Genomic DNA, 54182 nt, shown 5'->3' with positions numbered 1-54182 from the left:
AAGCGAACGGCGCGCCGCAGCCGTGAACGGCCCGCACGAAGACGACTGGGACGAAGAGGACGCCGGTCCCGTCGTACGCCTCTACGCGGTGACCCGGGGTCGCGGCCGCGCCTCGCGCAGCGACCTCACCCTGGACACCATGGTGGTCGACGCCTCGCCGGGCCTGGCCCCACGGCGGACCGAACCGGAATACGTCGATATCGTCCGGCTGTGCCGGGTCGCGCAATCGGTGGCGGAGGTGTCGGCGCAGCTGCACGTTCCGCTCGCGCTGACCAAGGTCCTCATCGGCGATCTCGTCGACGACGGCCGCCTACGGGTCCGCGCCCCGGCCGAGACCGGCGACACCGCCGATCTCGGCCTCCTGCGAACCATCGCGAACAGTCTGCGCGGCGGCTGATCCGAGACGCTCAGGTCAGCCGGGCGGCCAGCCGTTGCGCGTTCATATGGGCGATCGCCTCGATCGACACCATCGGGTTGACCCCGGAGGACGTCGGGAAGCAGGACGCGTCGGCGACCACGATGTTCTTCACATCCCAGGTGGCGCCGTCGGGGTCGGTCGCCGAGATCTCCGGCGAACCGCCCATCCGCGCCGACCCCATGATGTGCAGGGCGCCGAGCGCACACTGCCCGGGCCCGTAGCCCGCGGCCCGGGCGGCGGCGGAGAACTCCGCGTGCGACCCACGGACACCGGGTTCGTAGGAGATCCCGGCCTGATGCCCGGAGAAGATACGCCGGGCACCGGCGGCTTCGAGAATGCTCGCCGCGCCCTCGATCCCGGTGTGCAGATGCCTCGCGTCGTAATCGGAGATGCGGTAGTCGACGGTGGGGTGTCCGTCGCGGTCGACCTTCACCACCCCCGAATCACGATCGCGGGTGATGATGCCGATCGCGTTCGAGCGCCCGAAGTCCAGCATATTGGTGCGATGGTTCGCGGCCCCGCGCCAGCTCATGAACCCGGTCGACAAACCGGGATGCAGCGGCCCGGTCTCGTAGATGACGCCGTATCCGTTGCCGTCGAGGTCCGCGTGCCGGCGGCAGATACGGGTCTGCAATCCGCCTTCCCAGGGCCGGATCTCCTCGTCGAACACCCCGAACACCGCCGCGGCCGGATGCAGCCGCAGATACCGGCCGATGTTCTTGTTCGCCAGGCCCGAGCGCTTCAGCAGCGCCGGGGTCTGGATCGCACCGGCGGCGACCACCACGGCCCGGGCCCGGACCTCGAATTCCACACCGGTCGTGGTGCGCGCCGACACCGACTCGGCCTTGCCGGAGCGCACCTGGATGCGCCGCACATCGGCGTCCACGATCAATCGCGCACCCCGCGCGGCGGCATCGGCCAGCCACGTCTTGGTGACCGACTGTTTGGCCCCCACCCGGCAGCCGTTGCCGCATCGCCCGCATTCCACCCCGGCGTCGCAGGCGTCGGTCACATTGCGCGGCAACGGATCCACCGCCCAGCCCAGCGCCCCGGCCCCGCGTTCCAGCACCCCGTCGCGTGCCGAGAGGATCGAGCGGCGCTCGTTCACCCCCAGTCGGCGCACCACCGCGTCCAGCGATTCGCTGAATTCCGCCTCACCGAACTGCTTCGCGCCGACCCCGGCCCACTCCTCGCGCACACTGTCCGGTGTGGGCAGTGAGGTGCTCCAGTTGACGACGGTCCCGCCGCCCAGACACGTTCCCGCGACCAGTGTGATCTGTCCTTCGGCCGACGCCGACGGGCCCGGCGCGTACAGCTGCTGCAGGCCGGCGAGTTCTCCCGCGCCGAAATCCTTGTCGTCGTAGTAGCCGCCGCGTTCGACGACGATCACATCGAGTCCCGCTTCGGCGAGTACCGCGGCCGCCGTCCCACCGCCCGCGCCCGAGCCCACGATCACCACGTCACAGGTGAGCGTGCCGGGTTCGGTGATCCGCTGCGGCGCGAGCGCGGGCTGCGGCGCGGCCGGCAGCGGTCCGGGCGGCCCCGGGTAGCCGATCTCCTTCCACAGGGGGTGGAACCCGGTGGGTCCCGGGGTCACGTTGTAGGCGAGCAGTGACGCCTGTTTCAGCGCCTGGAAAACCGCCCGCACCGCGCCGATCCGGGAGTCACCGAGCCGCAGCAGCGCCCGCTCGCGCTGCTCCTGTGACAGCTTCGAGAATCGCCGCGGGCCCCGCCCGGTGAGCAGGCCGGTCACCGGGGAGTCCCAGACGTCCAGCAGCGTCGCCAGCTGCTTGCCCTCGGCCTCCCTGGGATTGCGTCCCAGCAATTCGAATACGGTGTCCACGGCACCGATTTCGGTCGCCGAGGGCAAGGTGAGACCGTCCCCGGGTACGAACGTGTCGCAGATCGTCCCGAGCGCGGCACGCTGCTTGGCAGTCGCCTTCATAACTATCCGCCTTTCAGATTGCCGAAGTTCTATCACGGAGCGTGAATCACCGCTCACAAAAGTGGATAAAATCCGGCGTGAATACGGCAAATATCCCAGAACTCGTATTCACTTCGACCGCGGCTCGGCCACGGCCGATCGCTCCCGCCGGAACGTAGGGCCGACCGGACGACGAGGAGGTCGGCCCGGACGGTCCAGGCCCGGCCGATCAGTGCGGGTCGGCGAGCCGGGCGAGCACGATACCGCCGACGATCATCGACAGTGCCAGCACCCGGCCCACACTCAGCGGATCCTTGTGCACGATCACGCCGAGAGCGATGGCACCGAGTGCGCCGATACCGGTGAACACGGCGTAGGCGGTGCCGACGGGCAGGGTGCGCATCGCATACGAGAGCAGGTACACAGCGACAGCGGCGAGCACGAAGCACAGCAGTGTGGGCAGCGGCCGGGTGAAGTTCTGTGTCGGTTTGATGCTCTGCGACCAGGCGATCTCGACCACCCCCGCGAGCGTGAGCACCAGCCAGCCCATCTCAGTATTCCTTACCGAGCCCACGAGCGGTGTCGACGGCGCGCGCGTACGACGCATCGTGCTCACCGCGCAACCGCGACAGCGCCGGATCCTGCCGCGAGTTGGCCAGCTCGGCATTGATGAAAACCGTATCGGTGACGGCGAAATGGCCCGCGAAGAAGTCGCGGAGATAACTCTCCTGATAGTCGAGCGCGGCCTTGGGCGTACCGGGCGAGTAGGCGCCACCGCGCGCGGTGGCCACCACGAACCGGCGTGGTGCCAGCGACATCCGCGGAAAGGTCACCTGATCGAGCCACGCCTTGAGTGACGCCGGAATGGAGTAGTTGTACATGGGGGTGCCGATCAGCACGGTATCGGCGGCGAGCAGTTCGGTCAGCAGCGGTTCGACGATCCGCCACGCCGCGGCCTGGGCAGGCGTACGCACCAGCGTGGCGAGCCGATCGAGGTCGGTGGCGCCCGCGGCGAGAACGGCGTCGCAGATCTCGGTCCAGCCGGCATCGATGAACGGCACCGGGTCGGCCGCCAGATCCCGGTACACATAGCCCGCGCCGGGGTGTTCGAGACGCCAGGAGTCGGCGAACGCCGCACTCACCTCCCGGCTGATCGAACGGCTGCGCGCGCTTGCGTCCAGGTGCAGAAGAGTGGCCATGATGAAACCTCCAGATAAGTGGACACCGCGTCCACTTGGTGGATCGTAGAACCAACTGGACACAATGTCCACTTATTGCGTTAGGGTGCTGGCATGGATATCCGCGTCGACCTGCTCACGGCACCGGCACCCGCCGGCGGCGGCGAACGAGCGGACGCAGCACGCAATCGGGCGAAAATCCTCGCCGCGGCGGCCGAACTGTTCACCCTCCGCGATCCACGCGCGGTGACCATGGACGACATCGCGAAGGCGGCGGGCGTGGGGAGGGGCACGCTGTATCGGCGCTATCCCGATATCGGCGCCATCGCCACGGCATTGCTGGACGAGCACGAACGAGAACTCCAGGAGCAGTTGCTCGGTGGAGCACCACCCCTGGGGCCCGGTGCGCCCCCGGCGGAGCGGCTGGCGGCTTTCTACGCGGCCATGATCCGACTGCTCGATGCGCACGCCGATCTCGTACTGGGCGCGGAGGCCGGCGGCGCACGGTTCACCACCGGCGCCTACGGGTTCTGGTCGGCCCATATCCGGGCGCTACTGGTGGCGGCGGGGGTGGTACGACCCGATCCGCTCGTCGACGTGCTCCTCGCCCCGGTGGCCGTGGAGGTCTATCGGCATCAGCGCGAACGAGGCATCGATTCCGAGCAGATCACCAGCGCTCTCGCCGATCTCGCCCACGCCGTCGTCGCGTCCGCGGCCCGGTGACCCCGATCCGTGCCCGAAAGCCGATCCTCCGGCCACCTGCTGGGTACGTCGCACCGGGTCCTGGACGCCGCCGGACATCGCCGCTCGGCGGCGTTCGCCGCTGAACCGAACCGAAGTGCCCGTCGGCAGACTTCCGATCCAAGACCGACCGGCCCATGCCGCAGTCGCGCAAACCCTCGACGACGAGGGCCGAACCCCCGGCCACCTGCTGGAGGCAACCAGATCTACTGGGAGACCGCGGCAACCCGGCGGCGCTACCGCACGGCGCCCTCGGTTGGGCCGCAACCAAGCCAGACGCGACAGCGACCACGCGCGCCTCTGGTTGCGGCTCTCGAGCAAGGCCGTGCAGCAGTAGCCGATTCGGTTGGCGCGCGGAGCTACTGCGCGGCTCGGACCGGTTCCGGTACCTGGACCGGATTAGGATGCCGAGGGTTATGGTCGAGATGCCAGAACTCCTCATGCCGGATCAGAACGCGCCCGGCTACCCGGACGAGTTCAAGTTTTCGCCCCTGATCGAGAGCTACTACCGGGGACTGCCGCGGGCACTTCGCGGCTACTGGGATGCCTTCGGTTCGGGTTCGGTGGCCGACATGCCGTTGAAACCGGCAATTCGCGGTGTGGAGGGAACCGCGAGCGCACGGATCCGAAACTATGAGGCGGTGGCGGCGCAGCTCGAGCGACGATTCCAGGATCTGCAGGAAATGGACAGGCGGATGGCCGATCTGGTCCGCCGGTCCCTGGCGGCGACACGTGCCGGGCGCGAACGGGTCGAAGCCGCGATCCAGCGGATCAACGCAGACGCGGGGACGATCCCGGTCGGTAAGAGCAAAGGCGACCACATCCTCGACTACGCGCCCGCCGGGCTCGACCGTGCCGACCGGGCAGTGGTGGATACGACACGAGCGCATCAGGAGCAGGCTCGCATATCGGGCGAACTCGTCCGTCGCCTCGTCGAGATGACACCGTCGCCGGAATCTGCGCCGGCGATACCGATGCTGTTCGCCCCGGATCCGGCGCCCGCACATGCACTTGCGCCGGGAGCCACGGCCCACGACCGGTCGCGGGGCCCGGCGAACGGTTCCGGTGCGGGCGAGGCACCGGTGGCTCGTGAGCATCGCGGCACGGCCGCATCTCACCCCACCGACTCGGTCGCCGCACCCTCGGCCGAGTCCGTTCCGCACGCCACGACGGATATACGCCGATCGCGCGCACAGGAGCCGGGTCCTGCGCCACGGGACTCTCTGCTGGGCACGCTTGCCGGTACGACAGGACGAGCGGACCGTGATCCGTCGACAGTAGTAGGCGAAACGGCGTCTGCCGCGCCGGAAGCGTCCACTGGTGGCCGGTCGGTCGTACCGTCCATGCCGTCCGCAGGCGGTAACTCGACCCCCTGGTCATCTCGGACCGGCGCACCACCGGCATCCGATCAGGCCCGGGCCGCGTTCCGGGGAAAACTCAGCGAAGCCGGCCCGATGGGCCGGCAGCAGGCATCGCCGACGGAGGATGCCTCGATGGTGTACGTATTGCCCGACGGCCGGACCCAGTACGTCTCGCCGGTCGTCGCGGAGATACTCGACACGGCGTTCGGTCGAAGGCCGGCCACCGATACCCGGCCCGCCTCCACCGGCTCGCCGAACGCCGTCTCGGCCGGTATCCAGCGTGAGACCGACTCGGTCCGGACCGGCGACCTCGCGGTATGGGCTCGGGGCAGTGCGGTGGTAGTCGTGTTCGGTACCGCAGACAAGCGCTCGTACGAAGTGATCATCGATGGCCGCCTACAGCCGCTTTCCGATGGAATCGGCGAGGTTCCGGAGCTATTCGGACCGTTCACCGGATTCGGTCGGCTGCATGGGCCTGGCTCCGATGCCGGCGTGGCCGGTCCACCGGTGAGAGATGGGCAGCCTCGGCGAAGTGGCTCCGGCGAGCGCCGGCAGGTCGGTACCGCGGTGCCCGCACGGGCACAGAGGTACCGGGCACCGGGAACCGTCCGGGGCACCGACCGTGTGTCCGCACAGAAACCGGCCGACGGCGAAGGAGCAGTCGTCAACGGCTGATACACCTGCACCGCAGACGACGCGCCAACCGAAATCGCCACCCGGCCGCACTGAATCGGCGTGATGTGCATCGCCTACCGCGTAATTCAGGTATCACCTCGCCCGATGCCGACGGTGGGAAGTACCCCGGTGGTCAGCACATCCTTGATCAGCAGCGGGGGCGCGGAGAAAGCGGCGGCCGCACCCATCGAATTGCCGGTTACCAGCGCTCGATCGGTGCGGGTGAATGTGCTCAGCGCCTCTCCGACAGTCCTTCCGGGCCTTCCGTCCAGAAGCCACACCTCGGTGCCTTTTCTCCCGATCCGGCCGCCAAGACCGCCACCGGCCGCGCCGAGAGCGATGTCGGAGACGAGATTCCAGCCGGTGTGATCGTTCTGCAGGCCGTAGAGAGCACCGCCGACCAGTCCTCCGAGAGTGCCGTAGACCGGATTCTTGAAGAAGGCGCCCGCAGCGGGGAGCGCGAGGCTCGCCGCGAACCCCACTATCGGATTGTCTATGATCGCCACGCCGGTACCTCCACCCGGAACCGTTCCGCCCCAGCGGGTTTGCGAAACACCCGGCATCGACCGGATTCGCACTCGACCATAGATGAATACCGGCGCGAACGAATTCCAGCCGATGGAGATATGCGAAACAATTCCGCGCCGCTGGTCGTGCCTACCCTCGACGACGACTGCTGAGCGCTCCCGGGTCCCCGGCTCCTCAGAACAGCGTCATGGGTTCGGCGTCCGCCGGGTCCGGCAAGAGTTCCAGTTCGGGCACCAGGGCGCGGACCTCATCGTGGAACCGGCGCGCGAGATCCCGGGACGACGCATTGTCCGGCGTGTGCAGGAAGACCGTCGGCGACCGTCCCTCGCGCAGCCATTCCGCGGTCCGCTCGACCCAGGGCCGCCACCCCGCGACCGTGACCGCGTGATCGTCGCGGCCGTGGTACCGGACGATCGGCGCGTCCGTCAGCGCCTTCATCCGGCGCGGCAGCCGGGGTTTTTTGGATCGGGCCTCGAATTCGGCCGGACTCGCGGCGGGCGCGGCGAACAGCACGGTGGTGTCGAATGGCACCCATTCGGCGCCGACCCGCCCCAGGACCCGTTCCAGCTGCCCGGCGGCACTCTCGTCGGTGAAGAACTCCGGATGCCGCACCTCCACCGCGAGCGGCAGCTCCGCGGGCAGCCCACGGAAGAACCTCGCCAGCGCACCCAGGTCCGCGGGCCCGAACGAGGACGGCAGCTGCACCCACAGGGCATGCATCCGGGTCCCGAGCGGTTCCATTGTGTCCAGGAACTGCCGCAGTTCGGCGTCCACCCCGGACAGCCGGCGCTCATGGGTGAGGGTTTTCGGCAGTTTGATCACGAACCGGAAATCGGGATCGGTCTGGTTCGCCCAGTTCGCCACGGTCCGCCGCGCCGGGACCGCGTAGAACGTCGTATTCCCCTCCACCGCGTTGCACCACTGCGCGTACCCGCGCAGTTTGTCACCGCGGACCGGCCACGCCGTATGCGTCCACATGGCACAGCCGACGTGGAGCTTCAACGCTTCAGCCCGTGCATTCCCGCGACGAACTTCTCGATCACCGGCGCGGGCGCCAACCGCCGCAACAGGAAGACGATCGGCGCGCGGCTCCCCCGGGCATACAGCGGTTTCGGCTTGTCCGCCTCGATCGCCCGCAGAATCGTCTCGGCCACCTGCTCCGGCGATATCCCGGCCCGCTCGTTGCGATCCAGATGCCTGATCATCGTGTCGAAATCCCCCGCGTACACCGAATCCCGGGCGATGTATTTCGTACGCCGCTCCCCGATCCCGGTCGCGATGGAGCCGGGCTCCACGGTGGTTATCCACACCCCGAACGGCGCCGTCTCCAGCCGCGCCGCATCCGCGAACCCTTTGATCGCCGCCTTCGCCGCCACATACGACGACCGATACGCCAGGGGGAAGCTGGCCAGCATCGACCCCACCATGACGATCCGCCCGTACCCCCGCTCCCGCATCCCCGGCAGCACGAGTTGCGCCAGCCGGACGGCCCCGAAAACGTTCAACTGGAACAGCCGTTCGATCGCCTCGATCGGCAGCTCCTCGAGCGGGCCCGACTGACTCTCCCCCGCATTGTTGACCAGCACATCCACCGGTCCGAGGTCGGCGCCGAACCCCTCGATCCCCGCCTGATCGGTCAGATCGAGCGCGCGATATTCCACCCCCGCCACCCGTGCCGAGTCCGCGATCGTCTCCGGATTCCGGCTGGTCCCGATCACCCGGTACCCCCGCCGTACCAGTAGTGCGGCAGTCGCCCGGCCGATCCCCGAGGACGCTCCGGTCACCAGCGCGGTCTTGGTCATACGGCACCTATCCTCGACGGTTCGTGGTCACCCGGGCGGGAATACCCGATCCGCCAATCTAACGGACCCGCGCGCAGCGTGGGAGGGTGCCGCCGACGCCCGGAATCGGCCCGGCACCGGATCGGGCGGGCTGTGGTACTCGACCCGCAGATAATCGACGGCAAGCCCACGGAAGGTGCCCACGGGGCTCGGGCAACGGGAGATCGCACGTGACACCGCCGGTACGACAGGCCGTGTCCAATAGGCTGGCGACCGTCCGTGGATGCCAGGAGAGGACCGCATCGTGCAGAGTGAATTGTTCGCCGCCGAGAACACGGCGCAGCCCGCGACCGCCCCCGGCCTGACCGCGCAGAGCGCCAAATCCCTGAAATACGCGGTGAACGGCGAATGCCTCGCCAGGCAGGGCTCCATGGTCGCGTTCCGCGGTGACCTGCGGTTCGAGAAGAAGGGCCAGGGTGTCGGGAAGTTCCTGCAACGGGCGCTGACCGGTGAAGGCGTGCCGCTGATGACGGTCCGCGGCCACGGCGAGGCCTGGTTCGCGCATTTCGACCGCAACTGCTTCACCGTCGACCTCGCCCCGGGCGACGCCCTCACCCTCAACGGCCGCAATGTCCTGGTATTCGACTCGAGCCTGCACTACGACATTCGCATGGTGCAGGGCGTCGGGATGGCCGGCGGCGGACTCTTCAACTGTGTGTTCTCCGGGCAGGGGCGGCTCGGGCTGGTCTGCGCGGGGACGCCGATCATCATCCCGGTGCACCCACAGGCCCCCGTTTTCGTCGACACCGACGCCGTGGTCGGCTGGAGCGCGAACCTGCAGACCTCGCTGAACCGGTCGCAGTCGTTCGGGTCGATGGTGCGCGGCGGATCCGGCGAAGCGTTCCAGTTGCGGCTCGACGGTGAAGGTTTTGTCATCGTCCAGCCCAGCGAGGCCTGACCGGCCGCGCCCGCTCACCGCTGCGACGCGGACCGCAGTCGTAACAAGTGCGGGTGGTTGGCATCGTCCAGCGCCAACGCCGCGGTCCACAGCGAGACATCCAGGCCCGCGGTGATACGCCAACGGTCCGGGGTGGTCGCGGGCAGGTGGATACGCACCGGGCCCAGTTCCCGCAGGTGCCGTCCGGTCACGGCCCACCACTGCCGGCCCCGCGCGTCGGCGATCGCGGCCACTACGAGGTCGTCGGCGCCGGGTAGTTGTCCGGCCGCCGCACGGACCTGTTCGGGAATGTGGCGGTTCTCCGGGCGATCGGTGAGCTGGTCGGCGAAGACGACGAACACCAGCCCGAATCCGAACATGCCCGGCCCGAGCAGCCTGCGCAGATCCGCCGCACGCCGATGGATCGGATTGGCCTCACCCGCACCCCGTTCCCCGGCAAGATCCACGGCGGTGCATTCCGCGTCGACGGCGTGGCCGTCGAAACGGAACCCGTACAGCATCGGCATCAACGCGGTGGGCAGCGACAGCAGATAGCGGGCGGTGATCTCGTCCACGGATTCCGGGTCGGGATAACGGATCAGGGTCATCCGTGGACCGCCGTGGCGAGCCGGGACCACAGATCGTGCCGGACGGCGTCCCACAGCGCTGCCAGGTCGGGGCGACGCTCCCGCATCTCCGCCAGATCCGCGGCGCCCGAGACCGGTATCCCGCTACCGGAAGCGTCATGCACCTCGACGATCCGGACACAATCCCGGTCGAGCCACCACACCACCCGCCGACCGCCGAACTCGGTACAGCGCACGCTCCCCGGCACACCGATCGGCGCCGGGCGCCGCTCGGGACCCGTCGCGGAGACCGCCCGCACCGGTCTCGCGCGGTGCGCGGACCCCTCGTGTTCCTGTCGTCCTGCCCTGGTCAGCGGGCTTCCGTGTTGCTCGGCCATATGGTTATGTTGCTGCCCGCACGCCGCGCCCGTACGGCTCAGCGACACAGCGAAATTCAGCTCATCCGTACATCCAGACAACAGTCCGGTCGACCGAGCGGCGTCGTCCGGAACGGACCGCCACCTGGGCCGTTCCGGACCGATCAGGGGAAGGGGAACAATGCCGACACACGATCAACCCGGTTCGACGCTGCCGCGCCGGCAACTGGGTCGCGCCCTGCGGGAAGCGCGCGAGGGGGTGGGGTTCACCCTCGAACAAGCGGCCCGGGAAATGGAGATGAGCAAAACGGCGCTCATCCGGCTGGAGAAGGGACACAACGAAAAGGTCAAGCTGCGGGATGTGGAGGGGTTCGGGAGGCTGTACGAACTCGACGAGGCCGATATCGAAGATCTGAAAGAGTTGGCACAGCAAAGGGCGACCAAGTCGTGGTGGAACGGGACTCGTCGCGTGTTCAGGGGAGGATTCAGGACCTACTTGGCGCTGGAGTCGGCGGCATCTCACCTGTACTTCTATCAGTCTTCAATCGTCCCCGGGCTCCTACAGTCCGTTGACTATGCGCGGGCTGTCGAGAAACCCTATTTCCCGCTGGATACGCCGGAAGCCGTCGAACGCCGTATCGCACTGCGAATGCGCCGGTCTGCGATTCTCACTCGGCGGAACAGTCCTGTATCGGCAGAGTTCTTGGTGCACGAGAGCGTCCTGCACACGCGAGTCGGCTCGAAATCCATTATGTGTGCGCAGCTTCGGCACATCGCCGACCTGGGCACACTTCCCAATGTCGTGATCCGCGTACTTCCGTTTGCAGCGGGATTCCCGGGAAAATGGAGCCCCGTTCTTCCCTACATCATCCTCGACTTCCCGCAGCACAGCCGCGAGTACCGCGATGAGCCGCCCGTGGTCTACACCGAGACGACCACGGGCTCGATGTTCTTCGAAGGCACCTCCGATGTCGAGACCTATCGCGAGATCCACGACTCGCTCCGACTCGCCACACTGGATGAACGACAAACACGAGATCTACTGCGGCAGGTCGCGAGGAGGTACGAGCAATGATGATAGACCGGCCCGCCGCCAGATGTTTCGAATCGTCATGCAGCCATGCCTTCGGAAGTGCGTCGAGGTCGCCTGGCCGGACCATGGTAGGCGGGCGCGTTCCGGGAACAGAGCGTCCGTATTGGGCTCGCCTCCGTCCCGGCCCCGAATGGCGTAGTCGTTCTCGGTGCGACGCGCGCGTATCGGAAGCCCAGCCATACAACCCTCCTGATCAAGGCACCGAGCCCGCAACCACAGCCGCTACCGAGTAGCGCTGAGACACCGAGCAACCCGGTCGGCGACTGACCAGGCCCGCCGAGAAGGCTGTCATTGCGGGCCACTCAACCACCATGTTTGCGGTATCCGGGGGGAAGCCGACCCGGTATGGTGGGTCCGGGTCCGTGTGGCAGGTTCACACGTTGTTGCAGGAGGGGCATGCGCACCGCGAAGGGACACTCGGCAGGGATCGCGGCTCGTGCGGTGTTCGTGGCGATGACACTGAGCCTGTCAGCAGGGTGCGGTGTTGCCGTCGACGGCGCACCAGCCGCGGAGGGCAGTAGCACCGCAACTGGCGAGCAGCACATCGAATGGAACCCGTGCTCGGACCTGGCCACCGAGGCGCTGACAGCCACGGGCGCAGACCCAACCAGCAAGGATACGGATTTCGATGCACCTGGGGACCGAGCATCCTGGCGGATGTGCGCTTGGGACGCGGTCGATGATCCGTATTTCATAGGCGTCGGCGCCTCCACTTACACGGTCGACCAAATGCGGGAGAACACTTCGGTAACCGGGTTCAGTCCAGTCCAGGTGAACGACCGGTCGGGCCTTCAGTTCTATCCAGGCGACGAGGAAGACCCGATCCGTCGTTGCTACGTCAGCCTGCCGATGGCAAAGGGTTCGCTGACTGTATATGCGGACTGGCGTTACAGCGAGCGCAGTTCGCTGCCGGAGTCTCCGCCCTGCGGATTGGCCATGCGGCACGCACAAACCCTCGAGCCGTATCTGCCGGAATGAGATGAATCCGTCTCCTATCGGGGCGGGTAGGAGGATCTCGAAAGGGGGAGGACACCTTGAGCCAGGAACAGGCCTTGCTTCAGCAGTGGCAAACTCTCAAAACGCAAGCAGAGAGCGGTGAACTGCGAATGGACGCGGACGTCGGAGGCAAGCTGGTGCAACGCTGCGACACATTCCTGGATCAACTCGACAAGATGCTGAGGCAGACGGATAGCCTGAAATTCGTGGACGGTTTCGGCGGCCTGGCTTCTGCAACCAAGCTTCGCGACAAGTTCGCCGATAAAGCCGTCAAAGGCCCTGACTCCGCCGCCAACCGAATCAAGACCGCCATCGACATAGTCACTTTGATGAGGCAAACCTTCGAGCTGTCGACACGCAGAATCGTCGAAACCGACGACTCCACATCCACTGCTCTGGGCAACGCAGGAGCATAGCCATGTCACCCTTCTCCCAATGGCTCAACCCGATCATCGACGGCGCGAATCAGGCATCGAAGAACAAATCGGACGATACCCAGCGCGCCAACGATCAGAACACCACCTGGAACCAGGATCGTGCTGTTGTCGGCGGTGAATGGTCCGGTTTGGTCAGCGAGTTCGGTGGTCAGTTCGCGCCTCCCGCCATCCTGGAAAAGGATGGGTTCCCTGCCATGACGCACCAGCAGATCTGGGAAAAGCTCGAGGGCGTGAACTCGTCCCTGATCAACGATAAAGCAGCAGCTTGGAGGGATCTGGCGAAGCAAGCCCGAGCGGCCAACGATGCTTTTCTGATGGCAGTGAACATCGACCTGGAACAGGGCTGGGACGGCCAGTCCGGCGCCGCCGCCGTCGAAGGAGTCCGAGACTTCTGCGCCTCGTTCACCCCGTTGGCCGCGAGCTTCCAGATGGTGGCCCACGGTCTCGATCTGATGGAAGGCTACCTCGCCCAGGCCAAAGCATCCGTCGGCGAACCCGACTCCGTGACCCTCGGCGACAAGGTCATCAATTCCCTGCCCTTCGGCGACACCTTCAAAAGTCCCCAGTACCGCGCCGATGAAGCCCAGGAAACCGCCCGCTGGGTGATGACCACCTATTACGAGCCGGGCGCCACCGATGTGGACAGCAAAACCCCCGTGCTGCCCGAGCCCAAGAAGACCGTCGACGACGGCAGTAACCCGCCCCGGCAGCCGGTGCAGCCGACCGGTGGGCCGTCGCAGACGGCGGGGCCGACCACGCAGCCGCAGGACACCACCGGCGACGACGGCACGCGGACCGAGGACGGCACCCAGGATCCGTCGACAGAGCCGGAGGACTCGCAGGCCACCGAGCCGCAGAGCACGACCCCGCAGTCGACCACACCGGAGACGCCGACCGCCCCCGCGCTCACCACCGGCGCACCGACCGGCACCACACCGGGTAGCCCGTCGGGGACGCCGTCCGGATCTCCTTCCGGTACGCCGCAATCCACCGCCCCGTTCGTACCCGGGCAGACCGTGCCGGGTGCGCCGAAGTCCACGACCGGGGCGCCGGCCGCGGCCTCGACCGCTGCGTCCACTCGTGCCGGGCGCGGCGGTATGCCGGGCATGATGTCGCCGGGGGCGCGCGGCAGCAGGGGTGAGGAGGACGATGAGCACGAGACTCCGGACTACCTGGTGTACGACCGGGGCAGTGAACTGCTCGGTACCCAGCCGCCGGCGCTGCCGCCGGGTGGAGTGATCGGCGGGTGAACGATCCACAGTGGCGCCTGGACGGGGAGATGTTCTCCCAGGCCGTCCGGGCTTTCGGCCGGGACCGGCTGCCCTACCCGATCCGGGTGCTGCCGCTCGGGCCCACCGACCCGCCACCGACGCTCGACGAATACGAGCGGTTCCGCACGGCCGCGGCGCAGCGGCTGGCCGCGATCGCGGACAAGCGGTTGTTCCATGCCCTGGAGACCCTGCTGGAACCGCAGGTGCGCGTCGAGGTGCACGGTATGTACGACCGCGGATTCGAGCGGGTCGTGCGGATGCACGCGGGGGTGGCCGGGCAGTCCGCCACACTCGCCGTCCAGGCGTCGGGGCCGACCAAGGAGTACGGCGGCGACGTGCTGCTGCACACGCTGCCGGCTCGGCAGCTGGCGGCGCGGCTGGTCGCGTACCTGCCGCGCTGCGCCGCCGGCGGGTACCGCACGGTCCACGGTGCGCGCGCGGATATCGGGAAGGTCGAGTACTCCCGCCATCCCACCCGGATCTCGCGCACCGAGGAGATCAACCGGATCATCCGGCGCCCACGTTCCGGTATCGGCGAGATCGGGGTGTTCGCGGGCCCGGCGATCGACTCCCGGCCCACCGGTAATCCGCACGGTTTCCACTGGATGGACTATCTGCCGCAGGACGGCCGCTATTTGCTGATCAACCACACAAAAGAGGAATTCACCCTCACCCCGGGCCCGCCCGAGGAGATCACCCGGCGTCTCCAGCAGGCTGTCGCCACCGTCCGGCCGACCGCGGCATCGTCCCCCGGTGTGCGCCGCGAACCGGGGGACGATGCCGACGACGACTACTACCGGCAACGCCACGAACGCGGCCGGCCGACCTGACCGGCCCGTCGCGAAACGTCAAAGCTTCACATCGGTCGCGCGCGGCGGCCGGTGGGGACATACTTCACCTCGTCACGACATGATCATGAAAGGTGTCACGACATGGGTACTCCCACCGCGCTGGTGCTGTTCGCCGCGGGTCTGCTGTTCTTGACGGCGCTCGGGCTCGGAGTCTGGAAATGGCAGGCCATGGTCGGTTCGCCCGAGGGTGTGGCACACCCGTATGTGGACATAGCCCATCGGTCCGCCCTGCTGTACTCGTTCGCGACCGCCATGATCGCGGTCTTCGTCCAGTTCTCGGCATGGCCGGCGGCGGTCGACGCGACCGCCGCCGGGCTCCTGGTGCTGATGTTCGTGATCACGATCGCGAACTACATCAGGCACGGCATCCTGCGCGACACCACGAACCAGATGCACAATCCGCCGCCGTCGTTCCGTTTCGTGCTGGCGGCGTTGATCATCGGCGAGATCGGCGGATTCGCGGTGCTACTCGCCGGATTCGCGGTCGGCGAATTCTTCTGAGCGGGTTTCACCACTCCACGAGCAGCTGTTTCGGGCCGCGGACGAGCAGGCCCGACTTCCACGGGATCTCGTCGAGCGGCAACGACAGCCGCAGCGACGGGAAACGTTGCAGCAGTGCCTCCAGCGCGACCTGGAGTTCACCTATGTCCTGCTCACCCAGCGCGAGATCCGCACGTGGCCTTCGGCTAGATCATCGGTGGGGCGCTGCCGGCGCTCGGCGACCACCTCGGCGAGATAGGACTCCAGCGAATCCCGGGCGCTCTCGATCTGTTCCCGGGTGTAGGCCGTGGTGGACAGGATCGCGTCGGAGAAATCGCGGAACCGGTGCTGGTCGCGCGGCGGCACCCCGAGCATCTCGCAGATCACGGTGACCGGTAGCGGCAGCGCGAAACCTTCCACCAGATCGGCGGGCGCACCGGACTGTTCGAGTGCGGTGAGTTTCTCGTCGACTATTTCGCGCGTGCGCGGGCGCAGCTCGGCGACCCGGCGGGCGGTGAACGCCTTCGCCACCAGTTTCCGCAACCGGCTGTGCTCCGGCGGATCCATGCTCAGCAGCGAATCGGGGCGGACCGGCGCCGGGGTGGCCCGCGGCAGGTCCTCCCGGCCCACGGTCGCCGCGCGGCTGAACCGGGGATCGGCGAGGACCAGTTTGACATCCTCGTACCGGGTGACCAGCCAGCCTTCGCCGCCGTAGGGCAGTTCGACCCGGCAGACCGGCTCTTCCCGGCGCAGTCGGGCGAACAGCGGGTCCATATCGAGGCGAACCGGCTCTCCGAAGGGGTACTGGCGTATCTCGGTGTTCGCGGTCATACGGTCTCCCTTTCCCGACGCCCGGCGGCTCCAGCCCTGTAAGCGGTTGCTTACTTAGGCAGGGTAAGGGTTTTGGGGAGGTGGCGTCAACGACGCAACAGCGTTACGCCGGAGGGAATCTCGTATCGTTGCGCTCCAGCAGCGCCTCGGCCGCCCGCAGCACATGACCGGCGACCTGCGCCGGATCCGCACTGTGCAGCGGCTCCCGATGCAGTACGGAACGAACCAGCCCGATCCCGAGCAGCCAGGCCAGCAACAGATCGGCACGCAACTCACCGTCACCGGCGTCGGTGAGCGTCGACAGCGCCCGGATGTACTCCTCCCCCAGCTCCCGGCGGATCACCGACGCGCCTTCTTCATGACCGCTGGAACGCAACGCCGCCTGTAACCAATTACCGGGCGAGACAGTCTCACTCGGCTCCAGCGCGCGCTCCAGCAACCGCGCGAGCAACCCGTCCACCGGCCCGGCGTCGAGCACCGAACGCCCACGATCGGTCATCGTCGCCCGGAAAAGCTCGTCCTTGTTCCCGAAATACCGGAAGAGCAGCGCCTGGTTCACCCCGGCACGGGTAGCGATATCACGTACCGTGGCGCGCTCGTAGCCTCGTTCGGCGAACAATTCCTGCGCCGCCGCCAGGATCGCGGCCCGCGTGGCCGAGGCATCCCGTCGCCGACCGACCAACTCGTCTCCGCTGACCATGCACCCTCCGCTCCGCGCGCCATTTGGAGAAGCAGCGTAGAGCACACCGGATCGGACAAAGCGGGCGACCAGCAACGCCTCCGCACACCGCCCCGGCGCACCGCACCCTGGACGCGAGCCAGACAGCGCTCTACGCTCGGATGACCATGCCGGAACTCCTCGGGATCAATCATCTGACGTTGTCCACGACGGACCTGGACCAGCTCGTGGCGTACTACACCGGAGTGCTCGGAGCACGGCTGTCCTTCGAGCGTCCCGCCTCGGGCACCAATCCCCGTATCGCGGTCCTCGACGTCGGCGGCGCCGACCACCTGGCGATCGTCGAGACCACGACCGGTCCGAGCACCGATCTCGACCCGCTCGGACGGGCCGGATGGGGTCTGCGTCTGGCGACCTACGCCCAGCTGTGCGAGGTCCGGGAGCGGATCATGGGCGCCGGGCTCCCGGCCGGGCCGATCGAAACCCTCCCCACCCAGTGGACGATGACGGCCCAGGATCCGGACGGCCGCCCGGTCGATATCCGAGCCGACCGCCCCTGAGCCGAGGGCCCCACCGTCGCCGGGCCGGGCACGAGGTCACGGGCCGGTTTCAGAGGACGCGCAGCGCGGTCACCTTCCAGGGCGTGCTGCTGCCGCGTTCGATCCGCCCGGCGAGGACCAAACGGCGCGGCCCGCGCTGGTAGGTGGCCACCACTTCCGCCGCCCGCTCCTCCACCTGGAACAACCGGACATTGCCGGGTACCGCCGACCCGAGGGTCCGGCCGGGGGCATGATCGCCTGCCACCAGCGCACCGATCGCGCATACCAGAGCGGGTGTGCACAGGGCGGTGAGCTGCGCGACCGGGCGCCGGCGATCGAGTACTTCGAGCAGGATCCGGACCGAGGTCGTGGCGAAGGCCCGGGCGCCGGCGGGTTCGGAGGTCCGGGGCGCGCAGTGTCCGGCACGCTGGGCGCGCCGGACGCCCGCGGGGGCGCTGTGGTTGCGCCGCAGCGTCTTCCGGTCCGGTCGGCTCGCGCAGGCCCCGGCAGGTGACGGCCGGGCAGCGGCGCGTTCTTCGGTTCTCGTCTCCACTGGGGCGCAAGGCCTCGGGGCCGGACCGGAATCGGCCATTGTCGTGACCCGGCACGGGGCGGGCGAAGGGACCACATCTCCGGGTGAACCCGCCGGTCGGATCGGGGCTTCGGATACGGCCGCCCGCTTCTCACTCATCACGGCGGGCCCCGCGGCACACACCCGATCGACCCCCGGCGGTCCGGCGGCTCGCGTATCCCGGCCGACCGGTGGTTCGTATCCCGGCACCCGATGGAGAACCGGCCGGAATTCACACATATCTACGCCCCCTTTTGCGAAACGGATCGCCCCCACGACGTTTCCTTCCGCGACAGCATCGCACCTCCGGGCGCGGCAGTACAGACGGTCATCGGATCTTTCACCGGCCGCCCGGTCGAGGCGGCGTGTTTCCCGGCCCGTAGCCACTCGGCGCGTCGCGGGCTGCGCGCGAGGTCGGGGCTGTCGGAATCGATTGCTAGTTTGAACGCTACCGTTCGTTCGCTTTTCAGATACGGGAGAGTTAGTGCTCGGCCATTCCCACGCCACCAGCGGCGCGCTCGCGTTCGTCACCGCCGCCACCATCGTTCCGACTCCCGTGATGGAGGTGGTACAGGGGCCGGTGCGGATCAGCGCACTCGAACTCGTTCTGGGAGCGTTGATCACGGCGGGCGCGGCGCTGCTCCCCGATATCGACCACCCGAACGGCACCATCGCGCAATCGCTCGGGCCGGTGAGCAATATTGTCGCGAAAGGAGTCTCGGTGGTGTCCGGCGGGCATCGCAAAGGGACGCACGGAGTGCTGTTCATCCTGCTCGCCGGTTGGGCGACCTGGGCCGGGGTGCATCATCTGGGCCGGTACTTCACGCTGAGCATGATCTTCGTGATGCTCGCTTTCGGGGTACGGGCACTACACCTGACACCGAAGGGCGATTCGCTGCGCGCCTACGGCCTGTGCGTGCTGCTGGCCGGCGGGGGCACCGTGCTGATGGACCGCTGGCTACCGGACGCGCCCTACTGGCTACCGTTCGCGATCGGGCTGGGAACGCTCATCCATATCGTCGGCGACTGTCTCACCGACCGGGGCTGCCCGCTGCTGTGGCCGCTGAAGCCCCGGCTGGCGCTGCCGATCATCTCCCGGACCGGCAACAAGGTGGAGACCTGGGTGCTGACCCCGCTGATGGGCCTGGCCACGGTCGGGTTGCTGTACGTGTACGCGGTGCCCGGCTAGTACGCCGGAGCGCAACACATGGGTAGCAAGCCTGTCCTCACCTGCGGCTATTCACATAGGGTGCGGTTATGACCGAGGCAGCGGCGGACAAGTATCTCCCGCAGACCGGACTGGCGGCGAAACTCAATTGGTTGCGGGCCGGAGTGCTGGGCGCCAACGACGGGATCGTCTCGACCGCCGGGCTCGTGGTGGGGGTCGCGGCCGCGTCGTCGAATACCGACGCGATTCTCACCGCGGGGATCGCGGGCATCAGCGCGGGCGCCATTTCCATGGCGGTCGGCGAGTACGTCTCGGTGAGCACCCAGCGCGATACGGAAAAGGCGCTGCTGGAGCAGGAGAGCCGGGAGCTGGAGCAGGATCCGGCCGACGAACTCAACGAACTCACCGCCATCTACCACGCCAAGGGCCTGTCCGCGGAAACCGCGCGGAAGGTGGCCGAGGAACTCACCGCCTACGATGTCTTCGCCGCGCATGCCGAGGCCGAGCTCGGGCTGAACCCCGACGAGCTGACGAATCCGTGGCATGCCGCACTGTCCTCGGCGATCTCGTTCACCGTCGGCGCGCTGCTACCGCTGCTGGCGATCCTGCTGCCGCCGACACCGGCACGGATACCGGTCACCATGGTCGCGGTCCTGCTGGCGCTGGCGCTCACCGGTTCGATCAGCGCCGGGCTCGGCGGCAGCAGCCGGCCTCGGGCCGTGGCCCGGGTGGTGCTCGGTGGTGCGCTGGCAATGGCGGTCACCTACGGCATCGGCCAGCTCGCGGATGTCACCGGTATCTGACCCGCCGCGAATCCTGTTGCCGGAGCGATATTTCTATTAAGTGAACCAGCGCCGAGTCGGATATTTTGCTGTACTTGGCGGGTGAGTTCTCTATTCGCCGTAATGCCCGCGGCCGGGATCGAGTCGGCCGCGCAGGCATACGCGCGGTATCAGTCCCTGGCCGGTGCCCCCGAGCCGACGCCGCCGCTGCCACCGGTGGGAGTCGTGTGCACACTGATACACCGCTCCGGCACCGGGTTACGGGTGTACCGGCGCCCCGACGCCCGTGGAGCACTGCTGGAGGCCACTGTCGATGATCGTTTCGACTGTCTGCGCGCACTGCTGGCCCTGACCGCCGACCGCGACCTGGCCGTGCTCGATGTCGCCACCCGCCGCTTCTACAATCCGCGCGGAGCGGCCCGGGTCCCGGTGACCGCGGGCGATTTCCGGCTGCCCTATCTCACCGAGAGCATCCTCGACGAAATCCTGGAAACCCCGCCGGATCCGCGCGATCCGGCGCTGAAGGTGATCCGCGCCCCCATGTGCCATATCCGGGCGCGCCGATTACCGGAGGAGATATTCGAGCTCGAGCATCGCGATCTCGACGCGTTCTTCCAGCTCTACACCGACGACGCGATTCTGGTGCGCAAGACGATCTGGGCCTGGGCGACCGGTGACCCGTGGTGGTATCAGGCCATCGCCTGGCAGCCGATAGACGCCCCGGATCCTCGGCGTCGCCGCCGCCCGCCCGAGGACGATATCGATTCCGTCCTGGCCGAACTGCGGCAGATGGCCGAGGAAACCCCGTTCGAACTCGGTGCGCTGGACCTGATCTCGGCCCTGGGCGATGTCGACAACCAGGCCCAGGCGATACTCGACCGCGCGAACCTCGACGTCCCGGACCAGCCCTGAACCCCCGGTCCGGTTATCCGATCCCTACCCGCAGCCGCACCGAATCGTCGGTGGTGCTCTGCAACGCCTGGCCGATCAGACTGCCGATATCGAGTTGCGGTACGGCGCCGTTCAGCGCGTCGGTGAGCGGCACCAGCCCGGGTTGCAGGGCGGCCAGTTCGGGGCCGGCCTCATCGAGGAACTCACGCAGCCGCTGGAGCAGCGATACCAATCCGTCGTCGCGCAGATACATCTCCGGTGAGCCCTCGGCGCCGGTGAACCGGCCCACCGACTCGACGAAATCGTCGAGTACTTCGGCGAATCGGGTGAATTCGGTGGCCGCGGCCGAGGTGGCCGGGCCGGACCAGTCGCTGTCCGCGGCGGCGGTCTCGAAATTGTCGAGCAGTTCGGCGATGCGCGGTTCCCGGGACATGATCGTGGCCGCGAGCAGGTCGGCGGCGCGGGTGAGTTCGGGCAGTACCGCGTCGGTGCCGTGCAGGGCATCGCGCAGGGTCCGCACCAGCGAGCCCATGGTCGCCGGATCGAGCTGGTTCATGGTGCGGGTGACCATCCGCGCCGCCTCCGGGATCGACAGCGGACTGTGCACATCCTCCGATTCCAGCCGTTGCCCGTCGCGCAGGTACGGGCCCGTGCCGGTCTTGGGCGCGAACTGCACATACGGCTCACCGAGCGCCGAGAGGTGTTCGACGGTGACGATGCTGTCGAGGGGCAGGCGATGCGAATCGTCCACCCGGAAACCGACCTCCACGCCGTCGGCGACGCGGTCCACGGCAGTCACCCGGCCGACCTCGATACCGGTGAGCAGGACCGGTGAACCCACCCCGAGACCACCGGAATCGTCGAGGACCAGGGAGGCGTTCAGGTAATCGGTGAACGGGTCCGCGCGCACCACCCCGAAGGTCAGGTAGCTCGCGCCGAGCACGGTGATGGCCGCGATACCGCCCAGCGACGCCAGTGGTCCGATCTTCATCGCACGGCTCCGATCATGCGCAGGGTTTCGATGATCCGGTTCACCTGGTCGTCGGTGGACATATCGCCGGTACGCATCGAGCGCAGATTCACCTGCGAACCGTTCTCCACGAACGGGACTACCCGGTCCCGCAACAGCGCGACCAGCAGGTTCAGGTTCGAGGGCTGCCGCAGGTCCAGCGGTCCCCCGGTCACCAGCGGGATCAGGGCCGTCGCGGCCGCGCCGCCGGACTGCGCGATGGGCGCCAGCCAGGTCAGCGAACCGCCCACCGGGCCCAGCCCGCCGAAGATCTCGGTCACCCCGGCGATGGATTCGGTGGCGGCGCTCATCTGCTGGACCGACTCCGGGCGCAGGATATTGTCCAGCTCGTCCTGGATCCCGTGCATCACCTCGGCATTCGAGGCGACACCGTGCAGCAGCAGATCCACCTGGTCCAGGTGCGCGGCGAGGTCGACCGTATCGGTCGCCAGCACCTGCGCGATCCGCTTCGTTTCCGCCGGATCCCACGGCAGCACCGAGTTCACGCGATTCACGATGTCCTGCAACTGGCCAACCGATCCGCTGTTCACGAAGAACGCGATGGCGGCCATGGTGTCCTCGAGCTGGACCGGCGGCCGGGTGCGGTCGCGGGTGATGGTGTCGCCCGGACGCAACAGGGTGTCGTAGCCGTCGGGCGGAGTGGTGAGCGCGATGTGGATATCGCCGAGCACGGTGTTCTGCCGCAGTTCGGCGATGGTGGTGGCCGGTAGCTCGACCGAATCCTCGACCTCGATATCGACGGCCACATACCCCGGCCCCGCCGCGTCGCCGGATATCACCTCGACCTTGTCCACAGTGCCCACCTGGGCCCCGTTGGCGATCACCTTCGCCCGCGCGGGCAGGTTCAGCACATTGGTGAACTCGATCCGCAACCGGTAACTGTCCCCCGCGACCGTGGCGCCGGGGACCGGGATATCCGAGGGGTCGAACGCACAGCCCGAAACTCCCAGTGCGGCCGCCAGGCCGAACGCGGCCAGCCCGCGCCGCAGGCGGGCGAGGTCCACGGTGATCCGCGCGGTCATCGAGCACCCACCGATCCCAGCACCAGCTGTGTCAGATCCAGATCGACCATGCCGTCGGCGGCACCGGCACAACGGCCGGGCGAGACGGCGTTCACCGCCGCACACACCTGCTCGGCGTTCTCCTGCGGGACGGCCACCCGCGGGGGCGCGTAGGTGAGCCCGGGCGCCCCGGTCGCCGGATCGGTGACCGTCCGGAACGCCGAGACCAGTACCGGCGTGGTGCGCACGATATCGCCGAGCGACCCGACATTCGCACGCAGCAGCTTCACCAGCGGTACCAGTCCGTCCAGCGACGCCATGAGCGGATTGCTCAGAATCACCGTGAGATCGCCCAGCACCGGCAGGATTTCGCCCAGCCCGTCGAACAGCGCGATACCGGGAGTGAGCAGTTCGGTATGCGCCTGGTTCAGGGTGGGGGCCAGCCGGGTGAGCATCAGTTTCAGATCACCCCAGTGTTCGGCGACCTTGTTGGACACCGACGCGTAGGCGTCGAAGATGCCGGCCAGATGAGCGATATCGGCGTCCGGGGATTCCAGCACCCGGCCCAGCTGATCGATCAGGTGATTGATCTGGGGGCCGGTACCGGCCGAGGCCGCGTCGAGCGCGTCCAGTCCGCCGGCCAGGGCATTCGGCCTGGTCTCGGTGCCGCCGATCTGGTCGGACAGTTCCGCGAGCGCGGTGACGGTCTGGGTCAGGCTCTTCGGCGTGAGGGTTTTGGTCACGCACTGCCGGGGATCCCATTCCTCGGTGGTCTGCCCGCTCGACAGCACCGCCAGTTCACGGTCGGCGACCACCGTGTTGGACACGGTGGTGGCGCCGGAGTCGGCGTAGAGCGGATGGTCGGCGTCGACTTCGAAATCGACCCGCACCTTCGCGCCCTCCGGCGCGATCCCGGTCACCGTGCCGACGGCGATTCCGCGCATCGAGACCTGGTTGCCCTGGTAGAGGCCGATACTGTCCGGCATGATCGCGCAGTACGCGCGGGTCTGTTTCAGCGGCTCGAAGGCGATCAGATAGGCCGCGCTCACGGCCAGCACCAGTACCACCGCCCCGGCGATCGACATGAGAGCCGGCGACCCGAGCACTTTTCGCACCATCAGCACGCCTTCCCGGGTAGCGGAACGCACAGGACCGCGCCGGGCGCCGGCACCGTGGTCCCCGACCGATCGATCCGCACCCCGCCGTCCGGCCCGGTCAGCTCGCGCAGTTTCGTGGCCAGGCTCTGCGCCGAGACGATCATGGGCTCCAGCTGATCGCCGTACTCCTGGAGACGGGGCAGCGCGTCGGCCAGCTGCTGCGCCTTGGGCCGCAGGGTGTCGTCCCAGGCCGGAGCCAACGCGCTCACCCGCTGCACCACCGAGCTCAGCAGCGCGAGCGCCTGCCGCAGCTCGGCCCGTTTGTCCAGCAGTACGGTTTCCATGAGGTTGACGTTGTCCATGAGGCGGCCCAGATCGGTTTTCGCGCCGTCGTACATGGTGACGTACTCGTCGGCCGTCGCGATGGCGTTCGACACCTGGGTGCGCTGGCGTTCGATGGCGTCCAGATAGCTGCCGACCGTGTCCAGGACGCTGCGCAGCGATTCCGGCGCGGCGTCGATGGAGGTGTCGAGCGCGGCGAGATTGCGGCGCAGGGTGTCGCCGTCGGTTTCCCGCAGCGGTGTGGTGGCGTCCTGGAAGGTTTCCATCAGGCTGTAGGGCAGCCGGACCCGGTCGGCGGGAATCGGCTCGTCACCCAGTTCCTCGCTGCCCGCCGGGAACAACGCCACATAGTGGCCGCCGACCAGGGTCAGCATCCGGATATCGAGGGAGCTGCGGTCGCCGACGAATACCTCCCGGTCCACGGTGAATCGCATGAGCACGCGGTCCGGGCGCAGCTCCAGGGATTTCACCTCGCCCACCGGCACGCCGGCCAGGCGGATGTCGTCACCGGGTTTCACCGATTGCGCCTCGCCGAGTTCCGCGGTGTAGGTGCGCTTTCCCAGCGGCACCACGTACAGCGCTCCGACGGCCACCGCCAGCACCGCCACCGCGCACACTCCGATCACGCCCAGCCGCAGCTGAGTGCGCAGTTTCGTGGGTTCGTCGGTGATCGGCCGGTCGCGGTCGAACCAGCGACCCGCCGCCGCCGTCCACTTCCCGAGGTTCACCCGTTGCATATCGCCACCCGCTGTCCGCCGATCAGCACCCGCACCGGAGCCGGTACCTCGGCCGTGCCCTTACTGCACTCCGGCCGGAACCCCGCCGGAGTCCGGGGGAAGGAGGTGTCCACCGCGGCCAGCAGTCCGGGCAGGCGCCCAAAAACGTCGACGGCCTGCTGCGGGTCCGGGAACAGATTCCGGATCATGGCGTCGATATCGGGGCCCATTTCCGGGCTCAGTCCCGCCGCGGCGAGCAATCGATCCACCGGTTCGAGTACCGAGGGCGCGCTCATCGCGAAATCGGCCAGACCACCCACATTGCGCTGCAACGCCTGGAAGATATCGGTGAGCCGCGCCAGCAGTGGCACCAGATGGTAGAGCCGGCCACCCACTCGATCGGACAGATCCGACATGTTCCGGACCAGGGTGCCGATCACCTGTTGCCGGTCGCCCACGTATTCGCTGAGCGTGCCGATGGCGTCCAGGGCGGGTCCCATTCCGGCACCGTCGCCCTCGATCACCGCCAGCAGGCTTTCGGTCAGCTGGTTGAGAGCCTCCGGCGACAGGGTCGCGAGCACCGGCTGCAGACCGTTGAACAAGCTGGTCACATCGAACGACGGGATGGTCTGTTCCGGGCCGATGGTCGATCCGTCGCCGAGCCGGGTGCCGGCGTTCGGCTGCTGTTGCAGATCTATATAGCGCTGGCCGGTGAGGTTCTGGTACCGGATGGCCAGGGTGCTGTTGTCGTAGACCGGGGTGTCGGTGGTGACGGTGAGGCGGACCTTCGCCTTGTCGCCCTCCAGCGACACGGCCTCGACCTTGCCCACCTGCACGCCGAACATCCGGACGTCGTCTCCGGTCTTCAGACCGTTGGCGTCGGTGAACAGCGCGTGGTGGGTTTCGGTCTCGCCGTCCACGGGCCGTTCGATGGCGCCGATCACCAAGGCCAGTACCAGGGCCATCACCGCGGCGAACAGGGCCAGCCGCCAGGCGGCGCGGCGTGCGGTCATCGCGCGCCTCCCAGCTGCACGTCCAGGTCGAGGACCGGGCCGTCGGGACCGTCCTCGAACGCGAGCCCCAGACGGGTGAGCAGGGTGCGCAGGTCGGCGGCGGACTGCTGCGGGTCCGGTACGGCCAGCGCCAGCAGGTTCAGGGTCGGTGCGAGCGCGTCGGTGTATCCGGACAGCTGCCCCGCGCTGTGCGCGGTGGCGGCCAGGCTCGGCAGGATATCGCCGGTGAGCGCCTTGACGCCCGCGTCGTAATCGGCGCGGTCGGTACGCAGCACATCGATATCGACGATCTGGTCGAGCACCTCGATGGTGGCTCCGGCGAACTGGCCGCCGCCCTCGAACGCCGGCCCCAGCCGCCCGACCAGCTCGTTCGCCGGCATGGACTGATGGTCGGCGATCACCCGGCCCGCCGTGATCAATGCCTCGGCCAGCGGGGTGAACGCCTTCACGTCGGCGGCCGCCGGCGAGATCACCATGGCCATATCGGGTGTGAACACCGTGTCCCCGGTCTGCGACAGGCTGCGCAGCAGCGCACCCATGGTCGCGTCGTACACGTCGGTGGCCCGGTGTCCGGTCAGATCCACCACCGTGCCGGATTCCAGCGGCGCGCCACCCGCGCCCGGCCGCAGTTCGATCTCGCTGATCCCGAACAGGTTGGCGGGCGCGTAGTCCACCAGCATGCTGTCGTCGATCCCGTGCAGACGATCAGGATCCAGGGACAGCTCGATCTCCTGGGTGCCGCGCCCGGCGGACGCGATACCGGTGACCGAACCGACCTGCACACCGTCGATCCGCACCAGCGTGCCGGGCACCACGCCGTCTCCGATCTGCTCGGTCCGCAGCGCGATCCGAACGCCATCGACGCCGGTCAGCGCGCGATACCCGTACCCGGCCACCGCGAGCACCACAACGAGCGCGACCACGACGGCACCGACCCGCCGCGCGCTGCGCGGATCGGCGGCGACCCCGGGCATTCCGTACTTCGGCATCTGTCCCTATCCCGTGAAGCTGATCGCCGAGTCGAATCCCCACAGCAGGAGGGTGAGCACCATATCGATGGCGATGATGGCGACGAAACTGGCGCGCACGGCCCGGCCCGAGGCAATACCGACGCCTTCGGGACCGCCGGTGGCGAAGAAGCCGTAGTAGCTGTGGACGCAGATCACCACGGTGCCGAAGACGGCGACCTTCACCGTGGCCGCGACGATGTCGAAGCCGGCGATGAACTGGAAGAAGTAGTGGTCGTAGACCCCGGCGGATTGCCCGTGTACCAGGGTGATCAGGCCGCGGCAGGCGAAATACGAGCCGATCAGCGCGATCAGGAAGGTCGGCACGATGGCGATCGCCCCGGCGATGACCCGGGTGGTCACCACGAACGGTACCGACCGCAGACCCAGCGCCTCGATGGCGTCGATCTCCTCCGAGATCCGCATGGAACCGATCTCCGCGGTGATCCGGCAGCCGGCCTGCGCGGCGAATCCCACCGCGGCGGCGATGGGGGCCAGCTCGCGCGTGGTCGCGAACGCCGAGACGATGCCGGTGACCGGGCCCATTCCGAGCATGTCCAGGGTGGCGAACGATTCCACGCCGATCGACGCGCCGATCACCAGCCCCAGCACGATCATCATGGGGACGGTCCCACCGCCGACGATGACCGAACCGCGGCCCCAGGTCATATTGGTGATGACCCGCAGGGTTTCGCCGCGGTAGCGCTTCAGCGCCAGCGGTATCGAGGAGAGCACCTGCCAGCAGAACACCAGCACGAAGCCGAGTGAATCGACCGCGCCGAGGATCCGGCTGCCGCGCCGGAAGTACCGCGCCAGGAAACCGAACCCTTTCGGGACGTAATGGGTCGCGGCCATCACGCCAGCCTGGTGGGGAGGAACATGGCGGTCACCTGGGTCATCGCCAGGTTCACGATGACGATCGAGACCACCGAGAGCACCACCGCGGCGTTCACCGCGTCGGCGACACCGCGCGGCCCGCCCTTGGCCTCCAGACCGCGCTGACAGGCGATGATCACCACCAGGAATCCGAAGATGAGTGCCTTGAGCAGCGAGACCCAGACGTCGGCGGCGGTGGTGAAGGAGCCGAAGGTCGCCCAGTAGGAGCCCGGTGTGACACCCTGCCCGCCGATCGCGACCAGGTATCCGGCGATGACGCCGACGAAGATCACCAGGATATTGAGCAGCGGCGCGACCAGCAGCATCGCCACCATCCGGGGTATCACCAGCCGGTGCACCGGGCTGATGCCCATGGTGTGGAGGGCGTCGATCTCCTCGCGGATCGTACGGGCGCCGAGGTCGGCCGCGATGGCCGCGGCTCCCGCGCCACCGAGCAGGAATCCGGTGGCCATGGGCGCGCCCTGCTTGATGACGCCGAGGCCGCCGGTGGCGCCGAGCAACGAGTCGGCGCCGAGGTTGTGGATGAGATTGCCGACCTGAACCGAGACGATCACCCCGAACGGGATCGCCATGAGGATCGCCGGAAAGGCGGTGACCGTCACCAGCCGCCACGCCTGGATCAGCATTTCCTGCCACTGGAATCGGCCGCGCACCGCGTCCGACGCCGCGCCGGTGACCGATTCCCGCGCCATACCGACCGCGCGGCCGAAGGTGCGCAGCGAGGACACGACGGTGCCCGCGAAATTCTGCTGGACGATTTCTCGCGCGGAGGGTTCTCGCGAGAGTTCGGCGGAATCGGATGGGGCCACGGAATCCATCGCGGCGGTACGGCGCTCGGAGCTCATGGCCGAGATCCCGGTACCGCTCTCGCGAGACGGATTGTTGCGAAATTCATGCGTGTGATCTCTCCGGTCCGGCATCGATGCCAACGGAGAGGAAGCTAATCGTTACCCAGGGTGACGGACAAATCCGCGGCGGTGTGACAGTGAACACGACATGACGTTTACACACATCAATTTCCGGCGACGATACGTTCCGTCACGAGAATATCCACAAATAATTAGAACGCGTTTCACGGAATGAACCGGTGCGGCGCGCACACGAATTCGCGAATATTCTCAGCCGTCCAAATCGACGCGAATCGTCAGCAGATCGGTACCCATGACCCGCACCGCGGCGCTGTTGCCACGCGGTAGCGAAGACAACCTGCGCACCGGGTCGTCGTCGGGCAGCAGATGCGCGGTGCCGGGCAGCCATTCACCGTGCAACCGCACCCGGACCCGGTTGTCGGCACGAATATTGCGCACGTAATCGGAGCGGTCACCGAACTCGGAGACGAACCAGAACTCGTTACCGGTCCGCCGGCCGCCGACCGGCACAACCCGGGGTACCCCACTGACCCGGCCCGTGGTCTCCAGCAGCTGCTGTGCCGACCGCTTCCGGTTCAGCGGATTGGCCACATGCCGTTGGAAGGTGGTGACAATGCGATGTTTCATACGCCGCATATCGGTCATGTGGTGACGGTAACATCGGCGCCCGGGGCGCGCCCGGAATACGACCGGCCGAACGAATCGTCCGTTCATTCGACCGGAGCACGCGCCATGGGCGACAATTCCCCCGTGCGAACTCAGTTCACCAACGAGCTCGTCGCGCTGACCGCGGATCTGACACAGATGTGCCGTATCACCCACGAAGCGGCCGAACGTGTGACCGATGCCGTCGTCGGGGCCGACCTCACCGCGACCTACGAGGTCTTCGCCCTCGACGAACGACTCCAGACGATGTACGGCGCATGCGAAGCGCGCACGGTCGTCCTCTTGGCGCTGCAGGCACCGGTCGCGCGCGATCTACGCCATGTGGTGACCGCGATCCAGATCGCCGGTGAGCTCTCCCGGATCGGCCGGCTGTTCAGCCGGGTGGCCGACCAGGTGTACCAGACCCATCCCGACCCCATCGCCCCGCCGCCGGTCCTCGACGTCCTGGCGCAGATGGCCGGCCTCACCGCCGAATGCACCGCGCGGGCCCAGCGCGCCGTCACCCGCGGCCGGCACACTCCCGCCGACGACACCGCCGCGAGCACCATGCAGACGCTGAACCAGAAACTGCACAACGCGCTGTCCGCGACCGCGGCCGCCTCCACCGAGACCACGATCACGCTGGCCCTCATCGGTCACAAACTGGCCCGGACCCTGGACCACACCGAGCGCATCGAGCGGTTGATCCACTTCCTGGACACCGGTGTCCCGCCGACCGCCCAGATCGTCGCCGTGGACGAGGACGCCGACATCGCCGATTAGGGCCGTGGTCCACCGCCGCGACCCCGCTCGCTCCCAATCATGGGAATTCCCTATGCTTTTCACCTGACGGCGGATGGGCGTACACCCGGAGTCGAAATATCGGCCGACTGCCGGACACCTACAGCTTCATAACGAGAACCCGGCCGGATGACATCCGGCCCCCAGAACGTCACGGCGAGCGCACCGGTGCGGAAAGACCTCGGGTCTCCCCCTCATCAAGCCCCGCGGTGCGTCGCGATCGCCGGTCCGGACAACCGGCCCGCGACTCGCACCGGATTCAGCGCCTCGTTCGTGACATGCCCACCCCCCGAGTCGGCGCCGGCACGGCGACTCGGGGGGTGGTGCCCTTCCGGACGGAAGAGGAATACCCGGCTCCCCCATCGGGTACTCCCGCCCAGGTATGCCGAATCTCACACCGGACAGTAGCTTTCGGTTAGCTGGCCGGCCGGTAGCTTGACGCTCGGCACATCCCGGTACCTCGGCAAGGAATCTCGTTGAAGCGCACAGCAAATGAACACGGAGCGGGCCACACGCCCCTCGCCCATCGATTCGCGGAGGTCCGGCGATGAACTCGCTGCTTTCTGCTCTGCCCGCCCCCGCCCGCAGGTTCGCCGCCCTCGTCGTACCCATACTGATCGCAATTGCCCTGGTCGCGGGCTTCTTACTGCAAGGCTGTAGCCCCACCCCGACCGATCCCGCCGCCGGCGCCGCGAAATCGGTGGCCGGTACCGCCGCCGAAATACGCGCCGCGCTCGACAAGCTGCCGGTGAAGGCCGAGGTCGGCATGGCCGGATACAGCCGGGAGAAGTTCCCGCACTGGGACAACAACGAACCCGAGCACGGGTTCGGCCCGGAATTCACCCAGTACAGCAAATGCACCACCCGCGAAGTGATGATGCTGCGCGACGCCACCGGCGAAGTGAGCCTGGACCCGAAGACCTGCGATCTGAAGATCGGAAAGGGCGGCGGCTGGCAGGACGCCTACGGCGTCATGGACAGCAAGACCGGGAAACTCAAGCCGTATAAGTTCATCGTCGAGGCCAAGAGCGTCGACGCCGAGCACATCGTCCCGCTGGCCGAGGCCTGGCGTTCGGGCGCCAAGGACCTCGACACCGACACCCGGCGCCGGATCGCCAACGACGCACTGAACCTCATCGCCTCCGATCCGTCGGCGAACCGCTCCAAGGGCGATCAGGACGCGGCGCACTACCTGCCGCCGGGAAGTTTCCGGTGTGGCTATATCTCTCATTATGTCCAGGTCAAGCTAAAGTACGGCCTGAGCGTTGACCCAGAAGAACAGACCGCACTGCGCACCGCGGTGGACGACTGCGTCGAACGGGGTGAGTTCAAATAGCCGAAGTCATCGAGTTACCCGCCGCGGCATCGGTGATGACCCGGGAAGTCGGCACCATTTCCGGCGATCTCGACATCACCCTCGATCCAGAGGGGTTCGGTCTCGTCCGCTACCGGGAGACCGAGGACTGGTACACGATCGGCAATCTGGACGACGACGAGCCGCGCACCTGGAAATCGGTCGCGGAACTCGAGGAAGCGATAGTGCAGGGAATCGGAGCCCGCGACGCCGCGGGGAACACGGTGCCCTTCGAATGCTGACCGACGGCCCGGCGGCGAGACCTCCTCGCCGCCGGGCCGTCCGGCTACCGCACCGGCGCCGCGGCGCGGCGCACCGGCTCCTCCCAGGTGATCCGATAGCGCTGTTCGGTGGCGACCGTCTTCTCCGGTTTCATCACCGTCCGAGCCAGCACCGGCATCAGCCACTGCATCATCCTGCGGGCCACCGGCCCTGGCGTCTTGCTGTGATTGATCTTCGCCGCGCGGGCGGCCACACCTTCCACCCGGCTACGGCGCAGGGCCTCGTAGGCCGCGAACGCCTCGGCCGGTTCGGGGATGTCCCGTAGGCACCGAGCCAGTTCGATCGCGCTCTCGATCGCCAGCGACGCACCCTGACCGGAACTGTTCGACGGCGCGTGTACCGCGTCGCCCACCAGCACCATCCGTTCCCGGTACCAGTGCGGCACCGGCGGCATGATGTGCAGCGCGCCCACTGTTTCCAGCCGGTCGGCGGTGGTGGCCCGCGCCAGCTGCCCGCCCGGAGTGTCTTCTCCGTAAGTTTCGCGCAGCACCTCGAGCCAGTGCTCGGCGGGCACCCGGCGGGCGTCGGTGAGCGAGAGATATTCCTTGCTGGGCAGGTTCGCTCCCCAGCCGATCCGGCCGGGGCCGGCGCTCCAGTACAGGTAGTAGGCCCGGGAACCGTAGGCGAAGACCATGGTGCCGGGTTCGATATCGATCGCGCAGTCCACGACCGCGCCGAAACCGAGCATCCCGGTGTACTCGGGGCCCGGCGCCGCCGGATCGATCAGTCCGCGCACGGTGGAGCGGATCCCGTCCGCGCCGATGAGCACATCGGCGGTGGCGGTGCTGCCGTCGGTGAACCGGGCGAGCACGCCGTCTGCGGTCTGCTCGGCCGATTCCAGCCGTTTGCCGAATTCGACCGGCACCCCGGCGGCCACCGCCCGCTCGTGCAGGGTGCGGTGCAATTCGCCGCGATCGACCAATTGCAGCGGCGGCTGGTCCCCCAGCGCGGGCAGGGACAGCAGCTTCCCGCCGACCGACAGCGCCATCCGCGGGATGGGTATCGCGATATCGCGCACCGCGTCGCCGGCGCCGATCACATCCAGGGCGGCGACACCGTTGGGCGCCAGGGCCAGGCCGCTGCCGATGGTATGTGCGGGGCTCGGGTACGCCTCGTAGACACGGGCTTCGATACCCGCTTTGCGCAGTGCGGTGGCCACCACCGGCCCCGCGATTCCGCCGCCGATCACCAGGGCGGTCTCTGTTCCGGACATGGGAGTACTCCTCAGGAGTTCGAAGCGACGCCGCCGCTACCGGCGGCGGGGGTCCGGAACCCTCGTGGTCCGGACCGTTTCCTTGTCGAACCACCCGGCGTCCACCCACCCGGTTATCCTGTGTTCTGCCAAACTCGTGGCCGGGTGTGCGTCCGCGCGGGCACGGTCCGAGACGGTGATCCGAGCTCGATGGTGGTGTTGCCGCACCTCCATCGGGCCCGGTTGGTTCACTGATCCGTCGTGTTGTCGGCCCCCTCCACGTAGGCGCGCGCACGCGCGCTGTCCACGCCCGGCCCGTTCCGGTGCCAGGCCCGCCATTCCGCGAGATCGGGAAAAGTCCCCGCGACCAGCTCGGCGCGCAATGCCCTGGTCCACTCCGCCTCGGCCTCCAGCACGGTGAGCCCGTACTCGGATTCGATCAGGAAGAGCCGGGGCAGGGTGCCGGCGAGTTCGGCGAACTCCGCGCGCACCTGCGCGATCTGTTCGTCCAGAACGGCCAGCCGGCGCCCCAGCAGCTCGGCCACCTCCTCCGGCGGCAGGACCGCCAGAATCGACAGGCCCGCGACGAACCGGCCGCGCTCGGGTTCCGGTTCCGCGATCAGCTCCCGCGTCCAGTCGACCAGCTCGCGGCGTCCGGCGGCGGTGATCCGATAGATCACCCGTTCCGGCCGTGCCCCCGCGCGCTCACTGCCCACCACCTCGAGGAAACCGGCCTTCGCCAGGTTCTGCACCACCGTGTACAGCGATCCCCACTTGATATCGATATCGCGGTCTTTGCCGTACTCACGCAGCCGCGCCGCGATCTGATACCGGTGCATGGCTTCGTCCTGCATCACCGCGAGCACCGCGAGGGCCAGTAGGTTGCCGACCTTGCGCTTCTTCGCCATACACCCTCCTTACTCGCCTACGAATATACGTGGACGAGTATATGGACGGCAAGAGTCGTTCGACCCGAACACCGAATGCCGACGCAACCCGCATGCGTCGAGTCTCACGAGACACCTCAAAGGGTTGAGGCCCGTCTCGCCGTTTCGGCCTCGAAAGCGCCCGCGACGTGCGGTGAGCCGCCCATAGAGTGCGACCATTGAGCACCTTCGGCCAAGGCTCGAGGCCGAAACGGCGAGACACAAGGGGGCCTCAACCCCGCGGCGCCGAAGGCGCCGCCAAAACACAGCACCTTCACGCGCAGGCCCACATCGCTCTGCCCTCCCGAGTAAGCCCACACCGAACATCGCGATATCGAAGGCAGCGCGCGCACCGGACACTTCCGGCCCTATGAAACCCCCGCCACGAGGCTCTGCGGTGCCGCCAACCGCCACGAATCCATGACTATGTCCCGCATTTCGTCCAGGTCATCCAAGGCCGCGAGCCGCACCCGGACCCACGCGTTGTTCACCTCGTGCCCGGCGATCCAGAACTTGTCCGGTTCGGCCTGCACCAGTTCGTCCCGGTCGACGATCGGGCAGCGCACCGCCATCGAGGTCTCGTCCTCGGGCAGAGTGAGGAACAGCCGACGCTCCACCTTGAAGATCGGCATACCCCAGGCGAACTCTTCGATCGTGGCCGGGAGGGCCAGGGCAAAGGAGCGGACATCGTCCCCGGTGGCGGTCATAACCGTGATTCTGCCCGGCGCCGGTGACAAGTTCACCCGCCGCGGGACCGTTCGGACACCCCGGGCCCGGCTTCCTCGGCAGCCGGGGATCGTCGGACTCAGGCGCCGGCCCGGACGACGGCTCCGGAGAGTTCGACTCCGGCCCGATTCAATTCGTCCAGGGCTTTCTCGACGGTCGCCGGTGCCACTCCGGCGGTGAGACCCAGCAGGATCCGCGTCGCGAAACCGGCTCCGACGGCATCGAGCGCGGTGGCCCGGACACAGTGGTCGGTGGCGATACCCGCGATATCGACCGCGCCGATATCGCGGGCACGCAGCCATTCGGTGAGCGTCTCCCCGGCGGTCGAAGCCCCTTGGAACCCCGAGTAGGCGGCCGAGTACTCGCCCTTGGAGAAGACCTCCTGCACGGCGGCGGTGTCGAATTGCGGATGGAAATCGGCTCCCGGGGTGCCGACCCGGCAGTGCGGCGGCCAGCTGTCCACATAGTCGGGTGTCTCGGAGAAATGGGAGCCGGGATCGATGTGGTAATCGCGAGTGGCCACCACCGCGTCGTACCGGTTCTCGGCCAGATACTCGCTGATCAACTCCGCGACGCGGGCACCACCCGATACGGCCAGTGAACCGCCCTCGCAGAAATCGTTCTGCACATCCACCACGATCAGCGCGCGTTTCATAGTTCCAGTCTCCTCGCGTACGCCCGGTCAGACCAGGAATGTAGTCGCAATCGCCGGGTCACCGCCGGACAGTTTGAGTCCCTCCCACGGCAGACTCACCAGGCCACGGGCCACGAGATCCCGGGATCCGGCGAGGTCGGGCCGGTCCAGCACGGCACCACCGCGCACCAGCGGGACCGACAGATCACGCACCTCGAGGTCGGCGGACGCGGGCCGGTCGGCGGTCGCGGGGTACACGATCTCCTCCACGATGGTCCCGGTATCGCGGGCCAGGCGCACGGCGCGTTTGGCGCCGCCGCGGGATTCCTTGTGACTGGACCGTTTGGCCACCGGCAGGCCGTCGACTTCGACCAGTTTGTAGACCATTCCGGCGGTCGGCGCGCCGGAACCGGTGACCAGCCGGGTACCGACCCCGTAGGCGTCCACCGGCTCGGCCCGCAGCGCCGCGATGGCGTATTCGTCCAGGTCCCCGGATACGACGATCCGGGTCTTCACCGCGCCCAGTTCGTCGAGTTGCCGCCGAACCTGCCGGGCCAGGACCCCGAGGTCACCGGAGTCGATACGCACCGCGCCCAGTTCCGGCCCGGCGACCTCGACCGCGAGCGCGACGCCGCGGGTGATGTCGAAAGTGTCGACCAGCAGGGTGGTGCCGGTACCGTGCGCGGCCACCTGACTGCGGAACGCCTCGATCTCGTGTTCGCCGTCGGCGCCGCTGTGCACCAGGGTGAATGCGTGCGCACTGGTGCCCGCGCCGGGCACCCCGTAGCGGCGCACCGCCTCCAGATTGGAGGTCGCGTGAAATCCCGCCAGGTAGGCCGCCCGCGCGCTGGCGGGCGCGGCCTGCTCGTGGGTGCGTCGTGAACCCATTTCGATCATCCGGCGTCCGTCGGCGGCACTCACCATCCGGGCGGCCGCGGCGGCGATCGCGCTGTCGTGGTTGAACACCGACAGTGCCAGTGTCTCGAGGAGCAGGCATTCGGCGAAGGTTCCGGTCACCGAGAGGATCGGCGAGCCCGGGAAATACAGCTCGCCTTCCGGATAGCCGTCGATATCGCCGGCGAACCGGTAATCGCGCAACCAGGCGACCGTCTCCGCGTCCAGGAACCGGCCGGCGATCTCCAGCTCCGCCTCGCCGAACCGGAAGTGGTCCAGCGCATCGAGGAAACGGCCGGTACCGGCCACGACACCGTATCTGCGGCCGTGCGGCAAACGCCGGGCGAACACTTCGAAGGTGCACCGCCGCGCCGCGGAACCGTCGGCGAGAGCGGCGGCCAGCATGGTGAGCTCGTATTGGTCGGTCAGCAGAGCGGTGCTGCCGGCCGCGTCGCGCAGGTCCACGGGTGTCACTGTAAACAGCCCGTGCGCGGCGCGGGGAAGCCCGCCGGGGGCGGCGCCGGGCGCCGAACCCGCGCGGCGGCGTGTCGCGGGTAGCACGCGTCGCCTGGGCAGGCGGGGACGAGCGGCATCGTTGCTGCTCCGGGTGTTGTGAATTACTCCGTGAGTCGTACTCTTGACTTCATGGCCTTGTGCAACACCGCACCCCGCGTATCGACGACAGAGGTCCTCCTCGGCGCCCCCGGCGTCACGTTGTCCGCGGCCCAGGCGACCCCGGAGGCCGTGGAGTACACCGAGATACTGGAGGCGGAGGACCGGCCGTGGGTCACCGTGGTCTGGGACGATCCGGTCAACCTCATGCACTATGTCGCCTACATCTTCCAGAAGCTGTTCGGCTACAGCAAAGCCAAGGCGACCGAGCTGATGCTCAAGGTGCACAACGAGGGCAAAGCGGTCGTATCGTCGGGATCCCGGGACAAAATGGAACAGGATGTCCGCCGCCTGCACGCGGCGGGCCTGTGGGCGACCATGCAACGAGACGACTGATCGGACGGTTACCGTAGCGACGTGCGTAAATGGAGCCGGAAGAACTCATTGAGCGGTCTCAAACTGCGGTCGGAGATGGACGCGCGCGAAGCCAGCGTGCTGCGCTCGCTGGTCGGAGCCGTTTCTGGTCTGCTCGGTGAACGCGCCTCCTCCGCCCCGGAGGACGAGCTCGCCGCTCTCACGGGCCTGCGCAGCGGGAACACCGCGCCGCCCGACGATCCGCGACTGGCCCGGCTGTTGCCCGAATTCCATCGGGCCGAACCGGGCTCCCCCGACGCCGAACGAGCCGATCTGAACAGCGCCCTGCGCGGCCTGCACGAGCCGGAGATCATCGACGAGAAACTGGCCGCCGCCGGGGTGTTGCTGCACACCCTCCCCGAGGACGGCGGCAAGATCGTGATCACCCCGGAAGAGGCCGACTCCTGGCTCACCGCGCTCACCGACGTCCGGCTGGCCCTCGGTGTGGTGCTGGAGATCGACGCCGACACGCCCGAGCAGTTCCCGCCCGACGATCCACGCGCCCCGCACCTGGACGTCTACCACTGGCTGACCTGGATGCAGGATTCCCTGCTGCAGGCGATGGCCTCGTGACCGCCGCGCCCGGAGCACGAGACGCGCTCACCGATGTGGCCGGCCTGCTCGTCGGCCACCACCAGGTACTCGACCCGGACGCGACCCACGGATCCGGCGCGGCCACCGGCTGCACCGTGGTCCGCGCACCGGGTGGCGCGGTCGCCGCGGTGGATGTCCGCGGTGGCGGCCCCGGCACCCGGGAAACCGATCTGCTCGACCCCGCGAACACGGTCCGGCAGGTCCACGCGATCCTGCTCACCGGCGGCAGCGCCTACGGTCTGGCCGCCGCCGACGGGGTGATGCGCTGGCTGGAGGAACACGGCGAAGGGCTGCCCATGTCGCCCGAGGACCCCACCCGCGTGGTGCCGATCGTGCCCGGCGCCGTGATCTTCGACCTTCCGGTCGGCGATTGGAACACCCGCCCGACCGCCGAATTCGGTTACTACGCGGCCGACGCCGCCGGGCCCGATTTCCTGCGCGGTTGCGTCGGCGCCGGGACCGGGGCCCAGGCGGGTGCGCTCAAGGGCGGTATCGGCACCGCCAGTATCCGGTTCGACGAGGGCGTCACCGCCGGGCTGACCGTGGGCGCGCTGGTAGTCGCGAATCCCGTCGGGTCGGTTTTCGATCCGCGCACCGGGATTCCGTGGGGCGCGGGCACGGACGGACCCGAGTTCTTCGGCCTGCGCCCCGGTACCGCCGAGGAACTCGCGGCCGCGAACGCGCTGGCGGTGAAGGGCACCGTCCTCAACACCACGATCGGGGTGGTCGCCACCGATGCCCCGCTCGGCCCGGCCGGATGCCGCCGGCTGGCCACCGTCGCCCACGACGGGCTGGCCCGGGCGGTCCGTCCGGCCCATTCCCCGCTCGACGGGGACACCTTCTTCGCGCTGGCCACCGGCACCGCGACACCGCCGGACGGGCCTCGGCTGCCCGCCGCGTTCCCGGCCGATCTGGCGGTGGTCGACGCATTGTGCACAGCGGCGGCGGTATGCGTCGAACGCGCGGTGGTCGACGCGATCCGCACCGCCCACTCCGTGGCCGGCATTCCGGCGTACAGCGACCTGTTCGGTGCTTGATCGCCCGCCGCCGGCGAGGCCGTGACGCAGCTCTGGGCGCCCCCGGCCGGGCGGCGGACCGTGCCCCTTCACGCGCGCGGCGGTAGGGGCCGTGCGGGGTGCCGGGAATACGCGAATATCCTCGGCAGTTGTCGGCTGTGTCCGGCCGGAGATGGCCTGACAAGAGGTGGAAGGGTTCGATTGTGCTCGTGATCAGGGCCGACCTGGTGGATGCGATGGTCGCGCACGCGCGCGCCGACCATCCCGACGAGGCCTGCGGCATCATCGCCGGGCCCGAGGGGTCCGACCGGCCCGAGCGTTACGTCGCCATGATGAACGCGGAGCGGTCGCCCACCTTCTACCGTTTCGATTCCGGCGAACAGCTGAAGGTCTGGCGAGCCATGGACGACGCCGACGAGGAGCCGGTGGTGATCTACCACTCACACACCGCGACCGAGGCCTACCCGAGCCGTACCGATATCTCCTACGCCTCCGAGCCGAACGCTCACTACGTGCTGATCTCCACCCGTGATGCCGCGCGGCACGAACTGCGCAGCTACCGGATCGTCGACGGCGAGGTCACCGAGGAGCCGGTCCAGATCGTCGACGCCTACGAAACCGCCTGACGCCAAGTTTTCCGACCCACCCACCGAGTACAAGCGAGGAGCAGCACCATGCCGGTCACCGTGTCCATCCCGACCATCATGCGTACCCACACCGGAGGCGAGAAGCGCGTCGCGGCCGAGGGGTCCACACTCGCCGCGGTGATCGACGACCTCGAGGCCAATCACCCCGGGCTGGCCGAGCGGCTGCTCAACGAGGGCAAACTGAACCGGTACGTCAATATCTATGTCGACGACGAGGACGTCCGGTTCTCCGGCGGCCTGGAGACCGCGGTGGGCGAGGGCTCGACCGTGACGATCCTGCCCGCCGTCGCGGGTGGGGCCCGCTGATTCCGTGGCACGCTACGAGTCACTGATCGCGACCCTCGGGAACACCCCGCTGGTCGGTCTGCGCACTCTGTCCCCGCAGTGGGAGGGCGAGCAGCCGGTACGGCTGTGGGCCAAACTCGAGGACCGCAACCCCACCGGGTCCATCAAGGACCGGCCCGCGCTGCGCATGATCGAACAGGCCGAGGCCGACCGCCGGCTGACCCCGGGCTGCACCATCCTGGAACCCACCAGCGGCAACACCGGTATCTCGCTGGCCATGGCGGCGAAACTCAAGGGATACCGGCTGGTCTGTGTGATGCCGGAGAACACCTCTGTGGAGCGCCGGCAACTGCTCACCATGTTCGGCGCCGAGATCATCGACTCACCGGCGGCGGGCGGCTCGAACCAGGCGGTGGCCCGGGCCAAGGAGATCGCCGCCGCGAACCCGGACTGGGTGATGCTGTACCAGTACGGCAACCCCGCCAACGCGCTCGCCCACTACGAGACCACCGGTCCGGAGATCCTCGCCGATCTGCCCGAGATCACCCATTTCGTCGCCGGTCTGGGCACCACCGGCACTCTGATGGGAACCGGCCGGTTCCTGCGCGAGAAGGTCCCGAACATCGAAATCGTCGCGGCCGAACCCCGCTACGGCGAACTGGTCTACGGCCTGCGCAACATCGATGAGGGTTTCATCCCCGAACTGTACGACGAGTCGGTACTCACCAGCCGGTTCTCCGTGGGGCCCTACGACGCCGTGCGCCGCACCCGTGAACTGGTCCTCGAAGAGGGAATCTTCGCCGGTATCTCCACCGGCGCCATCCTGCACGCCGCGCTGGGTGTCGCCCGCAAGGCCGTCGCCGCGGGCCGCCGTGCCGATATCGCCTTCGTGGTGGCCGACGGCGGCTGGAAGTACCTGTCCACCGGCGCCTACGACGGCACCCTCGAAGAAGCCGAGGAACGCCTCGACGGCCAGCTCTGGGCCTGAGTCCGCGGCGCGCGGAGTCGACCCGCCCCGCGACCGAGTTTGCAGGTCAGCGGATTTTCCACCCGCCCTCCCGCAGCGGCCGATACCCTGGGTGCATCCGCTCGCCCGAGTCTCCGCTCCGTACGGCATACCTCCACGGCCGGGGCCCCGGTTCTGGAGCGACGGAGTGAAGACCCGGGGTCACGAGGGCCCCGGCCCGCGGCGCCGATGGCGCCGCAATGAGCACAGGAGATCGTGATGACCGGTGGTGGGCCGCTGGGCGCTTCGTTCGACCCCGACCGTATCGCCGCGCTCCGGCCCGGGCCGGCCGGTGGCGGGTCTCCCGGCGGCCCCGGTGCGGGCCGGTTCGCCGCCACCCGTCGCACCTGGTCCCGGGCCGGTGTGCTGACCCTCGCGTTCGTGATCGTGCTGTATCTGATCGAGGCCGTCGACGTCCTGGTCGACTTCGATATCGATCGCGCGGTCGGTATCGAACCCCGCGCGGTGGACGGCCTGGACGGCATCGTCTTCGCACCGCTGCTACACCACGGCTGGGACCATCTGATCGGCAACACGCTGCCTGTGCTGATCCTCGGCTTCCTGACCCTGGCCACCGGGATCCGCCGCGGGCTCGCCGCCACCGCGATCGTCTGGTTCGTGGCGGGGGTGGGCACCTGGCTGACCGGTGGTCAGTACACCGTGCACGTGGGCGCGTCCTCGCTGGTGTTCGGCTGGCTCACCTACCTCATCTGCCGCGGCTGGTTCGCCCGGCAGTTCGGCCAGATCGTGCTGGGTCTGGTGATCCTGGTCCTCTACGGTTCGCTGCTGTGGGGCGTACTACCGGGTCAAGACGGAATCTCCTGGCAGGGACACCTTTTCGGCGCCATGGGTGGACTGTTCGCCGGGTGGGTACTCTCCAGTGATGAACGTCGACACCGCCGTCAACTCCACACCGGGCCACTCGCCTCGCCCCGGTGACCGTGGGTGCGGCCAGTATTTTCGGGGGATGCGGTCTTGAATCGGGAAACCTCGTGGCAGCATGGTGATATGCGCCTCACCGTCCTCGGGTGCTCGGGCAGTGTGTCCGGCCCGGATTCCCCCGCGTCGGGTTATCTGCTCACCGGTCCGGACATGTCGCCGGTGGTCATCGATTTCGGGCCGGGCATCCTCGGTGCGCTGCAGCGATTCGCCGATCCCGGCGAGGTGTCGATCTTTCTCACCCATCTGCACGCCGATCACTGTCTCGACCTCCCCGGGCTGCTGGTGTGGCGGCGCTATCACCCGACGCCCCCCACCGGGCAGGCGATCGTCCGCGGCCCCTCGGATGCCCCGCTGCGGATCGGTAACGCCTCGGCCGAGATCGGCGGGGAATGCGACGACTGGTCCGATGTGATCGATTTCCACCCGTGGAACGAGGACGAGACGGTGGAGTTCGGTCCCGGGCACACCATCACCGCACGTCGCATGTTCCACCCGCCGGAGTCCTACGGTCTGCGGATCGTCACCGCCACCGGCCGTACCTTCGTCTACACCGGCGATACCGCGGTCTGCCCGGCGGTCCAGGATCTCGCCCGGGGCGCCGATGTCCTCCTGGCCGAGGCGTCCTGGACCCACGACCCCGCCAATCGCCCGGCGGGTATCCACCTTTCGGGCACCGAAGCCGGCCGGATCGCCGCCGAGGCCGGGGTCGGGGAACTCCTGCTCACCCATATTCCGCCGTGGACCTCCCGCGAAGATGTCATCGCCGAGGCCAAGGCCGAGTTCACCGGGCCCGTGCACGCGGTGACCCCCGGCGAGTCCTTCGACCTGTAGACCCAGGCATGTCCCGGCACGGGTACCCCACTACGCTGAGCCCGTGTCGAGACGAGCCGATGGCAGGGCGGACGACGAACTCCGCGAGGTACGGATAACTCGGGGCTTCACCACGCATCCGGCGGGTTCGGTGCTGGTGGAGTTCGGACAGACCCGGGTGATGTGCACGGCCAGCGTTACCGAGGGGGTGCCGCCGTGGCGCCGCGACTCCGGTCTCGGCTGGCTCACCGCCGAATACGCGATGCTGCCGGCCGCCACCCATACCCGCAGCGGCCGGGAATCGGTCAAGGGGAAGGTCGGCGGGCGCACCCAGGAGATCAGCCGGCTGGTCGGCCGCTCCCTGCGGGCCTGTATCGATCTGGCCGCCATCGGCGAGAACACCATCGCCGTCGACTGTGATGTGCTGCAGGCCGACGGCGGCACCCGGACCGCCGCGATCACCGGCGCCTATGTGGCGCTCGCGGACGCGATCACCTATCTGGGGGCGGCCGGGGCGCTGGCGGATCCGCAGCCGATCTCCTGCGCCATCGCCGCGGTGAGTGTCGGTGTGGTGGACGGCCGGGTCCGGCTCGATCTCCCCTACGAGGAGGATTCGCGGGCCGAGGTCGATATGAACGTGGTCGCCACCGATACCGGCACCCTGGTGGAGATCCAGGGCACCGGTGAGGGCGCGACCTTCCCGCGGTCCACCCTCGACAAACTGCTCGATTCGGCACTGGCCGGGTGCGAACAGTTGTTCGCTGTCCAGAAGGAAGCGCTGGCCCTGCCCTATCCCGGCGTACTGCCGGAGGCCACCGAGAACTCGAAGAAGAAGTGATGACGCGTCGGGTTCTGCTCGCCAGTCGTAACGCCAAGAAACTGAATGAACTGCGCCGCATCCTCGACGAGGCCGGAATCGCGGGCCTGGAGATCGTGGGCCTCGACGATGTACCCGAGTATCCGGAAGCGCCGGAGACGGGGGCGACCTTCGAGGAGAACGCTCTGGCCAAGGCGCGCGACGGCGCGCGGGCCACGCGGCTGCCCTGTATCGCCGATGATTCCGGGATCGCCGTGGACGCACTCAACGGTATGCCCGGAGTGCTGTCGGCGCGCTGGGCGGGCCGCCACGGTGACGATGCGGCGAACAACGCGCTGTTGCTGGCGCAGTTGTCCGACACACCCGACGAACGCCGGGGCGCGAGTTTCGTCTCCGCCTGCGCGCTGGTGATACCGGCGGGCGCGGAGATCGTGGTGCGCGGCGAATGGCCGGGCACCATCGCGCGGGAACCGCAGGGTGACGGCGGCTTCGGCTACGACCCGCTGTTCCGCCCCGACGGCGGGGAACTCAGCGCCGCGCAGCTCACCCCGGCACAGAAGGACGCGGCGTCCCATCGTGGTCGGGCGCTGGCTCAGCTCCTGCCGGCGCTCGCCGCGCTGGGGAGCTGAGCCCGGCGCGGGGACTCAGACGCCGAAGTCCCGCTTGACCTGCCGGGTGTTGCGGTGCTCGACGAAGAACGACAGCAGCGGGATCGTGCCCGCGAGCAGCGTGCCGACAGTGCGTTTGATCGGCCAGCGCACCTTCACCGCCAGATCCGCGGTGAGGATCAGGTAGATGAAGTACGCCCATCCGTGCACCACCGCGATCCAGCTGGGCGTATCGACACCGAACCCGTATTTGGCGATCATCTCGGCGGTGAGGAACAGCAGCCACAGACCGGTGACCCAGGCCAGGACGCGGTAGCGCAGTAGCGCGCCCGCGATCCGCCGGTCGCCGGCCGGCGCGGCGCCGGCCTCGGGGGCGGTGGTGGCGTTTTCGCTCGCGGTCAACCCGCGCTCCTCTCGGTTTCGCGGGCCGGGCCCGCCGGGCGGCCCGCGGCGCCGTCGACGGCGTTCAAACGGGCCAGGTAGCTGTTGTATTCGGCGAGTACCGGATCGTCGTCGCGGGCGGCCCGTGGGCGTTCGGGCAGGAAGCCCGCCGGGATCTCCCGCGGCGCGGCCGCCGGGGTACCGCGCCTGCCGGTGAACAGCCCGGTGCGGGTGTTCGCGGGATCGGACCCGGTGTCGGGAGTGCCCGCGGGTGTGTCCGTGCCCGGCTCGGCGATCGCGCCGGACGCTTCGGTGCCGGCCGTTTCGGTTTCCAACCGCACGAAGCGGAAGTAGGCGAACAACGCGAACCCGGCGAACAACGGCCACTGCAGCGCGTACCCCAGATTCTGCGCGGTGCCGCTCGCCGAGGAGAACCGCTCCCACTGCCACCAGCCCAGGGCCAGCGCGACCAGTGCCAGCACGACCACCAGCAGGACCAGGGCCGGGCGGTGCACGGTGCGGCGAGGTGTTGCGGACACGACTACCACGGTACCCGTCTACTACACGGACCGTAGTGTGAGGTGGGTATCGCGGCAGCCGGTATCGCCGCCGGTCAGAACTTGTAGACGACCCCGGTCAGGCGCTCGGACTCCGCCCACAGCCGCTGCCACAGGTCGGTGTTCTTGGACAGCCGGGTGGACGGGGACGCTTCCACCGGTCCCTGGGACTGGAACAACCGGGTCGGACCCCAGTACGTATCGGGGTCGGCGTCGGGTGTGGTGGCCGCGAACAGCGTCGAATGCGCCGCCTTCGCCGGCGCGTGCCCGACCAGCCGGATCACCGGTTTGCTGACCCAGTCCAGCGGGGTCTCGGTGCGGGTGAACAGTTCGGTGGCCGAGACCCCGGGGTGCACCCCGTAGGAACGTTTCGCCGAGCCGGCCGCCGCCAGCCGGCGCTGGAGTTCGCGCGCGAACATCAGGTTCGACAGTTTGGCCTGGGCGTAGGCCAGGTTGCGCTGGTAGCGGCGGTTCTCATAGTTCAGGTCGTCGACCCAGAACTTAGGGGTCTGCTTGTGGGCGATGCTGGCCAGGGTCACCACCCGGTCGCGCATCCGGTCCAGCAGCAGTCCGGTCAGCGCGAAATGACCGAGATGGTTCACACCGAACTGCGTCTCGAAACCGTCCACGGTCCGCGAGAACGGCACATTCATCAGCCCGGCATTGTTGACGAGCACATCGAATTCTCCGGTCTCCTCGGCGAATTCCCGGACCGAGGACAGGTCGGCCAGGTCCAGCCGGCGAACCCGCAGGTCGCCGCCGATGGAATCGGCGACCTCCTGTGCCTTCTCGGTGTTGCGGCAGGCCATCACCACGGTGGCACCCTTGCCCGCGAGTACTTTTGTGGTCTCGGCTCCGAGCCCGCCGTTGGCGCCGGTGACGACGAATGTGCGTCCGCGCTGGTCGGCTATCTGATCAGGTTTCCACGCCATGGTCCGACCTTACTTCCGAGTAAGATCGCGGGGAAGAGCGGCACACACCCGCGCTGTCGAGCGGGCAGGACAGGCCGGGCCGCGACTGGGCGCACGGCTGTCGGTGCGGCGCAGTAGGCTGCCCGAGTGCCCGAACTCCCGCCCGTATCAGACCTGCTGGCGACCGCTGTCACCGCGCTCGGCGGTAAGGAACGCCCGGGTCAGATGACGATGGCCGCGGCGGTGGACAACGCCATCGAGAACAAGGAGCATCTGGCCGTCCAGGCGGGGACGGGCACCGGGAAATCCCTCGCCTATCTGGTGCCCAGCCTGCGGTACGCGGTGCGGACCGGGCGCACGGTGGTCATCTCCACCGCGACCATCGCGCTCCAGCGCCAGCTGGTGGACCGGGACCTCCCCCGCCTGGCCCAGGCCCTGACGAAACCGCTGGGCCGCACACCGGAGTTCGCGATCCTCAAGGGCCGCAACAACTATCTGTGCCTGAACAAGATCAACAGCGCGGTCCCCGAAGAGCCCGCCGAAGCCGAACTGTTCGACGCGTTCGCCGTTTCACGGCTCGGCCGCGAGGTGAAGCGGCTCAACGAATGGGCCTCCGATACCGAAACCGGCGACCGCGACGAACTCACTCCGGGCGTCGGCGACCGCGCCTGGCGGCAGGTGAGCGTGTCCGCGCGCGAATGCCTGGGCAAATCACGCTGCCCCTTCGGTCAGGACTGTTTCGCCGAGCGCGCCCGGGCCGAATCGGCGCAGGCCGATATCGTCGTCACCAATCACGCCCTGCTGGCCATCGACGCCATCAGCGGGGTGCAGGTCCTACCCGAACACGACCTGGTGGTGATCGACGAGGCACACGAACTCGTCGACCGGGTCACCGGGATCGCGACCGCGGAGTTGTCCGCCACCGCCATCAGCACCGCGGCGCGGCGCTGCGCGAAACTCATCGACGAGCGGGAGGTCGACCGGCTCGAGGAGGCGGCCGAGGCATGGCACACCGCGCTCGACGAGCTGCCGCCCACCCGCTGGGACACGCTGCCCGAGGGTGTCGCGGGAGTACTCGCCCTGGTCCGGGACGCCGCCTGGAACGCGCGCACCGCCCTCAATCCGCAGGGCTCCGGCGGAAACGATCCCGAAGCCGCCGCCGGCCGGAACATGGCCATCGCCGGAGTGGAGGAGATCCACGACAGCGCGGTCCGCGCGCTCACCGCCTTCGACGAACCCGATCCCGCGGTCCGCCGCGATGTGGTGTGGCTGTCGGCCGACGAGATCCGCGGCGTCACCCGCCGCACCCTGCGGATGGCCCCGCTGGCGGTGGGCGGGCTGCTGCGCAGTCAATTGTTCGGCGCCGCAACGGTAGTCCTCACCTCGGCGACGCTACAGATCGGCGGAAACTTCGACGGTCTGGCCCGTACCTGGGGCCTGCCGCCGCAATCGAACAGCCGGGTCGATCCGGCGACGGCCAACAGCGCCGAGGCACCGAGCGACGCCGATACCGTCCGCTGGACCTCCCTCGACGTCGGTTCGCCGTTCGATCACGCCAAATCCGGAATCCTCTACGTCGCCAAACACCTGCCGCCCCCGGGCCGCGACGGCCTGCCCCCGGCCTACCTCGACGAGATCGAACGGCTGGTGGGCGCCGCGGGCGGACGCACGCTCGGGCTCTTCTCGTCCATGCGGGCGGCGAAGGCCGCCACCGAAGTCCTGCGCAAACGTCTGGACACCCCGATCCTGTGTCAGGGCGAGGATTCCACCGGCGCGCTGGTGCGCAAATTCGCCGACGACCCGGAAACCTCCCTGTTCGGCACCCTCTCGCTCTGGCAGGGCGTCGATGTGCCCGGCCCCTCGCTGAGTCTGGTGATCCTGGACCGTATCCCGTTCCCCCGGCCCGACGATCCCCTGCTCGCGGCGCGGCAGCGCGCCGTGGAATCGCGTGGCGGGAACGGTTTCCTCACGGTCGCCGCCAGCCATGCGGCCCTGCTCCTGGCCCAGGGCACCGGCCGGTTGCTGCGCAGCGTCGACGACCGCGGTGTCGTCGCCATCCTCGACCCCCGGCTGGCCACAGCACGCTACGGCGGGTTCCTGCGCGCCTCGCTGCCCCCGTATTGGGAGACGGCCGACCCGGCCGTGGTGGAGAAGGCACTGCGCCGGCTCTCCGCCGCCGCGACGGTCTGATCCGGAATGCTCAGAGCACTGATTTGAAGGTCAGGACGAGCACCGCGGCGACCACGGCGACCACCACCGCGACCAGGCCCCACACCACGCCGCCGCGCGCCCACGGGCGGTTGCCGTCCACCGAGAACCGGCCCGGACCGGTGAACGCCAGGGCCGCCGCTGCCACGGCGTAGAGCAGACCCGTCTCATACCCCTTGCCGGTGAGCAGCCCGCCGTCGAAGGTCGTATGGATGATGACGATGGTGGTGCCCAGCACGATGGCCGCGCCCAGTGGGGACAGCGCCCCGAGGGCGAGCAGCAGGCCGCCGGTGAATTCACTGAGTCCGGCCAGGGTGCCGAAGAAGCTGCCCGGGTTGAAGCCCATCTCTCCGAAAGCGGCATTGTTGGCGGTCAGTCCCGGACCGTCGAACCAGCCGAAAAGTTTCTGGCTGCCGTGTGCGGCGATGAGCAGACCGAAGACCACCCGCAGAATCAGCAGGCCGATATCGGTGGACAGGATACGGTTTCCGGTCGCCGGTACCGCGGTGCGATCCAACGTCGACTCGACTGTCATATGAACCCCTCCTTGCTATCCGGATAGTTGGCCACGGAAACAAACGGACCGAGGTCCCGTGTCGAAATCGTCGGTTGCCGACCCGGCCCTCCCTCAGACTATTCCGCCAGGAAGAAGAAGTATCCGAGGAAGATGAGGGTCAGTACCCACATCACCGGATGCACCTCGCGGAACCGGCCGCGGGCCACCATCACCACCGGATAGAAAATCATTCCCATGGCCAGCCCGTTCGCGATGGAGTACGTCAGCGGCATCATCACGATGGTGATGAACGCCGGGACCGCGAACTCCAGCCGGGACCAGTCGATATCCCCCAGCGACCGGGCCATGAGCACCCCGACCACTATCAGCGCCGCCGCGGTCACCGCCCCCGACGCCGCCACCACCGAGAAGATCGGGTAGCAGAACATGGCCACCGCGAACCAGGCGGCCGTCGCCACCGCGGTCAATCCGGTTCTACCGCCCGCGGACACTCCGGCTGTCGATTCCACATACGCCGTGGTGGTGGAGGTGCCGATCACCGCACCGGCCATGGTGCCCACCGCGTCGGCGGACAGTGCGCTCGCGGCCCGCGGGAGCTCACCCTTGCTGTTCAGCAGGCCCGCCTGGTTGGCGACCCCGATGAGTGTGCCCGACGCGTCGAAGAAATCGACGAACAGCATGGTCAGCACCACCACGGCCATCTGCGCGGTGAACGCGTCGGGCAGATGGATGATCGCCTGCCCGAAGGTCTGATCCAACCCCCGGGGCAGTGCCGCGACACCGTCGGGCACATCCACCAGACCGGCGACCATCCCGACCACCGCCGTCAGCACGATGCCGTACAGCACCGCCCCGTGCCAGCCGCGGACCAGGAAGATCACCGTGACCACCAGGCCGAACAGCGCCAGCACCGTCGTGCCCTGGGTGAAATCGCCGAGCTTCACCAGCGTCGAATCGCTGTCGACCACGATGCCCGCGTTCTTGAACCCGAGAAACGCCACGAACACGCCCACCCCGGCCGCGACCGCCAATTTCAGCTGCAGCGGGATCGCATTGAGGATCTTCTCCCGGATCCTGGTCACCGCGAGCACGAAGAAGATCACACCCGACAGGAAGGTGCCCGACAGCGCGACCTGCCAGGGAATACCCATACCCAGCACCACCGAGAACGCGAAGAACGCGTTCAGGCCCATCCCCGGCGCCAGCGCGATCGGATACCGCGCCCACAACCCCATGACCAGCGACCCGGCCACCGCCGAGACGGCGGTCGCGGTGAACACGGCCTGGGCCGGGATGCCCTGGTCGCCCAGCGCGCCCTGGTCGCCCAGGATGGACGGGTTGACCGCCAGCACGTAACACATGGCCAGGAACGTCACCGTGCCCGCCATGAGCTCGCGGCGCATGGTCGAGCCGTGCACCCCGACAGCGAAATAGGTATCGATCCGCCCGCGGGTCCGGGTCAGAAGATCGGTGGTCATAGGACCTCCAGTCGGCTGGACATGACACCCGCCCACGCGCGGACGGGGAGCGGACCGGAGTCCGGCAGGAACTCGCCGGGTACCGCTCCGGCCGGTCCCCGGCGCGTACACACCGAACCGAACCGGAAGAGGCGACAGCCTCGCATCCCCCCGCTGGTGACAGCGCAGTACGCAGCGGAGGTCCGGCGCCCGGCAGCGCCAGTGTGGAACGGTATCCGATACCTGTTGTGAACCGAAGTCGCCACCACCCCGAACGCGTGTGGCCCGGTACCGGACCGCCGGCACCGAGGTGAGCGACGCAACCTCGCGTGTTCGGATGTGATGTGTGTCCTGCGGCAGAGCTCGCCGCTGCACTCTCGGCGGCACACCCGAACTCGTCGCCCCCGCCGGAGCCGGCGGGCGCGGAGGGGGGCGATCTCTTCCCGGCGCGCCACCCGTCAGGCGTTGACCACCCGCCCCAGCTCCGCGGGGGAGGCCAGCAGATCGTGGGCCGGCAACACCCGGATCGTGTAGCCGACCGCACCCGCGCGCGGTAACGGAGTCTCGACGGTGAAAACCGTGAGCGCGGAGTCGCCGGACTCCGCCCCGGTGCAGGACATCGTGACGGTATCGGTGTCGGTCAGCTCACCGTCCGGTGCGACCCGCCCCAGCACGGCCTGGACCGTTACGTCGTCCGGTCCGAGACCACCGAGGTCCACCCGCGCGGTCAAGGCCAGCGGCGCCCCGACCACCGGCGTATCCCCCAGACCGGCCGCGTCCACCTGTGCCACCCGCACGCTCGGCCACGCGGCGTCCAGCCGCCTGCGGAACTCGGCGATCTCCCGGGCACCCCGGAGGTTCTCCGCGGTGACCCGCCCGGCCGCCGCGGCGGCCGGGCGGTAGTAGCGCTCGGTGTACTCGCGCACCATCCGGTCCGCGAGCACCCGGGGCCCGAGCACGCGCAGCGTGTGACGCACCATCTCGACCCAGCGGCCGGGGACCCCCGCCGCGTCGCGCTCGTAGAAACGCGGCGCGACCGTCCGCTCCATCAGCTCGTAGAGCGCGCCGGCCTCCAGATCGTCGCGGCGCTCGTCGTCGGACACACCGTCGGCGGTCGGGATCGCCCACCCGTTCTCGCCGTCGAACATCTCGTCCCACCAGCCGTCGCGGATCGACAGGTTGAGCCCACCGTTGAGCGCCGATTTCATTCCGGAGGTACCGCATGCCTCCAGCGGCCGCAGCGGATTGTTCAGCCATACATCACAACCCCAGTACAGGTACCGGGCCATCGAGATGTCGTAGTCGGGCAGGAACACGATCCGGTGACGCACCGCCGGATCGTCGGCGAACCGCACCACCTGCTGGATCAGCGCCTTACCGCCCTCGTCCGCGGGATGGCTCTTACCCGCCACCACCAACTGCACCGGCCGCTCGGGATCGAGCAGCAGATCCCGCAACCGCTGCGGATCGCGCAGCATCAGCGTCAGCCGCTTGTAGGTCGGCACCCGGCGCGCGAACCCGACGGTCAGCACCTGGGGGTCGAATACCGAATCCACCCACCCCAGTTCGGCGTCGGCCGCTCCGCGCTGCCGCCACGATTCGCGCAATCGCCGCCGTACCTCCCGCACCAGCTCGGCGCGCAACGTCGCGCGAATCTCCCAGAGCCGTTCGGGCGCCAGTTCGCCCAGCGCCTCCCAGCTGCGCGGGCGGTCGCCGGTATCGAGCTCTCCCCATTCCCGCGCGGCCCAGGTGGGCGCGTGCACACCGTTGGTCACCGAGCCGATCGGCACCTCGGCGGCATCGAAACCGGACCACAGTGAGTCGAACATGCTCCGGCTCACCGCACCGTGCAGGCGGGAGACACCGTTCGCGCGCTGCGCCAGCCGCAAACCCATATGCGCCATATTGAACACCGCGGGGTCGTCCTCCCGGCCCAGCGCGATGATCCGGTCCACCGTGATCCCGGGCAGCAGCGGCGATTCCGATTCCCCCGCCGACCCGCCGAAATACCGGTGCACCAGCGATACCGGGAACCGGTCTATCCCGGCCGGTACCGGGGTATGCGTGGTGAACACCGTCCCCGCCCGCACCGCCGCCAGCGCGGTATCGAAATCGTGGCCCGCGGCCACATACTCCCGGATCCGCTCCAGCCCCAGGAAACCCGCGTGCCCCTCGTTCATGTGGAAGACCTCGGGGTCCGCGATACCGGCAGCCGCGGTGTAGGCCCGCACCGCCCGCACGCCGCCGATACCCGCGAGGATCTCCTGCTCGATCCGGTGCCCCTGGTCGCCGCCGTAGAGCCGGTCGGTGACCGCCCGCAGATCCGGATCGTTGGCCGCGATATCGGAATCCAGCAGCAGTAGCGGCACCCGCCCGACCTGCGCGATCCATACCCGCGCCGCCAGCACGCGTCGGTCCGGCAGCGCCACGTGCACCAGCACCGGCGCGCCGTCGGCGGTCAACGGTCGCAACGGCAGCCCTTGGGGATCCAGCGCCGGATAGCGCTCGACCTGGCGGCCGTCGGAGGTCAGCGACTGCCGGAAATACCCGGACCGGTACAGCAGTCCGACCCCGATCAGCGGCAACCCCAGATCCGATGCCGCCTTCAGATGGTCGCCGGCCAGGATGCCCAGTCCACCCGAATAAATGGGCAGCGTCTCGGTCACCCCGAATTCCATCGAGAAATAGGCGATCCCCCGCACCCCCGCATCGGGGACCGGGCGATCCAGGTACGCCCGCAGATCCGCGGCCACCACGTCCACCCGTGCGCAGAATTCCGCGTCGCCGGCGAGTTCGGCCAACCGCTCCGGGGACAGCTCCCCCAGCATCCGCACCGGATCGTGCCCGGTCTCGGCCCACCGGCGCGGGTCCAGCGCGGCGAATACATCCTGTGTCGGACCGTGCCACGACCAGCGCAGATTGGTGGAGAGCTCATCCAGCGCGGCCAGCCGCTCCGGCAGGTGGGCGCGGACGGTGAGCCGACGCAGTGCCTTCATCCGCCCGAGCATAGCTGTGTATATTTGCGCGCCTCCGGCGCGCGGGTCGGGGCCCTGTGACCCCGATTCTTCCCTCCTGCGCTCAGTCGCTGCGTCGGTCCAGAATCGGGGGCGGGCCCCGACCGTGGAGGTAGACCATCCGGAATAGACAGAGGGTGCATGCCGGCGTGCGCCTCGACCGGCCCGGGGAGGCGCACAGCACTGTCAGTGCTCAACGGTCACCGTTCTTCGGACGGTCGACTGCACCCGATCGGTCGGTCCGGAATCCAGGGGTGGGCCCGACCATTGACGTAGACCATCCGGAGAAGACGGAAGAGGCACGCCGCCGACTTCACTCGCGCCGGTTTCCGCTCCGATGTCGTTACCAATAACGTGGTCAGGATGACCGGCCGCATCGCCATCGATGACACCGCCCCGCACGTCCCCGGCGACTACCCGGCGAAGGCCGTGGTCGGGGAGGTTTTCCCGGTGCGTGCCGTGGTATGGCGGGACGGGCACGGCGCGGTCGGCGCCACCCTCGCGGTGCGGGCGCCGGGCTCGTCACGGTCGGTGCGAGTGCCGATGACCCCCGACTACGAACCCGACGTCTTCAACGGTGTCTTCACGCCCACCGCCCCCGGGGTATGGCATTTCCGGGTCGAGGGCTGGGCGGATGCCATCGCGACCTGGCGGTCGGCGGTGGAGGCGAAACTGGCGGTCGGACAGAGCGCGGCGGACCTGGACAACGACCTGGAGATCGGGGCCCGGCTGCTGGACCGGGCGGCGCAGGCGGTGCCCAAGCGCGAGTTCGAGCGGCTGCGGGCGGCCGCGGCCGCGCTCCGCGCCGCCGACCCGCTTCCGGCGCGGGTGGCCCCGGCGTTCACCGACGAGGTCACCGAAATCCTGCGGCGGACGCCGCTGCGG

Annotated in this window: 59 protein-coding genes; 28 read left to right on the top strand and 31 right to left on the bottom strand. The window is 68.4% G+C overall.

Annotated features, from left to right (window positions below):
• The first annotated feature begins 22 nt into the window (after nucleotides 1–22).
• Nucleotides 23–397 carry a DUF742 domain-containing protein gene (locus tag ON38_RS05815; RefSeq protein ID WP_039822951.1) on the top strand — a complete coding sequence of 125 codons (375 nt, stop codon included), beginning with the start codon at nucleotides 23–25 and terminating at the stop codon, nucleotides 395–397.
• 10 nt (nucleotides 398–407) lie between these two features.
• On the opposite strand, the gene ON38_RS05810 is transcribed toward ON38_RS05815, so the two are convergent.
• The 3 genes from ON38_RS05810 to ON38_RS05800 all read right to left on the bottom strand — a co-directional run bounded on the left by ON38_RS05810 (nucleotide 408) and on the right by ON38_RS05800 (nucleotide 3541).
• Nucleotides 408–2363: a GMC family oxidoreductase gene (locus tag ON38_RS05810; RefSeq protein WP_039822949.1), complete on the bottom strand. Its 1956-nt coding sequence runs from the start codon at nucleotides 2361–2363 to the stop codon at nucleotides 408–410.
• Between the two features lie 208 nt (nucleotides 2364–2571).
• Nucleotides 2572–2892, bottom strand: a complete 321-nt coding sequence (locus tag ON38_RS05805) for a DMT family transporter (RefSeq protein ID WP_039822946.1) — start codon at nucleotides 2890–2892, stop codon at nucleotides 2572–2574.
• Between the two features lies 1 nt (nucleotide 2893).
• A complete protein-coding gene (locus ON38_RS05800; RefSeq protein WP_039822944.1) occupies nucleotides 2894–3541 on the bottom strand; it encodes an FMN-dependent NADH-azoreductase in 648 nt (215 codons plus the stop codon).
• 93 nt (nucleotides 3542–3634) lie between these two features.
• Here ON38_RS05800 and ON38_RS05795 point away from each other — a divergent pair, with 93 nt between their 5' ends.
• Nucleotides 3635–4243, top strand: a complete 609-nt coding sequence (locus tag ON38_RS05795; protein WP_051164411.1) for a TetR/AcrR family transcriptional regulator — start codon at nucleotides 3635–3637, stop codon at nucleotides 4241–4243.
• A 2140-nt stretch (nucleotides 4244–6383) separates the two neighbouring features.
• Here ON38_RS05795 and ON38_RS05785 read toward each other — a convergent pair.
• The 3 genes from ON38_RS05785 to ON38_RS05775 form a co-directional block, all read right to left on the bottom strand.
• Nucleotides 6384–6803: a hypothetical protein gene (locus tag ON38_RS05785; protein ID WP_157181677.1), complete on the bottom strand. Its 420-nt coding sequence runs from the start codon at nucleotides 6801–6803 to the stop codon at nucleotides 6384–6386.
• A 196-nt stretch (nucleotides 6804–6999) separates the two neighbouring features.
• On the bottom strand, nucleotides 7000–7827 hold the full coding sequence (locus ON38_RS05780; RefSeq protein WP_506330615.1) for a DUF72 domain-containing protein: 828 nt from the start codon (nucleotides 7825–7827) through the stop codon (nucleotides 7000–7002).
• A complete protein-coding gene (locus ON38_RS05775; RefSeq protein ID WP_039822939.1) occupies nucleotides 7824–8627 on the bottom strand; it encodes an SDR family oxidoreductase in 804 nt (267 codons plus the stop codon). The genes ON38_RS05780 and ON38_RS05775 overlap by 4 nt, the downstream gene beginning before the upstream one ends.
• 262 nt (nucleotides 8628–8889) lie before the next feature.
• Here ON38_RS05775 and ON38_RS05770 point away from each other — a divergent pair, with 262 nt between their 5' ends.
• Nucleotides 8890–9564, top strand: coding sequence for an AIM24 family protein (locus ON38_RS05770; protein WP_218000738.1), 675 nt, complete (start codon nucleotides 8890–8892; stop codon nucleotides 9562–9564).
• Nucleotides 9565–9578: 14 nt separating this feature from the next.
• Here the strand turns inward: ON38_RS05770 and ON38_RS35845 are convergent, their stop codons facing one another.
• Both ON38_RS35845 and ON38_RS35840 read right to left on the bottom strand, forming a co-directional pair.
• Complete coding sequence (locus tag ON38_RS35845; protein WP_039822937.1) at nucleotides 9579–10151, bottom strand: hypothetical protein; 573 nt, start codon at nucleotides 10149–10151, stop codon at nucleotides 9579–9581.
• Nucleotides 10148–10507, bottom strand: a complete 360-nt coding sequence (locus tag ON38_RS35840; protein WP_157181676.1) for a hypothetical protein — start codon at nucleotides 10505–10507, stop codon at nucleotides 10148–10150. Before ON38_RS35840 ends, ON38_RS35845 begins: the two co-directional genes overlap by 4 nt.
• 160 nt (nucleotides 10508–10667) lie before the next feature.
• On the opposite strand from ON38_RS35840, the gene ON38_RS35835 reads away from it, so the two are divergent.
• The 6 genes from ON38_RS35835 (at nucleotide 10668) to ON38_RS05730 (ending at nucleotide 15635) form a co-directional block, all read left to right on the top strand.
• Nucleotides 10668–11561: a helix-turn-helix domain-containing protein gene (locus ON38_RS35835; RefSeq protein ID WP_039822934.1), complete on the top strand. Its 894-nt coding sequence runs from the start codon at nucleotides 10668–10670 to the stop codon at nucleotides 11559–11561.
• A gap of 414 nt (nucleotides 11562–11975) precedes the next feature.
• Nucleotides 11976–12557: a DUF3558 domain-containing protein gene (locus ON38_RS34670; RefSeq protein ID WP_157181675.1), complete on the top strand. Its 582-nt coding sequence runs from the start codon at nucleotides 11976–11978 to the stop codon at nucleotides 12555–12557.
• Nucleotides 12558–12613: 56 nt separating this feature from the next.
• Nucleotides 12614–12991, top strand: coding sequence for a hypothetical protein (locus ON38_RS05745; protein WP_039822931.1), 378 nt, complete (start codon nucleotides 12614–12616; stop codon nucleotides 12989–12991).
• 2 nt (nucleotides 12992–12993) lie between these two features.
• A complete protein-coding gene (locus ON38_RS05740; RefSeq protein ID WP_039822930.1) occupies nucleotides 12994–14262 on the top strand; it encodes a hypothetical protein in 1269 nt (422 codons plus the stop codon).
• Entirely contained in the window at nucleotides 14259–15113 is an 855-nt protein-coding gene (locus tag ON38_RS05735) for an ESX secretion-associated protein EspG (RefSeq protein ID WP_039822928.1), read from the top strand. Before ON38_RS05740 ends, ON38_RS05735 begins: the two co-directional genes overlap by 4 nt.
• A gap of 102 nt (nucleotides 15114–15215) precedes the next feature.
• Nucleotides 15216–15635 carry a hypothetical protein gene (locus ON38_RS05730; protein WP_039822926.1) on the top strand — a complete coding sequence of 140 codons (420 nt, stop codon included), beginning with the start codon at nucleotides 15216–15218 and terminating at the stop codon, nucleotides 15633–15635.
• A 141-nt stretch (nucleotides 15636–15776) separates the two neighbouring features.
• Here the strand turns inward: ON38_RS05730 and ON38_RS05725 are convergent, their stop codons facing one another.
• Entirely contained in the window at nucleotides 15777–16445 is a 669-nt protein-coding gene (locus ON38_RS05725) for a cytochrome P450 family protein (RefSeq protein ID WP_051164410.1), read from the bottom strand.
• A 103-nt stretch (nucleotides 16446–16548) separates the two neighbouring features.
• Nucleotides 16549–17145, bottom strand: coding sequence for a TetR/AcrR family transcriptional regulator (locus ON38_RS05720; protein ID WP_039822925.1), 597 nt, complete (start codon nucleotides 17143–17145; stop codon nucleotides 16549–16551).
• Nucleotides 17146–17285: 140 nt separating this feature from the next.
• Here ON38_RS05720 and ON38_RS05715 point away from each other — a divergent pair, with 140 nt between their 5' ends.
• On the top strand, nucleotides 17286–17684 hold the full coding sequence (locus ON38_RS05715; protein ID WP_245563925.1) for a VOC family protein: 399 nt from the start codon (nucleotides 17286–17288) through the stop codon (nucleotides 17682–17684).
• 49 nt (nucleotides 17685–17733) lie between these two features.
• Here ON38_RS05715 and ON38_RS05710 read toward each other — a convergent pair whose 3' ends face one another.
• The gene (locus tag ON38_RS05710; protein ID WP_051164409.1) at nucleotides 17734–18216 is read right to left on the bottom strand and encodes an Rv3235 family protein; all 483 of its coding nucleotides are present in this window, start codon (nucleotides 18214–18216) and stop codon (nucleotides 17734–17736) included.
• 502 nt (nucleotides 18217–18718) lie between these two features.
• Here ON38_RS05710 and ON38_RS05705 point away from each other — a divergent pair.
• The 3 genes from ON38_RS05705 (at nucleotide 18719) to ON38_RS33955 (ending at nucleotide 21096) form a co-directional block, all read left to right on the top strand.
• On the top strand, nucleotides 18719–19423 hold the full coding sequence (locus ON38_RS05705; protein WP_039822922.1) for a metal-dependent hydrolase: 705 nt from the start codon (nucleotides 18719–18721) through the stop codon (nucleotides 19421–19423).
• Between the two features lie 68 nt (nucleotides 19424–19491).
• Nucleotides 19492–20205: a VIT1/CCC1 transporter family protein gene (locus ON38_RS05700; protein ID WP_039822920.1), complete on the top strand. Its 714-nt coding sequence runs from the start codon at nucleotides 19492–19494 to the stop codon at nucleotides 20203–20205.
• Nucleotides 20206–20286: 81 nt separating this feature from the next.
• Nucleotides 20287–21096, top strand: coding sequence for a hypothetical protein (locus ON38_RS33955; RefSeq protein ID WP_157181674.1), 810 nt, complete (start codon nucleotides 20287–20289; stop codon nucleotides 21094–21096).
• Between the two features lie 13 nt (nucleotides 21097–21109).
• Here the strand turns inward: ON38_RS33955 and ON38_RS05690 are convergent, their stop codons facing one another.
• The 9 genes from ON38_RS05690 to ON38_RS05650 form a co-directional block, all read right to left on the bottom strand.
• The gene (locus ON38_RS05690; RefSeq protein ID WP_039822919.1) at nucleotides 21110–22066 is read right to left on the bottom strand and encodes an MlaD family protein; all 957 of its coding nucleotides are present in this window, start codon (nucleotides 22064–22066) and stop codon (nucleotides 21110–21112) included.
• Entirely contained in the window at nucleotides 22063–23127 is a 1065-nt protein-coding gene (locus tag ON38_RS05685) for an MlaD family protein (protein ID WP_039822917.1), read from the bottom strand. Before ON38_RS05685 ends, ON38_RS05690 begins: the two co-directional genes overlap by 4 nt.
• A complete protein-coding gene (locus ON38_RS05680) occupies nucleotides 23124–24224 on the bottom strand; it encodes an MlaD family protein (RefSeq protein WP_039822964.1) in 1101 nt (366 codons plus the stop codon). The genes ON38_RS05685 and ON38_RS05680 overlap by 4 nt, the downstream gene beginning before the upstream one ends.
• On the bottom strand, nucleotides 24224–25282 hold the full coding sequence (locus tag ON38_RS05675) for an MCE family protein (protein WP_039822916.1): 1059 nt from the start codon (nucleotides 25280–25282) through the stop codon (nucleotides 24224–24226). The genes ON38_RS05680 and ON38_RS05675 overlap by 1 nt, the downstream gene beginning before the upstream one ends.
• Complete coding sequence (locus ON38_RS05670; RefSeq protein ID WP_039822915.1) at nucleotides 25270–26274, bottom strand: MlaD family protein; 1005 nt, start codon at nucleotides 26272–26274, stop codon at nucleotides 25270–25272. Before ON38_RS05670 ends, ON38_RS05675 begins: the two co-directional genes overlap by 13 nt.
• Nucleotides 26271–27263 carry an MlaD family protein gene (locus ON38_RS05665; RefSeq protein ID WP_039822914.1) on the bottom strand — a complete coding sequence of 331 codons (993 nt, stop codon included), beginning with the start codon at nucleotides 27261–27263 and terminating at the stop codon, nucleotides 26271–26273. The genes ON38_RS05670 and ON38_RS05665 overlap by 4 nt, the downstream gene beginning before the upstream one ends.
• 6 nt (nucleotides 27264–27269) lie before the next feature.
• Nucleotides 27270–28136: an MlaE family ABC transporter permease gene (locus tag ON38_RS05660; protein WP_039822912.1), complete on the bottom strand. Its 867-nt coding sequence runs from the start codon at nucleotides 28134–28136 to the stop codon at nucleotides 27270–27272.
• Complete coding sequence (locus ON38_RS05655; RefSeq protein ID WP_039822962.1) at nucleotides 28136–28996, bottom strand: MlaE family ABC transporter permease; 861 nt, start codon at nucleotides 28994–28996, stop codon at nucleotides 28136–28138. Before ON38_RS05655 ends, ON38_RS05660 begins: the two co-directional genes overlap by 1 nt.
• Nucleotides 28997–29296: 300 nt before the next feature.
• On the bottom strand, nucleotides 29297–29692 hold the full coding sequence (locus ON38_RS05650) for a nitroreductase/quinone reductase family protein (protein ID WP_039822911.1): 396 nt from the start codon (nucleotides 29690–29692) through the stop codon (nucleotides 29297–29299).
• Between the two features lie 105 nt (nucleotides 29693–29797).
• Here ON38_RS05650 and ON38_RS05645 point away from each other — a divergent pair, with 105 nt between their 5' ends.
• The 3 genes from ON38_RS05645 to ON38_RS05635 all read left to right on the top strand — a co-directional run bounded on the left by ON38_RS05645 (nucleotide 29798) and on the right by ON38_RS05635 (nucleotide 32089).
• Nucleotides 29798–30475, top strand: a complete 678-nt coding sequence (locus tag ON38_RS05645; RefSeq protein ID WP_039822960.1) for a phosphate signaling complex PhoU family protein — start codon at nucleotides 29798–29800, stop codon at nucleotides 30473–30475.
• Between the two features lie 565 nt (nucleotides 30476–31040).
• Complete coding sequence (locus ON38_RS05640) at nucleotides 31041–31829, top strand: HNH endonuclease family protein (RefSeq protein WP_039822910.1); 789 nt, start codon at nucleotides 31041–31043, stop codon at nucleotides 31827–31829.
• Nucleotides 31830–31864: 35 nt separating this feature from the next.
• The gene (locus tag ON38_RS05635; protein ID WP_169333248.1) at nucleotides 31865–32089 is read left to right on the top strand and encodes a hypothetical protein; all 225 of its coding nucleotides are present in this window, start codon (nucleotides 31865–31867) and stop codon (nucleotides 32087–32089) included.
• Nucleotides 32090–32133: 44 nt separating this feature from the next.
• On the opposite strand, the gene ON38_RS05630 is transcribed toward ON38_RS05635, so the two are convergent.
• From ON38_RS05630 to ON38_RS05610, 5 genes are all read right to left on the bottom strand, one after another.
• Nucleotides 32134–33342: an FAD-dependent monooxygenase gene (locus ON38_RS05630; RefSeq protein WP_039822906.1), complete on the bottom strand. Its 1209-nt coding sequence runs from the start codon at nucleotides 33340–33342 to the stop codon at nucleotides 32134–32136.
• 227 nt (nucleotides 33343–33569) lie between these two features.
• A complete protein-coding gene (locus ON38_RS05625; protein ID WP_039822905.1) occupies nucleotides 33570–34229 on the bottom strand; it encodes a PadR family transcriptional regulator in 660 nt (219 codons plus the stop codon).
• A gap of 386 nt (nucleotides 34230–34615) precedes the next feature.
• A complete protein-coding gene (locus tag ON38_RS05620; RefSeq protein WP_039822903.1) occupies nucleotides 34616–34954 on the bottom strand; it encodes an MmcQ/YjbR family DNA-binding protein in 339 nt (112 codons plus the stop codon).
• Between the two features lie 98 nt (nucleotides 34955–35052).
• A complete protein-coding gene (locus ON38_RS05615; RefSeq protein WP_039822901.1) occupies nucleotides 35053–35628 on the bottom strand; it encodes an isochorismatase family protein in 576 nt (191 codons plus the stop codon).
• A 27-nt stretch (nucleotides 35629–35655) separates the two neighbouring features.
• On the bottom strand, nucleotides 35656–36906 hold the full coding sequence (locus ON38_RS05610) for a nicotinate phosphoribosyltransferase (RefSeq protein WP_245563928.1): 1251 nt from the start codon (nucleotides 36904–36906) through the stop codon (nucleotides 35656–35658).
• A 240-nt stretch (nucleotides 36907–37146) separates the two neighbouring features.
• Here ON38_RS05610 and clpS point away from each other — a divergent pair, with 240 nt between their 5' ends.
• From clpS to rdgB, 10 genes are all read left to right on the top strand, one after another.
• Complete coding sequence (clpS, locus tag ON38_RS05605; RefSeq protein ID WP_039822900.1) at nucleotides 37147–37509, top strand: ATP-dependent Clp protease adapter ClpS; 363 nt, start codon at nucleotides 37147–37149, stop codon at nucleotides 37507–37509.
• 21 nt (nucleotides 37510–37530) lie between these two features.
• Complete coding sequence (gene aosR / locus ON38_RS05600) at nucleotides 37531–38100, top strand: oxidative stress transcriptional regulator AosR (protein WP_039822899.1); 570 nt, start codon at nucleotides 37531–37533, stop codon at nucleotides 38098–38100.
• Entirely contained in the window at nucleotides 38097–39158 is a 1062-nt protein-coding gene (locus tag ON38_RS05595) for a P1 family peptidase (RefSeq protein WP_039822898.1), read from the top strand. Before aosR ends, ON38_RS05595 begins: the two co-directional genes overlap by 4 nt.
• A 182-nt stretch (nucleotides 39159–39340) precedes the next feature.
• Entirely contained in the window at nucleotides 39341–39763 is a 423-nt protein-coding gene (locus tag ON38_RS05590) for a M67 family metallopeptidase (RefSeq protein WP_039822896.1), read from the top strand.
• A gap of 48 nt (nucleotides 39764–39811) precedes the next feature.
• The gene (locus ON38_RS05585; protein ID WP_039822894.1) at nucleotides 39812–40090 is read left to right on the top strand and encodes a MoaD/ThiS family protein; all 279 of its coding nucleotides are present in this window, start codon (nucleotides 39812–39814) and stop codon (nucleotides 40088–40090) included.
• Nucleotides 40091–40094: 4 nt separating this feature from the next.
• Entirely contained in the window at nucleotides 40095–41057 is a 963-nt protein-coding gene (locus ON38_RS05580; protein WP_039822957.1) for a PLP-dependent cysteine synthase family protein, read from the top strand.
• Nucleotides 41058–41294: 237 nt separating this feature from the next.
• Nucleotides 41295–42014, top strand: coding sequence for a rhomboid family intramembrane serine protease (locus tag ON38_RS05575; protein ID WP_039822893.1), 720 nt, complete (start codon nucleotides 41295–41297; stop codon nucleotides 42012–42014).
• Between the two features lie 69 nt (nucleotides 42015–42083).
• A complete protein-coding gene (locus ON38_RS05570) occupies nucleotides 42084–42848 on the top strand; it encodes a cyclic nucleotide-degrading phosphodiesterase (RefSeq protein ID WP_039822892.1) in 765 nt (254 codons plus the stop codon).
• Nucleotides 42849–42891: 43 nt separating this feature from the next.
• Nucleotides 42892–43665, top strand: coding sequence for a ribonuclease PH (gene rph, locus ON38_RS05565; protein ID WP_039822890.1), 774 nt, complete (start codon nucleotides 42892–42894; stop codon nucleotides 43663–43665).
• Nucleotides 43665–44273: an RdgB/HAM1 family non-canonical purine NTP pyrophosphatase gene (gene rdgB, locus ON38_RS05560; RefSeq protein WP_039822889.1), complete on the top strand. Its 609-nt coding sequence runs from the start codon at nucleotides 43665–43667 to the stop codon at nucleotides 44271–44273. The genes rph and rdgB overlap by 1 nt, the downstream gene beginning before the upstream one ends.
• 15 nt (nucleotides 44274–44288) lie before the next feature.
• On the opposite strand, the gene ON38_RS05555 is transcribed toward rdgB, so the two are convergent.
• The 3 genes from ON38_RS05555 to ON38_RS05545 all read right to left on the bottom strand — a co-directional run bounded on the left by ON38_RS05555 (nucleotide 44289) and on the right by ON38_RS05545 (nucleotide 46122).
• Nucleotides 44289–44588, bottom strand: coding sequence for a DUF3817 domain-containing protein (locus ON38_RS05555; RefSeq protein ID WP_373281190.1), 300 nt, complete (start codon nucleotides 44586–44588; stop codon nucleotides 44289–44291).
• Between the two features lie 62 nt (nucleotides 44589–44650).
• The gene (locus tag ON38_RS05550; RefSeq protein ID WP_039822885.1) at nucleotides 44651–45172 is read right to left on the bottom strand and encodes a hypothetical protein; all 522 of its coding nucleotides are present in this window, start codon (nucleotides 45170–45172) and stop codon (nucleotides 44651–44653) included.
• A gap of 74 nt (nucleotides 45173–45246) precedes the next feature.
• Nucleotides 45247–46122: an oxidoreductase gene (locus tag ON38_RS05545; RefSeq protein WP_039822884.1), complete on the bottom strand. Its 876-nt coding sequence runs from the start codon at nucleotides 46120–46122 to the stop codon at nucleotides 45247–45249.
• A 126-nt stretch (nucleotides 46123–46248) separates the two neighbouring features.
• On the opposite strand from ON38_RS05545, the gene ON38_RS05540 reads away from it, so the two are divergent.
• A complete protein-coding gene (locus ON38_RS05540) occupies nucleotides 46249–48291 on the top strand; it encodes an ATP-dependent DNA helicase (protein ID WP_039822883.1) in 2043 nt (680 codons plus the stop codon).
• Nucleotides 48292–48301: 10 nt separating this feature from the next.
• On the opposite strand, the gene ON38_RS05535 is transcribed toward ON38_RS05540, so the two are convergent.
• The 3 genes from ON38_RS05535 to glgP all read right to left on the bottom strand — a co-directional run bounded on the left by ON38_RS05535 (nucleotide 48302) and on the right by glgP (nucleotide 53279).
• Complete coding sequence (locus ON38_RS05535) at nucleotides 48302–48844, bottom strand: DoxX family protein (RefSeq protein ID WP_039822882.1); 543 nt, start codon at nucleotides 48842–48844, stop codon at nucleotides 48302–48304.
• A gap of 98 nt (nucleotides 48845–48942) precedes the next feature.
• Nucleotides 48943–50304 carry an NCS2 family permease gene (locus tag ON38_RS05530; protein WP_039822881.1) on the bottom strand — a complete coding sequence of 454 codons (1362 nt, stop codon included), beginning with the start codon at nucleotides 50302–50304 and terminating at the stop codon, nucleotides 48943–48945.
• A 437-nt stretch (nucleotides 50305–50741) separates the two neighbouring features.
• A complete protein-coding gene (glgP, locus tag ON38_RS05525) occupies nucleotides 50742–53279 on the bottom strand; it encodes an alpha-glucan family phosphorylase (protein ID WP_174372391.1) in 2538 nt (845 codons plus the stop codon).
• A 381-nt stretch (nucleotides 53280–53660) separates the two neighbouring features.
• On the opposite strand from glgP, the gene ON38_RS05520 reads away from it, so the two are divergent.
• The coding region (locus ON38_RS05520; protein ID WP_039822879.1) for a maltotransferase domain-containing protein at nucleotides 53661–54182 on the top strand (522 nt) is incomplete at its 3' end.

The organism is Nocardia testacea NBRC 100365, assembly GCF_000308775.1.
In the GTDB taxonomy this organism is placed as follows: domain Bacteria; phylum Actinomycetota; class Actinomycetes; order Mycobacteriales; family Mycobacteriaceae; genus Nocardia; species Nocardia testacea.
The sequence above is the reverse complement of the archived record's forward strand: the minus strand, read 5'-3'. Positions and strand labels throughout refer to the sequence as shown.

Excerpts from the sequence above, each read along its gene's own strand:
- clpS (WP_039822900.1), top strand. The coding sequence starts at position 37,147 with ATGGCCTTGTGCAACACCGCACCCCGCGTATCGACGACAGAGGTCCTC.
- ON38_RS05575 (WP_039822893.1), top strand. The coding sequence starts at position 41,295 with ATGACCGGTGGTGGGCCGCTGGGCGCTTCGTTCGACCCCGACCGTATC.
- ON38_RS05770 (WP_218000738.1), top strand. The coding sequence starts at position 8,890 with ATGCCAGGAGAGGACCGCATCGTGCAGAGTGAATTGTTCGCCGCCGAG.
- ON38_RS05650 (WP_039822911.1), bottom strand. The coding sequence starts at position 29,692 with ATGACCGATATGCGGCGTATGAAACATCGCATTGTCACCACCTTCCAA.
- ON38_RS05530 (WP_039822881.1), bottom strand. The coding sequence starts at position 50,304 with ATGACCACCGATCTTCTGACCCGGACCCGCGGGCGGATCGATACCTAT.
- ON38_RS35845 (WP_039822937.1), bottom strand. The coding sequence starts at position 10,151 with ATGACCCTGATCCGTTATCCCGACCCGGAATCCGTGGACGAGATCACC.
- ON38_RS05615 (WP_039822901.1), bottom strand. The coding sequence starts at position 35,628 with ATGAAACGCGCGCTGATCGTGGTGGATGTGCAGAACGATTTCTGCGAG.
- ON38_RS05725 (WP_051164410.1), bottom strand. The coding sequence starts at position 16,445 with ATGACCGCGAACACCGAGATACGCCAGTACCCCTTCGGAGAGCCGGTT.
- ON38_RS05730 (WP_039822926.1), top strand. The coding sequence starts at position 15,216 with ATGGGTACTCCCACCGCGCTGGTGCTGTTCGCCGCGGGTCTGCTGTTC.
- ON38_RS05715 (WP_245563925.1), top strand. The coding sequence starts at position 17,286 with ATGACCATGCCGGAACTCCTCGGGATCAATCATCTGACGTTGTCCACG.
- ON38_RS05570 (WP_039822892.1), top strand. The coding sequence starts at position 42,084 with ATGCGCCTCACCGTCCTCGGGTGCTCGGGCAGTGTGTCCGGCCCGGAT.
- ON38_RS05675 (WP_039822916.1), bottom strand. The coding sequence starts at position 25,282 with ATGCAACGGGTGAACCTCGGGAAGTGGACGGCGGCGGCGGGTCGCTGG.
- ON38_RS05740 (WP_039822930.1), top strand. The coding sequence starts at position 12,994 with ATGTCACCCTTCTCCCAATGGCTCAACCCGATCATCGACGGCGCGAAT.
- ON38_RS05535 (WP_039822882.1), bottom strand. The coding sequence starts at position 48,844 with ATGACAGTCGAGTCGACGTTGGATCGCACCGCGGTACCGGCGACCGGA.
- ON38_RS05655 (WP_039822962.1), bottom strand. The coding sequence starts at position 28,996 with ATGGATTCCGTGGCCCCATCCGATTCCGCCGAACTCTCGCGAGAACCC.
- ON38_RS05635 (WP_169333248.1), top strand. The coding sequence starts at position 31,865 with ATGACCCGGGAAGTCGGCACCATTTCCGGCGATCTCGACATCACCCTC.
- ON38_RS35840 (WP_157181676.1), bottom strand. The coding sequence starts at position 10,507 with ATGGCCGAGCAACACGGAAGCCCGCTGACCAGGGCAGGACGACAGGAA.
- ON38_RS05795 (WP_051164411.1), top strand. The coding sequence starts at position 3,635 with ATGGATATCCGCGTCGACCTGCTCACGGCACCGGCACCCGCCGGCGGC.
- ON38_RS05700 (WP_039822920.1), top strand. The coding sequence starts at position 19,492 with ATGACCGAGGCAGCGGCGGACAAGTATCTCCCGCAGACCGGACTGGCG.
- ON38_RS05610 (WP_245563928.1), bottom strand. The coding sequence starts at position 36,906 with ATGCTGGCCGCCGCTCTCGCCGACGGTTCCGCGGCGCGGCGGTGCACC.
- ON38_RS05685 (WP_039822917.1), bottom strand. The coding sequence starts at position 23,127 with ATGACCGCGCGGATCACCGTGGACCTCGCCCGCCTGCGGCGCGGGCTG.
- ON38_RS05720 (WP_039822925.1), bottom strand. The coding sequence starts at position 17,145 with ATGGTCAGCGGAGACGAGTTGGTCGGTCGGCGACGGGATGCCTCGGCC.
- ON38_RS05810 (WP_039822949.1), bottom strand. The coding sequence starts at position 2,363 with ATGAAGGCGACTGCCAAGCAGCGTGCCGCGCTCGGGACGATCTGCGAC.
- glgP (WP_174372391.1), bottom strand. The coding sequence starts at position 53,279 with ATGAAGGCACTGCGTCGGCTCACCGTCCGCGCCCACCTGCCGGAGCGG.
- ON38_RS35835 (WP_039822934.1), top strand. The coding sequence starts at position 10,668 with ATGCCGACACACGATCAACCCGGTTCGACGCTGCCGCGCCGGCAACTG.
- ON38_RS05640 (WP_039822910.1), top strand. The coding sequence starts at position 31,041 with ATGAACTCGCTGCTTTCTGCTCTGCCCGCCCCCGCCCGCAGGTTCGCC.
- ON38_RS05620 (WP_039822903.1), bottom strand. The coding sequence starts at position 34,954 with ATGACCGCCACCGGGGACGATGTCCGCTCCTTTGCCCTGGCCCTCCCG.
- ON38_RS05805 (WP_039822946.1), bottom strand. The coding sequence starts at position 2,892 with ATGGGCTGGCTGGTGCTCACGCTCGCGGGGGTGGTCGAGATCGCCTGG.
- ON38_RS34670 (WP_157181675.1), top strand. The coding sequence starts at position 11,976 with ATGCGCACCGCGAAGGGACACTCGGCAGGGATCGCGGCTCGTGCGGTG.
- ON38_RS05630 (WP_039822906.1), bottom strand. The coding sequence starts at position 33,342 with ATGTCCGGAACAGAGACCGCCCTGGTGATCGGCGGCGGAATCGCGGGG.
- ON38_RS05775 (WP_039822939.1), bottom strand. The coding sequence starts at position 8,627 with ATGACCAAGACCGCGCTGGTGACCGGAGCGTCCTCGGGGATCGGCCGG.
- ON38_RS05665 (WP_039822914.1), bottom strand. The coding sequence starts at position 27,263 with ATGCCGAAGTACGGAATGCCCGGGGTCGCCGCCGATCCGCGCAGCGCG.
- ON38_RS05680 (WP_039822964.1), bottom strand. The coding sequence starts at position 24,224 with ATGGTGCGAAAAGTGCTCGGGTCGCCGGCTCTCATGTCGATCGCCGGG.
- ON38_RS05625 (WP_039822905.1), bottom strand. The coding sequence starts at position 34,229 with ATGGCGAAGAAGCGCAAGGTCGGCAACCTACTGGCCCTCGCGGTGCTC.
- ON38_RS05690 (WP_039822919.1), bottom strand. The coding sequence starts at position 22,066 with ATGAAGATCGGACCACTGGCGTCGCTGGGCGGTATCGCGGCCATCACC.
- ON38_RS05660 (WP_039822912.1), bottom strand. The coding sequence starts at position 28,136 with ATGGCCGCGACCCATTACGTCCCGAAAGGGTTCGGTTTCCTGGCGCGG.
- ON38_RS05585 (WP_039822894.1), top strand. The coding sequence starts at position 39,812 with ATGCCGGTCACCGTGTCCATCCCGACCATCATGCGTACCCACACCGGA.
- ON38_RS05800 (WP_039822944.1), bottom strand. The coding sequence starts at position 3,541 with ATGGCCACTCTTCTGCACCTGGACGCAAGCGCGCGCAGCCGTTCGATC.
- rdgB (WP_039822889.1), top strand. The coding sequence starts at position 43,665 with ATGACGCGTCGGGTTCTGCTCGCCAGTCGTAACGCCAAGAAACTGAAT.
- ON38_RS05545 (WP_039822884.1), bottom strand. The coding sequence starts at position 46,122 with ATGGCGTGGAAACCTGATCAGATAGCCGACCAGCGCGGACGCACATTC.
- ON38_RS05670 (WP_039822915.1), bottom strand. The coding sequence starts at position 26,274 with ATGACCGCACGCCGCGCCGCCTGGCGGCTGGCCCTGTTCGCCGCGGTG.